At 70.4% G+C, this 44,748-nt stretch carries 38 protein-coding genes; 11 read left to right on the forward strand and 27 right to left on the reverse strand.

Going from position 1 to position 44,748, the window contains the following annotated elements; translation table 11 throughout:
- Positions 1-135 precede the first annotated feature (135 nt).
- The 12 genes from ACFY2X_RS38820 to asnB are packed head-to-tail and all read right to left on the reverse strand — an operon-like array spanning position 136 to position 10,736.
- A complete protein-coding gene (locus ACFY2X_RS38820) occupies positions 136-801 on the reverse strand; it encodes a methyltransferase domain-containing protein (protein WP_389948078.1) in 666 nt (221 codons plus the stop codon).
- Between the two features lie 35 nt (positions 802-836).
- Positions 837-2,195 carry an acetyl/propionyl/methylcrotonyl-CoA carboxylase subunit alpha gene (locus ACFY2X_RS38825; protein WP_389948079.1) on the reverse strand — a complete coding sequence of 453 codons (1,359 nt, stop codon included), beginning with the start codon at positions 2,193-2,195 and terminating at the stop codon, positions 837-839.
- A complete protein-coding gene (gene accB / locus ACFY2X_RS38830; RefSeq protein ID WP_389948080.1) occupies positions 2,195-2,749 on the reverse strand; it encodes an acetyl-CoA carboxylase biotin carboxyl carrier protein in 555 nt (184 codons plus the stop codon). The genes ACFY2X_RS38825 and accB overlap by 1 nt, the downstream gene beginning before the upstream one ends.
- Positions 2,746-4,449: an acetyl-CoA carboxylase carboxyltransferase subunit alpha gene (locus ACFY2X_RS38835; RefSeq protein ID WP_389948081.1), complete on the reverse strand. Its 1,704-nt coding sequence runs from the start codon at positions 4,447-4,449 to the stop codon at positions 2,746-2,748. The genes accB and ACFY2X_RS38835 overlap by 4 nt, the downstream gene beginning before the upstream one ends.
- A gap of 59 nt (positions 4,450-4,508) precedes the next feature.
- A complete protein-coding gene (locus tag ACFY2X_RS38840) occupies positions 4,509-4,814 on the reverse strand; it encodes an antibiotic biosynthesis monooxygenase family protein (RefSeq protein ID WP_389948082.1) in 306 nt (101 codons plus the stop codon).
- Complete coding sequence (locus tag ACFY2X_RS38845) at positions 4,811-5,149, reverse strand: antibiotic biosynthesis monooxygenase family protein (protein ID WP_389948083.1); 339 nt, start codon at positions 5,147-5,149, stop codon at positions 4,811-4,813. The genes ACFY2X_RS38840 and ACFY2X_RS38845 overlap by 4 nt, the downstream gene beginning before the upstream one ends.
- Positions 5,146-5,610 (reverse strand): hypothetical protein, encoded by a 465-nt coding sequence (locus ACFY2X_RS38850; protein ID WP_389948084.1) that lies wholly within the window; start codon positions 5,608-5,610, stop codon positions 5,146-5,148. Before ACFY2X_RS38850 ends, ACFY2X_RS38845 begins: the two co-directional genes overlap by 4 nt.
- Before the next feature lie 3 nt (positions 5,611-5,613).
- Positions 5,614-6,072 (reverse strand): SRPBCC family protein, encoded by a 459-nt coding sequence (locus tag ACFY2X_RS38855; RefSeq protein WP_389948085.1) that lies wholly within the window; start codon positions 6,070-6,072, stop codon positions 5,614-5,616.
- A 38-nt stretch (positions 6,073-6,110) separates the two neighbouring features.
- Entirely contained in the window at positions 6,111-6,431 is a 321-nt protein-coding gene (locus tag ACFY2X_RS38860; protein WP_389948086.1) for a TcmI family type II polyketide cyclase, read from the reverse strand.
- A 32-nt stretch (positions 6,432-6,463) separates the two neighbouring features.
- The gene (locus ACFY2X_RS38865; protein ID WP_389948087.1) at positions 6,464-7,675 is read right to left on the reverse strand and encodes an aminotransferase class I/II-fold pyridoxal phosphate-dependent enzyme; all 1,212 of its coding nucleotides are present in this window, start codon (positions 7,673-7,675) and stop codon (positions 6,464-6,466) included.
- Positions 7,676-7,696: 21 nt separating this feature from the next.
- Positions 7,697-8,833 (reverse strand): enduracididine biosynthesis enzyme MppP, encoded by a 1,137-nt coding sequence (mppP, locus tag ACFY2X_RS38870; protein ID WP_389948088.1) that lies wholly within the window; start codon positions 8,831-8,833, stop codon positions 7,697-7,699.
- A 46-nt stretch (positions 8,834-8,879) separates the two neighbouring features.
- Positions 8,880-10,736 carry an asparagine synthase (glutamine-hydrolyzing) gene (asnB, locus tag ACFY2X_RS38875; protein WP_389948089.1) on the reverse strand — a complete coding sequence of 619 codons (1,857 nt, stop codon included), beginning with the start codon at positions 10,734-10,736 and terminating at the stop codon, positions 8,880-8,882.
- Positions 10,737-10,999: 263 nt separating this feature from the next.
- Between asnB and ACFY2X_RS38880 the strand changes: the two genes are divergently transcribed.
- Positions 11,000-11,791: an ABC transporter ATP-binding protein gene (locus ACFY2X_RS38880; RefSeq protein WP_389948090.1), complete on the forward strand. Its 792-nt coding sequence runs from the start codon at positions 11,000-11,002 to the stop codon at positions 11,789-11,791.
- Positions 11,788-13,752 (forward strand): FtsX-like permease family protein, encoded by a 1,965-nt coding sequence (locus ACFY2X_RS38885; protein WP_389948091.1) that lies wholly within the window; start codon positions 11,788-11,790, stop codon positions 13,750-13,752. Before ACFY2X_RS38880 ends, ACFY2X_RS38885 begins: the two co-directional genes overlap by 4 nt.
- A gap of 33 nt (positions 13,753-13,785) precedes the next feature.
- Here the strand turns inward: ACFY2X_RS38885 and ACFY2X_RS38890 are convergent, their stop codons facing one another.
- The gene (locus ACFY2X_RS38890) at positions 13,786-14,442 is read right to left on the reverse strand and encodes a response regulator (RefSeq protein ID WP_389948092.1); all 657 of its coding nucleotides are present in this window, start codon (positions 14,440-14,442) and stop codon (positions 13,786-13,788) included.
- Positions 14,430-15,815 carry a sensor domain-containing protein gene (locus ACFY2X_RS38895; protein WP_389948093.1) on the reverse strand — a complete coding sequence of 462 codons (1,386 nt, stop codon included), beginning with the start codon at positions 15,813-15,815 and terminating at the stop codon, positions 14,430-14,432. The genes ACFY2X_RS38890 and ACFY2X_RS38895 overlap by 13 nt, the downstream gene beginning before the upstream one ends.
- 240 nt (positions 15,816-16,055) lie before the next feature.
- Here ACFY2X_RS38895 and mppR point away from each other — a divergent pair, with 240 nt between their 5' ends.
- Complete coding sequence (gene mppR / locus ACFY2X_RS38900; protein ID WP_389948094.1) at positions 16,056-16,859, forward strand: enduracididine biosynthesis enzyme MppR; 804 nt, start codon at positions 16,056-16,058, stop codon at positions 16,857-16,859.
- A gap of 110 nt (positions 16,860-16,969) precedes the next feature.
- On the opposite strand, the gene ACFY2X_RS38905 is transcribed toward mppR, so the two are convergent.
- From ACFY2X_RS38905 to ACFY2X_RS38940, 8 genes are all read right to left on the reverse strand, one after another.
- Positions 16,970-17,938, reverse strand: coding sequence for a cytochrome d ubiquinol oxidase subunit II (locus ACFY2X_RS38905; protein WP_389948095.1), 969 nt, complete (start codon positions 17,936-17,938; stop codon positions 16,970-16,972).
- Positions 17,939-17,949: 11 nt separating this feature from the next.
- Positions 17,950-19,209 carry a cytochrome ubiquinol oxidase subunit I gene (locus ACFY2X_RS38910; protein WP_389948096.1) on the reverse strand — a complete coding sequence of 420 codons (1,260 nt, stop codon included), beginning with the start codon at positions 19,207-19,209 and terminating at the stop codon, positions 17,950-17,952.
- A gap of 212 nt (positions 19,210-19,421) precedes the next feature.
- Positions 19,422-19,679 carry an acyl carrier protein gene (locus tag ACFY2X_RS38915; RefSeq protein ID WP_389948097.1) on the reverse strand — a complete coding sequence of 86 codons (258 nt, stop codon included), beginning with the start codon at positions 19,677-19,679 and terminating at the stop codon, positions 19,422-19,424.
- The gene (locus ACFY2X_RS38920) at positions 19,624-21,234 is read right to left on the reverse strand and encodes an MFS transporter (protein WP_389948098.1); all 1,611 of its coding nucleotides are present in this window, start codon (positions 21,232-21,234) and stop codon (positions 19,624-19,626) included. The genes ACFY2X_RS38915 and ACFY2X_RS38920 overlap by 56 nt, the downstream gene beginning before the upstream one ends.
- Before the next feature lie 28 nt (positions 21,235-21,262).
- Positions 21,263-21,529 (reverse strand): hypothetical protein, encoded by a 267-nt coding sequence (locus ACFY2X_RS38925; protein WP_389948099.1) that lies wholly within the window; start codon positions 21,527-21,529, stop codon positions 21,263-21,265.
- A gap of 34 nt (positions 21,530-21,563) precedes the next feature.
- On the reverse strand, positions 21,564-23,192 hold the full coding sequence (locus tag ACFY2X_RS38930; protein WP_389948100.1) for an FAD-dependent monooxygenase: 1,629 nt from the start codon (positions 23,190-23,192) through the stop codon (positions 21,564-21,566).
- A gap of 42 nt (positions 23,193-23,234) precedes the next feature.
- On the reverse strand, positions 23,235-24,251 hold the full coding sequence (locus ACFY2X_RS38935; protein ID WP_389948101.1) for a methyltransferase: 1,017 nt from the start codon (positions 24,249-24,251) through the stop codon (positions 23,235-23,237).
- 11 nt (positions 24,252-24,262) lie between these two features.
- Positions 24,263-25,771 carry a peptide MFS transporter gene (locus ACFY2X_RS38940; protein ID WP_389948102.1) on the reverse strand — a complete coding sequence of 503 codons (1,509 nt, stop codon included), beginning with the start codon at positions 25,769-25,771 and terminating at the stop codon, positions 24,263-24,265.
- A gap of 367 nt (positions 25,772-26,138) precedes the next feature.
- Between ACFY2X_RS38940 and ACFY2X_RS38945 the strand changes: the two genes are divergently transcribed.
- Positions 26,139-27,347 carry a cytochrome P450 gene (locus ACFY2X_RS38945; RefSeq protein ID WP_389948103.1) on the forward strand — a complete coding sequence of 403 codons (1,209 nt, stop codon included), beginning with the start codon at positions 26,139-26,141 and terminating at the stop codon, positions 27,345-27,347.
- A gap of 140 nt (positions 27,348-27,487) precedes the next feature.
- Here the strand turns inward: ACFY2X_RS38945 and ACFY2X_RS38950 are convergent, their stop codons facing one another.
- Both ACFY2X_RS38950 and ACFY2X_RS38955 read right to left on the reverse strand, forming a co-directional pair.
- A complete protein-coding gene (locus ACFY2X_RS38950; RefSeq protein WP_389948104.1) occupies positions 27,488-28,153 on the reverse strand; it encodes a response regulator in 666 nt (221 codons plus the stop codon).
- Complete coding sequence (locus ACFY2X_RS38955; protein ID WP_389948105.1) at positions 28,150-29,331, reverse strand: sensor histidine kinase; 1,182 nt, start codon at positions 29,329-29,331, stop codon at positions 28,150-28,152. The genes ACFY2X_RS38950 and ACFY2X_RS38955 overlap by 4 nt, the downstream gene beginning before the upstream one ends.
- Before the next feature lie 182 nt (positions 29,332-29,513).
- Between ACFY2X_RS38955 and ACFY2X_RS38960 the strand changes: the two genes are divergently transcribed.
- From ACFY2X_RS38960 to ACFY2X_RS38975, 4 genes are all read left to right on the forward strand, one after another.
- Complete coding sequence (locus ACFY2X_RS38960) at positions 29,514-29,951, forward strand: cupin domain-containing protein (RefSeq protein ID WP_389948106.1); 438 nt, start codon at positions 29,514-29,516, stop codon at positions 29,949-29,951.
- Positions 29,948-31,216, forward strand: coding sequence for a beta-ketoacyl-[acyl-carrier-protein] synthase family protein (locus ACFY2X_RS38965; RefSeq protein ID WP_389948107.1), 1,269 nt, complete (start codon positions 29,948-29,950; stop codon positions 31,214-31,216). Before ACFY2X_RS38960 ends, ACFY2X_RS38965 begins: the two co-directional genes overlap by 4 nt.
- Positions 31,213-32,436, forward strand: a complete 1,224-nt coding sequence (locus tag ACFY2X_RS38970; protein ID WP_389948108.1) for a ketosynthase chain-length factor — start codon at positions 31,213-31,215, stop codon at positions 32,434-32,436. The genes ACFY2X_RS38965 and ACFY2X_RS38970 overlap by 4 nt, the downstream gene beginning before the upstream one ends.
- 485 nt (positions 32,437-32,921) lie before the next feature.
- Entirely contained in the window at positions 32,922-33,689 is a 768-nt protein-coding gene (locus ACFY2X_RS38975; RefSeq protein WP_389948109.1) for a BTAD domain-containing putative transcriptional regulator, read from the forward strand.
- Here the strand turns inward: ACFY2X_RS38975 and ACFY2X_RS38980 are convergent.
- From ACFY2X_RS38980 to ACFY2X_RS38990, 3 genes are read right to left on the reverse strand one after another with little or no spacing between them, the layout of a single operon-like run.
- Positions 33,661-35,367: a DUF885 domain-containing protein gene (locus ACFY2X_RS38980; protein WP_389948110.1), complete on the reverse strand. Its 1,707-nt coding sequence runs from the start codon at positions 35,365-35,367 to the stop codon at positions 33,661-33,663. The two genes, ACFY2X_RS38975 and ACFY2X_RS38980, sit on opposite strands and share 29 nt — an antisense overlap.
- Positions 35,367-36,749, reverse strand: coding sequence for a cation:proton antiporter (locus tag ACFY2X_RS38985; protein WP_389948111.1), 1,383 nt, complete (start codon positions 36,747-36,749; stop codon positions 35,367-35,369). Before ACFY2X_RS38985 ends, ACFY2X_RS38980 begins: the two co-directional genes overlap by 1 nt.
- A complete protein-coding gene (locus ACFY2X_RS38990) occupies positions 36,750-39,857 on the reverse strand; it encodes a helix-turn-helix transcriptional regulator (RefSeq protein ID WP_389948112.1) in 3,108 nt (1,035 codons plus the stop codon). It lies immediately after the preceding gene.
- A 635-nt stretch (positions 39,858-40,492) separates the two neighbouring features.
- On the opposite strand from ACFY2X_RS38990, the gene ACFY2X_RS38995 reads away from it, so the two are divergent.
- The 3 genes from ACFY2X_RS38995 to ACFY2X_RS39005 all read left to right on the forward strand — a co-directional run.
- The gene (locus ACFY2X_RS38995; protein ID WP_389948113.1) at positions 40,493-41,713 is read left to right on the forward strand and encodes a phytanoyl-CoA dioxygenase family protein; all 1,221 of its coding nucleotides are present in this window, start codon (positions 40,493-40,495) and stop codon (positions 41,711-41,713) included.
- Positions 41,714-41,727: 14 nt separating this feature from the next.
- Positions 41,728-43,437, forward strand: a complete 1,710-nt coding sequence (locus tag ACFY2X_RS39000; RefSeq protein WP_389948114.1) for a fatty acyl-AMP ligase — start codon at positions 41,728-41,730, stop codon at positions 43,435-43,437.
- Positions 43,437-44,748: condensation domain-containing protein (locus tag ACFY2X_RS39005; RefSeq protein ID WP_389948115.1), on the forward strand; the 1,312-nt coding region annotated here is incomplete at its 3' end. The genes ACFY2X_RS39000 and ACFY2X_RS39005, both read left to right, overlap by 1 nt.

Below are 44,748 nucleotides of genomic sequence, written 5' to 3' on the forward strand. Positions count from 1 at the left end.
TAATTTAACACTCTATCCCCCCCCCCCCCCCAAAACCCCCCGGCCCCGCCCCCCCCCCCCCCCCGGGGGGGGGGCGGGGGGGGGGGCCCCCCCCCGGGGGGGGGCCCCCCCCCACGACCGGCCGCCGCGCGGGCGTCAGTCCTTGGTGAAGCAGAGGATGAAGGCGTCGCCCTGCTGGGCCGGGGTGTAGGCGGTGTTGGCATAGGCGTGATACTTGTGGCGCTCGACCAGCACGCGATCGAAGAACCGGAGATAGCGATCGAGCATCACGGCTGCCGAGGCCGTGCAGGTGGCGGCGTCGGGGACGTCGCCGTCGAGGGAGAACATCGGCACGAAGGTCCCGCCGCGCCGCAGCGCCCGCACCACCTTGGGCATGAACTCGTCCAGCAGGCGGCGATCCTCGAACAGTGCCTTGGGCAGCTCCGGGTCGAAGAACACGCCGTCATAGCTGTCAGGCTGCAGCCGGTCGACGAAGTCGAAGAAGTCAGCCTGGACGATCTCCAATGTCGCCGGCGGCTCCGGGTTCGCGGCGTGGAACAGCTCGACGACCTTCGGATACTTCTCCACCACGGTGTGGCGGTAGGTGTCCGCCCTGCCGGCGATCCGCAGCGCGGAGTAACCGAGACCAAGACCGACCTCCAGGAACTCGCCGCCTCTCTCGCAGAGCAGATCGGCCGAGCGCCACATGAGCGACTTCTCCCATCCCTGCATCGCCTGCACGTCATCGATGTAGAGCGTCACCTCCCCGCTCTCGTCATGGACCAACGCGATGTCCGGTTCGTTCAGCTGCGGCGTCTTCATGTCTCTCCCTGATGTGGTGGTAACGGATCCGGTGGTCAGCCGCGCGTGGACGCGGTCATCTGGTCGATGAGACCCGTGGTGTGTGTCCCCTTGCGGAAGATCGGATTGGCCAGCACCTCGCGCAAGAAGCCGGCGGTGGTGTGCAGCCCGCGCCCGCTGACCCGCAGCTCGGCCAGAGCGCGGTCCATCCGGTTGAGCGCCTGGTCACGGTCCGTCCCCCAGGTGATGACCTTGGCGAGCAGCGGGTCGTAGTCGGGCGAGACACGCATCCCGGCGCGGACATGGGTGTCGACGCGCACGAACGGCCCGCCCGGCGGCACGAACTCCTCCACGAGGCCGGGTGCGGGGGCGAAGTCACGCGACGGGTTCTCGGCGTTGACCCGGCACTCGACGGCCACGCCGCGCCGTACGATGTCCTCCTGCCGGAGTGAGAGCGGCAGTCCCGCCGCCACCATGAGCTGCTCGCGGACCAGGTCGATGCCGGTGACCATTTCGGTCACCGGGTGCTCCACCTGGATGCGGCAGTTGGTCTCGATGAAGAAGAAGTCGCCGCTCTCGTGATCGACGAGAAACTCGAAGGTTCCCAGTCCCCGGTAGCCGATGGCGCGGGCGCCGTCCAGGGCCGCCCGAGCCATCCGCCCGGCCAACTCCGGGCTGACCGCCGGGGACGGCGTCTCCTCCACCAGCTTCTGCCTGCGGCGCTGCGCCGAGCAGTCTCTCTCCCCCAGGTGCACGGCGTTGCCGTGGGCATCGCACAGCACCTGGATCTCAACGTGGTGCGCGGCCCGCAGGTATCGCTCGACGCACACCCGATCATCGCCGAAGAGCATCTGCGCCTCGGCGCGGGTACGGCGAAAGGCCCCGGCGAAGGCGGCCCGGTCGGGCACGACGGACATGCCGCGCCCTCCGCCACCGGCGACGGCCTTGATGATGACGGGATAGCCGATTTCGTCGGCGATCTCGGCCGCCTCGGCTTCCAGCACGGGGTGCAGGCTCCCCGGCAGCACGGGCACTCCGGCCGCGCTCATGGCGGCGCGGGCCGCGGCCTTGTCGCCCAGTGCCTCCATGACCTCCGGGGGCGGGCCGACGAAGGTCAGGCCGTACTCCTCGCAGATCCTGGCGAACTCCGGATCCTCCGACAGGAAGCCGTAGCCGGGGTGCACCGCGTCCGCCCCGGAGCGCAGGGCCGACTCGACGAGCGCGGCGGCGTTGAGGTAACTGCGCCTGGCCGAGGGCGGGCCGATCTGGACCGACTCGTCGGCGATCCGGGAGACGGCGGAGTCACGGTCGGCGGTGGAGTGCACGGCGACGGTCCTGATGCCCATCTCGCGGCAGGTGCGGGCGACCCTGAGAGCGATCTCTCCCCGGTTCGCGATCAGTACGGTGGTGAACATCAGCGCTCGCCTTCCTCCTGCCGTGGCCCGGGGAACAAGGTCCCGCACGCGGAGTCGTCGCCCGTGGGACTGATGGCGACAAGCGCCTGGTCGTACTCGACGGGGGTCGCATCGGGCGCGAGGATCTCGGCGACCCGCCCGGCCACCTCGGCCACGATCGGATTCATCAGCTTCATCGATTCGACGATCCCGACCTGCTGCCCCACCTCCACCGTGTCGCCCACCGCGACGAACGGCGGGGCGCCCGGCTCGGGGGCGTGATAGAAGGTCCCGACCAGCGGGGCACGGACCAGGGCGTTCGACGTGCTCTCCGCCGCCGTTCCCTCCCCCGAGGCCGCCGCCGCCGCTGCCGACGGCGGCGGGGGCGGCGACGACAACGACGGGACTGTCGCGAGGGGCGGGCCGGTCGCCCAGGTCAGTTCGGCGCTCGCCAGGCCGTGCTGGAGTTTCAGGGTGGCCGGCGGGTGCGGGAGCAGTGCGACGAGCCGGGTGGCGGCCTGGCAGAGCGTGTCGAAATCACTGCCGGTGCCGCCGCCCGTGACGGCGGGGTTCATCGTGGATCACCTCCGGTGGATACGGGGACGCGGCCGGCGGCCGGCAGGCCGAATCGGCGGAACCGGTCGCGGCGCTGCTGAACGAGTTCGGCGCCCGAGAGCGGGAGCAGCTCGGCGAGGGCCGCGCTGATCGCGGCACCCAGATGAGCGGCGGCCAGGATCGGATCGGTGTGCGCACCGCCTTCGGGCTCGGCGACCACCTCGTCCACGACGCCCAGCCGCAGCAGTTCCCCGGCCGACAGCCGGAGCGCCTCGGCCGCCCGCGGGGCGGCGGCGGCGCTCTTCCAGAGGATGGACGCGCACCCCTCCGGGGTGATCACCGAGTACCAGGCGTTCGCGCAGACGAGCACCCGGTTCGCGACCGCCAGGGCCAGGGCCCCGCCGCTGCCGCCCTCCCCGGTGACCACGGTGATCACCGGGACGGTCAGCTGCGCCATCAGCCGCTGGTTCTCGGCGATCGCCACCGCCTGCCCGCGCTCCTCGGCCGTCACGCCCGGGTAGGCGCCCGGCGTGTCCACCAGCGTCACGACGGGCAGGCGGAGCTTGTCGGCCAGGCGCATCAACCGGGCCGCCTTGCGGTAGCCCTCGGGTGTGGGCATGCCGAAATTGCTGGCCACCAGGTCACGGGTGGTGTGCCCCTTCTGATGGCCGATCAGCATCAGCGGCACACCGTCGAGACGGCCGATGCCCGCGACGATCGCGGAGGAGTCCCCGAAGATCCGATCGCCGCGCAGCTCCTGGAAGTCCTTGAGCAGCAGGCCCACGTAGTCCGACGTGGTGGGCCGGCCGATGTCGCGGGCCAGCCGTACGGCCTGCCACGGTTCTCGTGTCCCCGCCTCGCCCGGCCCCTCACCCACCGGGGCGTCTCCGGGTCCGGGCGCCGGCGGTCGCGCGGGCCGCGTGCTGGAGACGAGCCTGCCCAGCACGCCGCGCAGGTCCTGGCGAGGAACGACGGCGTCCACCATGCCGTGCTCCAGCAGGAACTCGGCGGTCTGGAACCCCTTCGGCAGTTCCTCCCTGATGGTCTGCTGGATGACGCGTGGACCGGCGAAGCCCATCCGGGCGCCCGGCTCGATGAGGATGACGTCGGCCAGTGTCGCGAAGGAGGCGGCGACGCCGCCGAATGTGGGGTCGGTGACCACCGAGACGGTCAGGACCCCCGCCTCGTCCAGCGCGGCGAACGCCTGGCTGGTCTTGGCCATCTGCATCAGGGAGATGATGCCTTCCTGCATCCGGGCGCCGCCGGAGCCGGTCACCGTGATCAGTGGCCGGCGTTCCCGCCGTGCGATCTCCGCTGCCACGGTGACCAGCTCGCCGACCGCGGCGCCGAGACTCCCGCCGAGGAACCGGAAGTCCATGACCACCAGCACGACGGGGTGCCCGCCGAGCCGTCCCCGGACGCAGACGGCCGCCTCGTCGAGCCCTGTCCGCCGCCGCGCGGCCTCGATCCGCTCGAGGTAGGGGAGGCTGTCCACGAAGGACAGCGGGTCTTCGACGACGGCTGGAATCTCGACGGGAGCGAAGGACGCGGGGTCCAGCAGCTGTTCGACCCGTTGCCATGCGGCGACCGGGTGATGGTCTCCGCACTCGGGGCACACTCCGAGCACCCGGGCGAAGCGACGGTGATGGGTCAGCGCGTGGCACCGCCCGCAGCGGATCCACCGCTCCTCCTCCGGCACGTCGGTTCGTGAACTGGTCATGGTTACCTCCGATCCGGCGACGTTCGGGAAGACGTTCAGGGAGTCGGCCCGGAAGGCGCTCAGAAGGCGGAGAGCACGGTGAACGTCTCGTAGGGCTGTTCCCTGGCCGTGTCGAGGTAGGGGCGCAGCGGGCTCGTACTGCGGTGGCTGCTGCTGTGCACCCATTCCTGAAGGTGCTGGTAGCTCTCCCAGTGGCTGGTGACCATCATCGTGGTCTCGTCCACCTGGGAGTGGAGCAGCTCGTTGCTCAGCATGCCGGGCGTGCCGACGAGCTGCTCGCTCACCTGGCGGTAGGTCTCGGCCAGCGACTGCGTCTCCTCCTTGGGCACCCGATACCAGAGGATCACCCGTACCTGCTCGCTCATCGCGCACCCGCCTCGGGGCCCGGCAGCTCGTGCACGACCCGCATCGTCGTCATGGAACCTCCATCGCGGTAGGGCTGAAGCCGCGCGCGGTTGTCCACGTGTGCGGCGCTGAGTTCGAACTCTCTGAAGCTGGATTCGTCGGTCCAGTCGGTGAACACGAAGTAGGCGCCTTCCTCTTCGAGGCTGCGCAGCAGCCGCTGTCCCCGGTTGGCCGGGTGACGCGCGATGCCTTCGGCCACGTCGAGCCAGACCCGCTCGAATTCCGCCTCGGTTCCGGGACGCACCCGGATGTCCAGAAGCACGCGGAACCAGCCGCCCTGTCCTTGCGCCGTCATACCGTGTACACCGCCATGGCCTCGACGTTGCCGAGGAAGACGAGGACGGCGATGACGGTGCGCGTCAGGTTCCACCTGCCGAACGCCGGACGGGGGTCGCGCTCCGGCCAGTCCTGCGGGAGGTCGTCGGGGTCGAGCGTCATGACCGTGCGCTTGAGCCGGGCGTTCCGGGTGGCGGAGATCACGATGATGGCGAGGAGCGCGACGATGAGGAAGGAGAGCAGGAAGCGCGAGTCGCGGGTGGGCGCGAGGAACACCAGCGCGACGTCGCAGGCCAGGACCCCGACGATCATGATCGGCGCCAGCGGGTCGAAGCGCGGCGACCAGTACTGGTGCAGCCGCACGTATTCGCTCGCCTGGAGCTGCCGCATCCACGGCACTCCCCCGATCACCGACCACAGGAGCATCCCCGCGACCAGACCGCTCAGCACGATGGAGATCTGTGACAGCAGGACGCCCATGGCTCAGCTCCCGGCCGCTTCCCGCTCGATGAGCTCCTTGATCCGCTTCATCTGGATCGCGGTGTTGTGGTTGAGCCGGTCGGTCATGGCCCGGTCGTCCACCGGGGCCTGCGGCTTCATCTCGAAGTCCTGCACCCAGCGCAGCCGTACCCCGCCCTCGGGGGTCTCCTGGTACTCCCAGAAGAGGTTCATGTACTTGAACCATCCCGTCTCGACGCGGCGCGCGTGGACGGTCCTGGTGGCGGCGTCCATCGTCCGGTCCGACACCCAGCTCCACTGGTTGCCGTCGGCGTCGGGGTGCATGGTGAGGCGGAACCTTATGGTGTCCCCCTCACGGGCGAGCACCTCGGTGGCCGCGTACTCGCTGAACAGGTGCGGCCACGACTCGACGTCGTTGGTCATCTTCCAGACGAGATCGACGGGGGCGCTGATGACGATGTCGTTGTCGGTGTGTCCGGCCATTGCTCGCATCCCTTCTCGGTCGGCGGCCCGCTCGCCGCTCACTCCGCCCGCCACTGGTAGAACGGCGTCGCCATGGCGTCCTTGGGCTCGCGCCAGTTCGGGTCGTAGGGCGAGATGAACTCGCTCAGCTTGGTGTTGATGTCGCGGTAGAGCTCGGTGCCCCGGGCCCGGTAGAGGTCGTCGGTGATGTCCCCGTCCGCCTCGACGAGGTGGAAGTACAGGTCATGGAAGCGGAACAGGGTGCGGCGGGTGGCGCCGATCATGCGGGGCAGCTCGGTGGCGTCCGACTCCGCGAAGATCTCGGCGACCGAGTCCGCGCTCGACGGGTGCATCCGAGCCACGATGAGAGTTCGCTGCACGGTTCGTCCTTCCTCGTAGGGAAATGATCGGTTCAGTGGGCCGTGACCGGATCGAGCGGCGCTGGTGCCGACCAGGCTCGGGCGAGCCGCCGCCCGGCCAGGGCGAGGTCTTCGGGCGAGTTGAAGCTGTAGCTCAGGCGCACCGACGGCCGGTCCGGCAGGCCGAACCGCGACCCGCCCGCGACCTGGACACCCGCGCGACCGGCCGCGGCGACCATGTCCTCCTCCGTCGTGCCGGGCGCCCCGCGCAGCCACAGGAAGAAGCCGCCGTGGGGAACCTGGAGGTCGCGGCCGGGGCCCAGCCCGGCGACGAGCGCGTCGCGCCGGGCCACCAGCCGCTTCCGCAGCCAGCGCAGCCGGGCGTCGTAACCGCCTCCCTCCATCAGCGCCGTGACCGCCAGCGACGCCAGGTGGTTCAGGCCGCCGCCGCTGGACAGCACGCCGCTCCCCGCGATCCTGGCGATCAGCTCCGGGCCGGCGAGCATCGAGCCGAGCCGCAGACCGGGGCCGAGCGTCTTGGCGAAGGTGCACAGCCGTACGACACCCCTGTATCCCGCGAGTCCGGCCAGCGCCGGGGGCATCTCGACGGGGTCGAGCCAGAGCTCGCCGTAGGCGTCGTCCTCGACGATCAGCAGGTCGTGATCCCGTGCCACGGCCAGGATCTCGCGCCGCCGCGCCTCCCCGACCAGCAGTCCCGTGGGGTTGTGGAAGGTGGGGATGAGATAGACGAAGGCGACGCGCCGCCCACCGGCGCGGTGTGCCCGTGCCGCGTCGGCCAGGGCCTGTGGATCGGGCCCCGACCCGTCCACCGCGACGGGTGAGAGCGTCAATCCCCGGTCGGTGAAGATCTGCTTGCCGAAGTCGTAGCCCGTGGGCTCGCAGAGGACGACGTCTCCCGGCTCGGCCAGCATCGTCGCCAGCAGATGAAGGGCGTGTGACGTCCCCGCGGTGACCAGCACGTTCTCCGGCCCGCACGGCTGGCCGCCGGTGGCCGTCGCCCGCTCCGCGAGCGCCTCGCGCAACGGCGCCACCCCCTGGTTCTCGCCGTAGCTGAGCGCGGCGGAACCGTAGCGGGACAGCGCCTCGGCGTAGGCGTCGCCGAGCAGGTCGACCGGGAGCAGGTCCGGGTCGAGATAACCGGGCCCCAGGTCGGTGATCCCGTCCGGTGCGACCGCCTGCACGATGCCGGGCAGCCACTGCCTGCGGTGGGAGCGCGGACCCGCGACCTCTCCCGGATCCTCCATGTCGGCCACGGTGCCGGCCGCTCAGTGAGCCAGCAGGACCGCGCGCAGTTCGCGCACGGCCGCCCGCAGGGAGGTGTGGGGGCGGGCCAGGGCGATGCGCAGCGAGCGGTCCCCGAGGCTGGGGTCGGCCCAGTGGAACTGCGTGCAGGGCAGCGCGTACACCTGACGCTCGTGCAGCGCCGACCAGACGTCGGCGCAGCGCCGGCCGCCCAGATCGACCCGTTCCACGCTGACCCGGCTGTCGGGGTCGGGAAACGAGACGCCGGGCACGTCCGCGAGAGTGGTGCGGACGATTCGGCGGCTCTCGGCGACGAAGGCGTGCAGGTCGGCCAGCCCGTCCCCGGCGGCGTCCTCGGCGAAACGCTCGACGAGGGCCAGGATGAACGGGGAGACACCGAGCAGGATGTCGGAGTAGATCTTGGGAATCGGCAGTCCCACGTTCTCGCTGTAGGCCAGGAGCCCGACCTTGAGATCCAGGGTCGGCCACAGCTTCCCCGTGTCCTCGATGACGACCCATCGGCACCCGCTGGCCTCCAGCACCGCGTAGTGGTCGTAGTGGGAACGGGTGTCGAACCCCCTGAAGGAGGTGTCCAGCGCGAGCACCACGTCCTTCCTGCGGCACTCGGCGGCCAGCTCGGCCAGCCGTTCCCGGGTCAGCACCCTGCCGGTCGGGTTGTTCGGCGTCGTGACGAAGATGCACCCGACGTCCGGCGGCACGACCGAGGACAGATCCCCCGCATGCAGCGGGTCCTCCTCAAGGGGCACCAGCCGCAGGCCGACGCCCCTCAGGATGTCGGGGATGTTGTCGAAGGTCGGGTGGATCAGCGCCACGGCGTCGGTCTTCGTGACCAGGGACCTGGCGAGGATCTCCATCGCGACCGACGAGGCGTAGCAGCTCAGCACGGGGTTGGGCCCGATGGGGTAGCTCTGCTGGCCCATCAGGTGGAAGAACGCCCTGTGGGCGTCCCGCTCAAGGTCGGCGACCGGCTGCACGGCGGCCTTCTCGAAGAGCGTGGGCAACTCGTCGATGATGCGCTGCTGGCCCTCGCTGAGCTGCTGGCGAGCATGGCCGTCGGCCACGTTGAGCTCGCTGTTGAGCGCTAGGTGTTCGAGCTCGGTCAGGTTGGCCGTGCTCAGACGGAGCGTTGATTCGATCATGTCTACACCCCCGGTGTGGCGCAAGGAGAAAACGGCAGGACGGCGGTCACAGGGAGATCCGGATGCGGTACTGGTCGAGCCACTGGTTGGTCTGCAGGACCATTTCCATGTCGGTGAGATCCCGCCACGCCCGCCGGGGGTCGACGGGTCTCGCCAGCAGGGCCCTGGCCTCGGCCAGGTCGAGCAGGGGCAGAACCGGGGAGGCCGGGTCCGAGAGCACCCGGTCCAGTTCCGCCCTGAGCAGCGGCGCGTACGCGGGGTCGCGCCCGGTGGGAAACTGGCTGGGCTCACGCTCCAGCACCGAGTCCGGCAACAGGTCGGCCGCGGCGGCGCGCAGCAGGCTCTTGGGCTTTCCGTCGAAGGTCTTCATCGCCCAGGGGACGTTGAACAGATACTGCACGAGCTGGTGGTCGCAGTACGGCCAGCGCAGTTCCACCCCACCGGCCAGGCTGACGCCGTCGTCCAGCGCGCAGCCGAACTCCTGCCAGCCCTGCAGGTGCAGGAAGTAGATCTCCCGCATCCGGCGCTCGGCCGGGCTCTCACCGTCCAGCAGGGGGACCCCCGCCAGCTCGTCCCGGTAGGTGTCGGCGCAGTATCCGGGAACGTCGAGCTCCTTGAGCAGCTCCGCGCCGAACAGGCCGGTGCCCAGCCCGTTGGGCGGCAGGTGGTGCGCGGTCGCGGCGATCCACGGGTAGGTGCCGGCCGCGACGACGGCCGGGTCGTTCATGCCCATGAACGAGGCGAACACGGTGTCCGCCTGCTCCCCGGCCAGGACGACGCTCACCTTGTCGCTGATCCGCCGCGCCAGCACCCGCAGGGAAGCGGGGAACTGCGGTGCGGCCACCGGCATGTCCTGCTGGGCGCGCACCGCCGTACGGCGGAGCACGGGATCGGTCACGGCGCCGCTGTCGAGTTCGACGAACTCGTGCGCGGAACCGATGTGCTCGGCGACCTGCCTGGCGTACGGCGCGTCCTCGGCACTGCGCATCGGCCCCGGGCCGTTCGCCATGCCGCCGGTGTAGCCGACGGTGAAGGTGCGCAGCACCTCCCCGCCCCGCTCCCGCAGGACCCTGGCCGCCAGGGCCGCCATGGTGCTGGAGTCGATGCCGCCCGACAGCAGGACGCCCACGGGGACGTCGGCGTCGAGCTGCTGGGTGACAGAGTGTTCCAGCATTTCACGAACTCGCCGCACGGTGGTGTCGAGATCGTCGGTGTGCGGCCGCGCGGCGAGCTGCCAGTAACGCCGCTCGCTCTGACCCGCCCTCGTGACCGCCACGATCTCGCCCGGCCGCACCCGGCGCATGCCCCGGACGACGGCCCGGCCGACGGTGCTGGTGAAGGCCAGCAGCTCGCGCAGGCCGTCGGCGTCCACCACCGCCTCGACCAGGGGGTGGGCCAGGATCGCCTTGGGCTCGGAGCCGAACACCACACCGGTCTCGGTCGGATGGTAGAAGAGCGGCTTGACCCCGAGGCGGTCCCGTACGAGCAGCAGGCGCTCGATCCGTGCGTCCCACAGCGCGAAGGCGAACATGCCGTCCAGGTGCTCGGGGCACCGTTCCCCCCACTCCAGGTAGGCGTGGAGCAGGACCTCTGTGTCGCCCTCGGTGTGAAAGCCGTGGCCCAGGGCGCGCAGTTCCTCGCGGAGCTGCCGGTAGTTGTAGATCTCACCGTCGAAGGCGAGCACGGCCGCGGGCTCGCCTCCGATGTCGGCGACCATGGGCTGGCGGCTGCCGCCCAGGTCGAGCGCCGCCCTGCGGCGGTGGCCGAGCACCGCACGCGGCGAAGACCAGAGCCCCTCGCCGTCCGCGCCGCGCCAGGCGAGCTCACCCAGCTGGGCGAGCACGATGGTGCGGTCCGGTACGAGGTCACGGTGGAAGTCCACCCATCCTGCGATGCCAGCCATCCGCGAACTCCTCCGAGTGGTCGTGGGTAAGAACGCCCTGCGGGGCGCCTGCCAGGAATGCTCGCAGCGAGTGGTCGGCTCCCGTTCAAGTCGTGATCGAGGTCAGAACCAGCGTCGCTGGACCAGCCGTCGCGGCGAACGGGCCGTTCCCGCGTTCGTCCACGTCGGGACGGGGATCTCGCGGAGAGGTAGTGTGCGCACTACCTCCAACTCTCCTGTCGTCGCCCGTGCCCGCCGGACATGAGGAACGTTTGACTGGAGTCATGAGACGAACCGCATCTCCTCCAGACCTCACGGTTCCCACGACGACGGGGGACGCCGTACGACTGGTCGACCTGCGCAGGGTGTACGGCTCGCCGCCTCATGAGGTCGCCGCGCTGCGCGGGGTCAGCGCGGTCTTCCCCGCCCACTCCTTCACCGCGATCATGGGACCGTCCGGCTCCGGCAAGTCGACGCTCCTGCAGTGCTCGGCGGGACTGGACCGCCCCAGCGGCGGCCAGGTCTTCATCGGCGGCGTCGATCTGGGCGAGCTCGGCGAGGGACAGCTGACGGAGTTACGGCGCGATCGCGTCGGATTCGTCTTCCAGTCGTTCAACCTCGTCACCGCCCTGAGCGCCGAACAGAACGTCGCCCTCCCGCTCCGCCTGTCGGGACGGCGGCCGTCCGCGGCGTGGATCTCCGAGGTGCTGGGCCTGGTAGGCCTGACCGACCGAGCCCGGCACCGGCCCGCCGAGCTGTCCGGCGGGCAGCAGCAGCGAGTGGCCATCGCCCGCGCCCTCGCCACCAGGCCGGAGGTGATCTTCGCCGACGAGCCGACCGGCGCGCTGGACAGCCGTGCGGGCAGGGAGGTCCTCGCGCTGCTGAGGCGGCTCGTGAACGAGCGCGGGGACACCGTGGTCATGGTGACCCACGACCCGTTCGCGGCCTCGCACGCCGACCGGGTGCTGTTCCTGTCCGACGGCACGCTCGTCGGAGAGCTCGCCTCCCCCTCCGCCCAGTCCGTCGCCGCGCGCCTGGCCGAGCTGGAGGATGCCCACCGTCAGGAGGCGACATGAGCGCCTTCCCCTTCTCCGTCCGGCCTTCCTCGCGCACCCGGCTGGCCACCCTGGTCTCCGTCGCGTGGCTGACCCTGCGCACCCGGCTGTCCGGCTTCGCCGGTGCGGTGGTCGCGCTCGCCCTGGGTGTGGGCTTCTCCGGAGCCGCCGCGTCGGTTCTGGCCACGAGCGCGTCACTGCCGCCCGCCACACCCGAGGCCGTACGGCGCGCGGTGCAGGAGTCGGGTGCGCTGCTGGTGATGCTGTCGGTGATCGGCGCCTTCGTCACGATCTTCGTGGTGGCCGGCACCTTCGCCTTCACCGTCGCCCAGCGTCGCAGAGAACTTGCCCTGCTGCGCGCGGTCGGAGCGACTCCGAACCAGGTCAAGGGCATGGTCATGGCGGAGGCCGCGCTGGCGGCGCTGATCGCCTCGGCGGCCGGTGTCCTGCTGGCCCCGCCGTTCACCTCCGGGATGGCCGCACTGCTGCGCCGGCAGAACCTCCTGCCCGCCGGATTCCGGCCCGGGGTGTCGGCCGGAGCGTTGCTGGTCGCCTTCGTCCTGGGCGTCGCCGTCGGGGTGGTCGCGGCGACCGCCTCGGCCCGCAGGGCGGCCGGAGTGCGGCCGATCGAGGCCCTGCGGGGTGCGGCGCTGGCCGACCGGCCGATCGGCCGGGGCCGCTGGATCGGCGGAATCGCCGCCCTCGCCTGTGGGGCGGGCATGCTGATGCTGGTCCCCGTCGCCCCGCCCGACGGGCGGCTGCCGCTGACGATGTTCGTGTCCCTTCCCCTGGTGACGGGGTTCGCGCTGCTGTCTCCGGTGTTCGCGTCGCGGGTCGGCGTGGCCGTCGCCACGCCCCTGGCCAGATGGACCTCCGCGACGGGCCTGCTCGCCAGGGAGAACGTGCGCATGGCGGCCAGGCGGACGGCCGCCATGGCCGCCCCCGTGCTGGTCACCGTGGGACTCGCCGGGTCGCTGCTGGGCGGAACCGCCCTGTTGGGCGAGGCGATCGCCGCCGACGCCCGGCAGGTCTGGCGCTCCGATCTGGTCGTCTCCGGGCCGGACGCCGCGAAGGCCGCCGGCGAGCTGCGCGGGGTGCCCGGTGTGAGCGCCGCCGTACCCGTCACCCGGGGCGATGTGGAGGTCTTCGCGAACAGGACCGTCCGAACGGTGGCCGCGCTCGGCGTGAACCCGGCGGGCCTCGCTCAGGTCATGAACCTCTCCCGCGTGGAAGGCGACCTGAACGCGCTGGAGCGCGGTGACGCCGTGGCCGCCGACCGCAGGCAGGCCCAGGCGCTGGGCTGGAAACTCGGCGAGCCGGTACGGCTCGGCCTGCCCGGCGGAACGCCCGGCCGGCTCAGGCTGGCCGCGGTCTTCGAGAGCTCCCCGCTCGGCGGCGGCCTGCTGCTCCCTCGCGACCTGCTCGCGCGGCACGCCGGCGTCCGTTCCACGGCCGTGCACGTCTCGCTGGAACCCGGAAGCGAACCCCGTGCCGTGGCCTCGGCCATCGAGGGCAGGTGGAGCGGAGCCCGCGCGGACCTCACCGTCGAGGCGATGGCCTCCGCGGGCAACGCCCGGCAGGAGGGCATGCGCATCGGGGCGGTGGCCCTGGCCGGGTTCGCCGTGGTCTACACGCTCATCGCCGTGGCCAACACCTCCGCGATGTCGTTCGGTTCCCGCAGAACCGAGTTCGCGGGGCTGCTGTCCCTGGGTGCGCGCCGGGCCCAGGTGTTGCGCATGGTGCTGTGGGAGGGGTTGTGCGTGGCGGCGACGGGCGTGCTGCTCGGCGGGGCGGTGACAGGGGTCGCGGTGCTGGGTCTGCGGCAGGTCCTGAGCCGGCTCGGGATCGAAACTCCCTCGGCGTTCCCCTGGGCGGAGGTCGGCCTGGTCACGGGCGCGTGCGTGGCGGTGGTCCTCGTCTCGGGCCTCCTGCCGACGGCTCTGCTTCTCCGTCGTCGTGCCTCCTCCGCCGCAGCGCCGTGAGACCGTGACCGGGCCTCGTCCGGGCGCCCGCCCTCAGCCGGTCCCCTCACGGAGATAGTGGAGCACCGCCATCACCCGGCGGTGCTCCTCGTCGGTGGGCTCCAGCAGGAGCTTGGCGAAGATGTTGCCGACATGTTTGAGCACGGCGGCCTCGGTCACCACGAGGGTCCTGGCGATCGCGTTGTTGGACCTGCCCTGCGCCATCAGGGCCAGCACCTCCCGCTCGCGGGGCGTCAGCCGGTCCAGGAGCGCGTGGTCGCGGCGGTCCTCCAGCAGCCGGACGACCACCTCGGGATCGATGGCGGTGCCGCCGCCGGCCACCCGCCCCACCGCGTCGAGGAACTCCTCCACCTCTCCGACCCTGTTCTTCAGCAGGTAACCCACCCCCCGGCCGGAGCCGGACTCCAGCAGTTCCAGGGCGTAGGACCGCTCGACGTACTGCGACAGCACCAGGACCGCCACCGTCGGATGCTCGGTCCGGATGCGCAGGGCGGCCCGCAGCCCCTCGTCCCGGAAGCGGGGAGGCATCCGCACGTCCACCACGGCCACGTCCGGCAGGTGTTCCGCGACCGCCGTCAGGAGCTCGGACGCGTCGCCGACCGAGGCGACCACGCGGTGTCCGAAACGTTCAAGAATGTGCCGCAACCCCTCCCGCAGGAGCACCGCGTCGTCCGCGATCACAATGTCCACTCGACCTCCACACGTACGACGGTGCCTCCACCCTGCGGGCTCGACAGGCTGACCGTGCCGCCCACCGCCGACACCCGGTCCGCCAGGCCCATCAACCCGCTGCCCGCCGCCGGGTCGGCCCCGCCGACGCCGTCGTCGCGGACCTCCAGGACGACGCGTCCGCGCCCGGGACCGGCCGGCTCGTCGTGGAGCAGCAACTCGGCCCGCCCGGCACCACTGTGCTTGGCGAGATTGGTCAGGGCCTCGCAGCCCGCGAAGTACATCGCCGACTCCACCGATCCGGACGGCCCCGGCTCATGGGTGCCGGCATGTACGGTGACCGGCACGGGACAGCGTCTGGCGGCCTCGGTCAGCGCGGTGGCCAGGCCTCGGTCGGTCAGAATCGCCGGGTGGATGCCCCGGACCAGATCCTGGAGCTCGCTCAGGGTCTCCTGCGCTTCCAGGTAGGCCCGGTCCACCAGTTCCCGGGTCTCCCGCGGCCCGCCGGCGAGCTCCAGCTTGACCAGACCCAGAGTCATGATCAGACCGGTGAGCCTTTGCTGCGTGCCGTCGTGCAGGTCCCTCTCCAGCCGCCGCCGTTCGCTGTCGAAGGCATCGGCCAGCCTGGCCCGCGAACGGTCCACCTCGATCAGGCGCAGTTGCAGGTCCTGGTCCTGCGGGGGTGTCAGCAGCGTACGGGCCAGGGTCGCCTCCGCCGCCGCGGCCCCGGTCACCAGGTAGGCGGCGGCCGCCGCCAGCAGCACTCCACCGGCCGCCGCGGCCCACGCCAGCACCGGCCGGTCCACCACGGCCTGCCAGGACGGGTTGACGCTCGGCGGCCCGGGCAGCGCGTGCCATACCGGGGCCGAGAGCGGTCCCAGCACTCCTGCGGCGACCAGGAACAGCCCCACGAGGTTGACCGGCGTCAGCACACACGACAGCAGACCGTGCCCGATCTCCCGCCACGTCGCCGGCTCGGCCAGCAATCCCCGGGCCTCCCCGAACCACCGGCCGCCTCTCCCCCCGCCGGCATCCGGTCTCCACCCCGCTCCCGCCCTGCGCTCACCCGGCCGCCGCTCTCCTCCACGCAGGCGGGGGTGCGGGGACGGCGCCGCCCGGCGGTCCACCAACCGCAGACGGGACCGCTCGACCCGGCCCATCGCCACCGTCCACACGGGAATCCACCTCAGCGGCACCACCCCGACGACGAGCGGAAGCGTCAGCACGCCGGCCACCAGCAGAAGCACCACCCCGGCCAGCCACCCGAATGCGACCACCGGCCCGCTCAGCAGGTAGGCGGCCGAACGCCAGGGTGCGCTGGAGAGCGGGACACGCCATGGCGAACCGACCAGGCTTTCCCACGGCCCACCTGCGACGACGCCGCGACTCCCCATGATCGTCACCCTAACAAGTCTCGTCGGTCATCCCGGCCCGGACGAGACGCCCTCTCCTGGCCGACCGGGATGGAGGCGTCGTTCCCGGCCGGCCGCACCGGAGACGGGGCGGACATCCCGCCACCGCGGGCATGGCCGGGTCCGGCGGATATGGGGAGCGGAACGAGGACGCCTGGAGCGCCGCAGGAGGCCGGCTGGAGGTTCGTTGCCTATCTCCGGGCCGATTCCTACGCTGCCCCCATGACGACTGTGGCGCACGACACCGGGCCCATCGGATACTCGCTGCCGCTCTCCCCTTCGGGGAACTCCTCGATGATCACCCCTCCCCCGTGGCATTTCTCCGGCGAGGTGGTGATGGTGGACTACCGCGTCGATCCCGCCGCCGCCTTGAGGTTCCTCCCTCCCGGCCTTGAGCTGGGACCCGATCCGGGGGCGGCGGCCGCGGTGTTCGCCGAGTGGCAGTGGTGCTCGGACTCCGGCGCGGAACTGGAAGACCCGGTCCGCTGCCGCTTCTCGGAGTTCCTCATCCTGCTGGCCTGCACCTACCGGGGCGAGCCGATGGCCCGCTGCCCCTACGCCTGGGTGGACCAGGCGGTGCCGCTGATGCGCGGCTGGATCCAGGGGATGCCCAAGCAGCACGGTTCGGTGCACCTGACGCGGCCGGTCCGGGTGGGCCGGGCGGGTCCGCGGCTGGGTCCCGGCGGGCGCTTCACCGGCAGCGTGGCCGTGCACGACCGGCGGCTGGCGGAGGCCGGCGTGGTCGTGAGAGAGCGGTCCGAACCGCCGGCGCTGCACAGGGTGCCCCTGGTGCACAACAGGTTCTTTCCCGGCTGGGATCCCGCCGAGCCTCCCATGAACCAGCTGGTCGCCTCGGAGGTGACCGGCGTCGAGTTCGGCGAGGTGTGGGCGGGCTCCGGCGAGGTGAGGTTCCTGTCCGGTGTGGACATCGATCCCGACCTGGCGCTGCTCGCCCCGGTCGAAGTCGGTTCCGGCTACGTCTTCTCCTACGCGGAGACCCTTCTCGGCGGTCGCAGGCTCGCTTAGCGACGGTACGGCGAGCACACCGTACCGGGCGGGCGGGTGGAACCCGTCCGGTACGGTGAGCACACCGCACCGGGCAAGCGCGGGAAACCCGCCCGGTGCTCGACACGCCCTCAGAAGAACACCACCGTGCGCGCGTCCACTCTGCGCCGGAACGCCCACCACATCCCCACCTGCATCGCGACCAGCAGTGGGAGCACCCCGAGCGTGAAGCCGCCCAGCACCCGGAGGGAGGCGGCGTCCGCGGTCGCGTCCGGCAGGCCGGGCGCCAGCCGGAACCCGATCATCAGGGCAGGGCTGGCGACGGCGAAGGCACTGAGCGCCAGGGCCCTGCCGTACCTGCGGCCGGTCACGGACCCGCTCGCGAACCAGAGCGCGGCCACCGCCGACGCGCCGATCACACCGACCGGGAGCGATCGGCCCGGCTCCCAGGGCACGACGAACACCAGCCCGGTGAGCACGGCGAACCCGAGGAGCCCGGCGGCCGGGCGCAGCAGCCGTGCCGCCGTCGCCTCGGCGCTCGTCACGAGGTCCGCGGGGAGCCTGACCGTCAGGAAGACCGCTCCGTGCGCGGCGAAGAGCACGACCATCACCCCGGCCCAGAGCAGCGAATACGCTCCCGTCAGCTCCCACGGGCCCGCCGTACCGGCTTCGCCCGCCGGGGGCAGACCGCCGAGCAGGGCTCCGATCACCAGCCCCCAGAAGACGGCGAACGCCGCGCTGGTCACGGTCAGGGACCGGTCCCAGCCCGAGCGCCAGCGCGCGGACTCCTTGCGGCTGCGGAACCAGATGGAGGCGTCCCGCAGCACCCAGATGAGGAGTCCCGCCACCACCAGCAGGTACAGCCCGCCGAGAACCCGGTCCTTCAGCAGGGGGAACGCGCCGGTCAGCACCCCGCCCACGGCCACCAGCCACACCTCGTTGCCGAGGAAGAACGGCCCGATGGAGGTGATGAGCGCGCGGCGTTCCGCCTCGGTGCGTCCGATACGCCGCAGCAGGAGGCCCGTGCCGATGTCGAAACCGTCCACCACGAAGTAACCGGCGAACAGCACTCCCAGCAGTGTCGGCCACAAGAGTTCCATGGTCTCCTTCCTCAGAAACCGGCGCTCGGCACAGGACTCGGCGCGGGTTCAAGGACGGTCCCGAACAGGGAGTCGTCCGGCCCTCTGCGGACATATCGGGCGATCAACCAGTAGTCGATGATCACCAATGTCCCGAGAACCGCGGTGAACCCGACGAAGGACAGGAGCACCGCGGTGGAGTCGACGTCGGAGACGGCCTGCTCGGTGGTGAGCATGCCGTACACGGTCCAGGGCTGGCGGCCGACCTCGCGCACCAGCCATCCGGAGATCACCGAGACGAACGGCAGCGGGATCATCGCGACCAGCACGTAGAGCGGGACGCGCAGCCGTACCACCCAGTTGCGCAACAGCAGCACCAGGCAGACCAGCGTGGTCAGCGCCATGACGAACGCGCTGTTCATCATGATCTGGTACGGGACGGAGATCCAGGACGGCGGGGCGAAGTCACCGGGGCCGAACTGCTGGAGCAGCAGCTTCCCGGCCGCCTCGATCCGCGCGGGCTCCTGGTACATCTGGGCCAGCTTCATCGGCTGGTTCCGCTCGATCACGACCTCCTGCAGGAAGCCGTAGTGAATGATCGCGAAGGCGCCCACGGGGGCGGCGACCAGCCCCCACCGCAGCGAGCGGCGGAAGACCTCGACCTCCTGGGTGCGCCTGATGAAGTGCCAGGCGCTGATCCCGGCCACGAACAGCCCCCCGGCCAGCAGCGCCGCGAAGACCACGTGGAGCAACGAGTCCGTCAGGCTGGTGTTGCTCATGAGCGCGCCGAAATCGGTCAGGTAGGCCTGGCCGTCGCGCATCTCGTAGCCGACCGGGTGCTGCAGGAAGGCGTTGGCGACCAGGATCCAGAACGCCGAGACGTAGGCGGTGACCGCCACCAGCCAGATCAGCGCCAGATGGACCCACTTGGGCAACCGGTTCCAGCCGAAGATCCACATGCCCAGGAACGTGGCCTCGGCGAAGAAGGCCACCAGCGTCTCCAGCGCGATGGGGACACCGAAGACGTTGCCGACGACCTTCGACAGGCCGCTCCAATTCAGGCCGAACTGGAACTCCATCACCAGGCCGGTCACGATGCCCAGCGCGTAGTTGACCACGTAGATCTTGCCCCAGAACTTCGTCATCCGGGCGTAGACCGGCTTGCCGGTGATCGTGTAGGCCGTCTGCATGCTCACGACGAACACGACCAGGCCCAGCGAGAGCGTCACGAAGAGAAAGTGGATCGAGGTCGTGGTCGCGAACTGCAGCCTCGACAGGAACAGGGTGTCCATCATCACTCCCTCGAATGCGTCCGTTCCGGTGCGGATCCCGAACGGTTCCGGCCTGGCGAGGTGGATCAAGCCTGCCACCTCGGGTGGGGGGCGGCGTCGGGCCACGGGAGACTTGTCGGGCTACCTCCTGGGAAGTAGCCCGACCGGCCCGGCTACGACCACCGGCGTACTGACCCCGCCGGCCCCGGCCGCCGGGACCGTGGCGCGAGCGGTCAGGCCGCTCCATCGAGCCGGGCGTTGACCAGGTCGAGGAACTCGCGCGGACGCTTCACCTCGCCGACCTCGTCGTCGCCGAGCTTGATGCCGAACTTCCGCTCGACCCGTACGGTCACCTCCAGGATGGCCAGCGAGTCGTAGTTGAGGTCGCCGAACGGCGTGTCGAGGATGTCGCCGTCGATGTCGACATCCGTGTTCTCACCGGCCGCCTCGCGCATCACCAGCCGGAGGTCCTGCAGGGTGAACTGGCTCATTGTCCGCTCCTTGTCGATTCGTGTTCGGTCGATTCGTGTTCGATGGGTGGTGAACGGGACCGGTCGGGGGGAGCCGCAGTGCCGAGGCGGCCAGAACGCCGAGCCCGGCGATGACCGCGGCGATGAGGAAGACGGCGCCGAGCGCGGCGCCGTAACCGCTCGTCACGGCGTCGCGAAGCCCGCCGGGCAGGAGGCGGATCAGCTCGGGCCGGCTCGCCGCCGCCATCGCCTCCTCCCCGGGGGAACCCCCGGGGAGTCGCGCGGCCAGTTCCTGGGCCAGCCGGAACTGGAAAACCCCGCTCAGGGCCGCCAGGCCCAGAGAACCGCCGAGCTGGCGACTGAGCGACTGCAGGGCGAGCGCCGCCCCGAGGTCGGGACGCGGGGCGTTGTTCATCACGGCCACCGAGTAGACCTGGAACATCAGGCCCAGCCCGATGCCGAAACAGACGGTGCAGGCGGTGGTCAGAACCGGCGGCGTGTCGCCCCTCAGCGTGGCCAGGGCCGCCAACCCCGCCGCGAGCAGCGCCACGCCCACCACGCCGTACCACTGGGGTCTCCCGTGGCGAGCCATGAGCGGGCTGCCCACCAGGGAGACCACCAGGGCGCCCGCCGTGACGGGAAGCAGGGTGATGCCCGCTCCCGTGGCGCTGGCGCCGGTGGCGACCATGAGCAGCGGGAGAAAGGTGATCACGGTGAACATCGCCAGCCCCGTCACGAAGCCCTGAAGGTTCGCGACGACGAGGACGGGATTGCGGAACAGCCGCAACGGGACGATCGGCTGCGGCGCGCGTTTCTCGACTCGCAGCCAGAGCACCAGCAGGACCGCGGCCCCCGCGCCCAGGCCGAGGATCATCGGCGAGGTCCAGGAGTAGGTGCTCCCCGCCCAGCTCGACAGGAGCACCAGGCAGGTACACATGCCGCCCAGGAGGGACGCCCCGAGATAGTCGATTCCGGGGGCGGCCTCCGGGCGCGGCAGGAGCCTGGTCCCGGCGATCAGGGCGAGAGCGACAAGCCCGATGGGCACGGTGAGGAAGAACGTCCAGCGCCACCCGACCCAGTCGGTGATGAAGCCGCCGGCGAACGGGCTCAGCGCGGAGAAGGCGTTGAGCCCGGTGGCGAAGTAGATCTGGTAGCGCATCCGCTGTGCCGGGTCGAGCAGCTCGGCGTAGACGGCGATGGCCGAAACCATCAGGCCGCCCGCGCCCACGCCCTGGACGACGCGGAAGAGCACCAGCTGCGTCATCGACCCGGCCAGCCCGCACAGCACGGAGCCGGCCACGAGCACGGCCAGGGCCAGGACGAACACCTGTTTGCGGCCGTAGACGTCGCCGAGCTTGCCGTACAGGGGGGTGGTCACCGTGGAGGCGAGCACGGCGCCGGTGGTGACCCAGGCGAACAGGTCGAGCCGGCCGAGCTCGCCCACGATCGCGGGCAGGGCCGTGGCGGTGATGTTGAGGTCCACCATGGCGAGGAGCTGGGCGAGCGCGACGGCGATCAGCGCCGGCACCAGGCCTCGGCGGCGTGTGCCGGGAGAAGGGGAGTCCAGACGTACCACGGGTTGGTCCTCTGCGGGCGGGGATGGATCAGGCCTTGAATTCCGCGTCGAGCCGGGCCAGGAGAGCGAGCTGTTCGCGGGTGAGGGGCGCGTCGGTGAGGGGCGCATCGGCGAGAGGGGCGTCGGTGAGAGGGACGGTGTCGCAGGTGTCCCCGTCCGGCGACGGGTGCTTCGAGGGAGCCTCGGCCGGTACGAACCAGAACGGCTGGCATCTTCCCAGCGCTTCGAGGAACACCCCGAGCCTCCGGCCCGCCGTGCGCAGCAGCCCTCGGCCGCGACCGGCGGGTCCGGTCACCGCGGCCTCCGCGACGGTTCGACGACGGGTCCGGTCACCGCTCTCTCCGCGGCGCTTCGGCGGCGGGTGACCGCAGGTCCAGCAGATGGCGCAGCGCCGAGCGGAGCTCGTCGGCCGCGCGGTCCGCGGCGGACGCCCGGCGCCAGGCGACGATTCCGTCGGGACGGACCAGGACGACGCCGTCGGTTCCGACACCGTGACGGCGGCACCAGGCGGCTCCTCCGTGAAGGAGCATCTCGTCGGTCATGCGGTGAGCTTCCAGGTCGACGCCCAGCTCCGCGGCCACGCCCCTGGCGGCGTCGATCCAGTGCTCGCCGTCCTGCCCGGCCAGTACGGTGAACAAGCGGCCGAACAGGTCCAGCGTGGACGATCCGCGTTCCCGCAAGGGCACGTGGGGGGCCCGGGTGCCGGGATCCCCGCGAAGTTCCCGGGGATCGACCACGATGGTGTCCGCCACCTCGGGGTCGATGACGGCTCCCGCGGCGTAGCGGTAGCCGAGCGTGAGCGTCAGGTCGTCGACCAGACCGGCGCCGGCGGCCGGGCGCCCGAACCCGGTGCGGGTGGTCACCCGCCGCAGGCACTGGTCCACGGTGTAGTCGGCCACCGGTGCGCGCTCGGCCTCGTAGGTGTCGAGCAGCGCGGGCCCGGCCTGTCCGCGCAGGGTGTGGGCGAGTTTCCACGCCAGGTTGTGCGCGTCCTGAATTCCGGTGCTGGCACCGAAGCCGCCCACCGGAGGCATCACGTGCACCGCGTCCCCGGCGAGAAAGACCCGTCCTTCGCCGTAGCGCGCGGCCGAGAGCGCCGACAGCTCCCAGGACTGGATGTCGAGGACGCGGACCGGCAGGTCCGGCACGCCGACGGCCGCGCGCACCAGCTCGACGCACCGCTGCAGGGGGAAGTCGTCCGCGTGCTGGCCCTTGGCGGGATCGTACTGAATGTAGAGAGTGCCCTGCCGGAGGGTGTCGTCGTGGACGAGCAGTCCTTCCACGGTCTCGTTCTGGATCTGACAGATCGCGAATCGGCGTTCGCCCAGCGGGCCGCGCAGGTCGGCCTCGAACACGATGCTGAGCTGGCGCAGCAGAGCGGGTGTTCCCTTGAGCTCGATGCCGAGCTGCTGCCGTACGCGGCTGCGGACGCCGTCGGCCCCGACGAGGTAACGCGCCCGGACGCGACTCCTGGTTCCGTCCTTCCGATTCTGCAGAGTGACCGTCACGCCGTCGGCGTCCTGCGCGAAGGAGCGCATCTCGTGGCCGAACCGGATGTCCGCGCCGAGGTCTTCGGCATGCCGTCTCAGCAGGGGTTCCAGCCGGTCCTGGCTGCACAGCGCCCACGGTGAGGGGCTGACCTCGTCGAGGTCGGTCGCCGTGGGCAGGTCGGCGCGGAACAGCTCGCGCCCGGTGAGGCTCTCCACGCGGGCCCGGATCGTGTGGTCGGCGAAGCCGTTGCTGACCTCCCGGACGGCGGGCTCCAGGCCGATCTGCCTCAGCAGCTCCACCGCGCGCGGGTTGAATCCCCGCGCGCGAGGATGAATCGACAGGTCGGTGCGGCGCTCCACCGCCTGGCACGGCACGCCGTGCCAGGCGAGGAACGCGGCCGCCGACAACCCCACGACACCGCCCCCCACGATCAGGACGTCGGTCGATTCGACTTCGGCTTCGGGCACTGCGACTCCTTCGGCGTTCGGTGGCTGGCGGTCGTCGGGTCGTCAAGGCCGGCGTGCGACGACCAGGGTGTTGTGCGCGCCGAGCGAGGACGCGGAGATGTCCACGAACCCGGCCTCGGTAAGCCACGACCGGCACTCCCCGGGCGTGTACTCCGAGCCGTGCGGCGTCACCATGAGCATGTTGAGGCTGGTCAGCAGGGCACCGGCCGGCCCCTTGCGGTCATCGTCGATCATCGGGTCGCAGATGAGCAGCACACCGCCCGGCGGCAACGCCTGGAACGCGCCGGCGACGAGCTTCCTGCGCTCGGCCACACCCCAGTCGTGCAGGACGTGGCTCATGACAAGAGCCTGCGCGCTGGGCATGGGGTCCTCGAAGAAGTCGCCCGGGTAGAAAGTGATCTTTCCGGTGAGCTGGAGCTGGGCCATGTGCTCGTGGAACACCGGCTCGACACCCGGAAGGTCCTGCACGCCGACCGTCAGGTGCGGGTTGCGGCTCAGGATCGCGGCGGCCAGGTTGCCCCGGGCGCCGCCGACGTCCACGACGGAGTCGACCGACGACCAGTCGAACGCCTCGGCGAGCACCGGGCCGATCATGCCGTTGAGGTAGTCCATGCCCGCGGTGAAGTTCCGCCAGGCCGCCGTGGTGCGGTACTGCTCGGTGAACATCGCCGGGCCCGAACCCCAGCGGTTCTGGGGATCCCCCGTGCGCAACGCCTCCACCAGGAGATTCCAGCGCGCGTCGGCGCTGGTCAGGAACGCACCCACGTAGGAAGCGCGGTCGGCGTTGAGATAGTGCTCGGCGAGAGGGGTGTTCTGGTAGAGGCCGTCCTCGCGGGTGAGCGTCCCCAGGGCCACCAGGGCGTCGAGGAAGTCGCGGGCCCCCCTGGGGTGCAGTTCCAGACGCTTGGCCAGGTCGTCGGCGGTGGCGGGGTTTCCGGACAACGTGGTGAACACGCCGAGCTCGGCCGCGGTCAGGATCGTCTTGCGGCTGAAGTAGGCGGTGCCCAGCCGCCACAGCGGCTCGGCGCTGACGACTTCCGCGGGCAGTTGCGTGGTCATGTGGACCTCCGTCAATGGGAGAACTGGTGGGAAGGGCTCAGAGAGCCGCCCGGCGCGAGCCGGGCGGTGATCCGGTCGCGGCGGACCGCCAGGGCGATCGCCACGGCGGCGGGCAGGAGTGTCAGGGCGAGGAAGTAGGCGGGGCTGGAACCGGAGCCCGCGGACATGGCCAGGCGGGCGAGCTGGCCGCCGACCACCGCGCCGACCGCTCCGGCCAGCCACCACAGGCCCATCAACCGGCTGGTCGCACCGGCGGGGGCGATCTGGGCCGTGACCCCCAGACCCACCGTGCCGATGATCAGCTCGGCGAGCGATTGGATCAGGTAGACCAGGATCAGCCACAGTGGTGAGACCGGGCCGGAGAAGGCGGCCTGGCCAGCGAAGATCATCGGAACGAAACTCGCGGCGGCCAGGGAAAGCCCGGCGGCCAGCTTCACCGGCACGCTCAGCCGCCCGCCCGGTCCGGCCCAGATCCGGGCTATCACCGGTGCGGCCAGGAGGATGAACAGGGGGTGCAGCGCCTGGAACCAGCTGGCGGGCACGGTGAAGCCGGCCATCACACGGTCGGTCGACTCGGCGGCGAAGCGATTGAGCACCGAATTGCCCTGGCTGACCAGCAGGAACAAGACCGCCGTCGACAGGAAGACCCAGGCGTAGGCCCGTAGCCGTACCCGGTCGGCCTCGGTGACCTCCGGGCCGCGCAGGATCGTGCGAATGTACGGCACCGGCGAGAGCAGGACGAGCGCCCCGACGACGGCCACGAAATACTCCACCCGCAGTGCCCCCGCCAGCGCACCAGCCGTGACCGGAACACACGCGAGACCGAGCCCGAGCGCGGTGCGCAGGCCGACCCGTCGCAGGATCGCCGGATCGGCGCGATGGCGGGGTTCCCGGCCGACGTCACCGAGATGCCGGAGTCCCCGCAGGTAGACCAGGATGCCGACGCCCATGCCCACCGCGGCGGCGCCGAAGCCCAGGTGCCAGTCGACCTTCTCGCCGAGGAACCCGGTGACGAGAGGGGCGAGCAGCGCGCCGATCTGGATGCTGATGAAGAACACCGAGAAGCCCGCTTCGCGCTGCGCGGAGGACTTCGACGGGTAGAAGGCCCCCAGCAGCGCCGAGAGGTTGGGCTTGAACAGGCCGGTCCCCGCCGCGATCAGGGTGATCCCGAGGTAGAAGGTGCCTTCGGCGGGGATCACCAGGCACAGGTGCCCCGAGGCGATGAGCGCGGCGCCGTACAGGACGGCACGCTGGGCGCCGAAGAGGCGGTCGCCGAGCCAGCCGCCGGGCACGGAGGCCACGAACGTGGCCGAGATGTAGAGCCCGACGAGTGCGCCCGCGCTGCCCGGGAGCATGCCGAGACCACCCTCGGCCGCCGGCGTGCTGGCGTAGAGGAAGAGGATCGCCATCATCCCGAAGAAGCTGAACCGCTCCCACAGGTCGGTCAGGAACAACGTGCTGAACCAACGCGGCTGGCGCCACGGCGAGAGTGCCCGCACAGGGGGGTCGGGTGAGGACATCTGCTCCACTCCTGGGTTCCGAAAGGAGCCTGACGGCTGCCTGGAGCGATGCTGGCATCCGGGTCTCGCGCCGGCTTCGTGTCACACCAGGTGCCGGCTTCGTGTTCCGCTGGTGGGCCTGGCACGCGGTGGGCACGGCACGCGGTGGGCACGGCACGCGGTGGGCACGGCACGCGGTGGGCACGGCACGCGGTGGGCACGGCACGCGGTGGGCCCGGTACGCGAACCGCCGCCGGACCCGATGCGCGGACCGGCCGCCTTCCACCGGCACACGAGCGCGCGGGCCGGTCGGCTCCACCGCTCCTTGAAGCCCCCACGACCTCCCACGGACAGGCTGGAGGCTCCGCCTACTTTCAGGAGCGCCGACATGACTTTTGAGGCCCGGGAGACCGAAGGGCTCCGGTTCCCGTTCACCCCCCGACGCCCGGGAGAACTGGCCCCGGAGTTCGGCCGTCTCAGGAAGGAGGAGCCGGTGGCCAGGGTGACGTTCCCCACCGGCGACTCGGCGTGGCTGGTCACCGGCTACGAGGACAACCGGATCGTGCTGAGCGACCCCCGCTTCAGCCGGGCGGCCACCACCCTGCCGGGAGCGCCGAGGCTGCAGCCGATTCCGCCCGACCCCGCTTCGATGTTCAGCATGGACCCGCCCGAGCACACGCGGCTGCGCCGGCTGGTCGCGCCGGCGTTCAACAACCGCAGGATGGCGGCGCTGCGACCGGTGATCAGGCATGAGGTGGATCTGCTCGTCGCCGGCCTGGCCGTGGCCGGCCCGCCGGCCGACCTGGTCTCCCAGTTCGCCCGGCGGCTGCCGATCACGGTGATCTGCGAGCTGCTCGGCGCCCCGGCCGGCGACCGCGACCGGATCGCGGGCTGGGTGGACATCCTGCTCAGCCTGACCCAGTTCAAGCCCCCGCAGGTGGCGCAGGCTCGCCAGGAGCTGAAGCGGTACCTGGCCGAGCTGGTCGCCGCCAAGCGGGAAAATCCCGCCGACGACCTGTACAGCGAGCTGATCGCGGTGCGGGACTCCGGTGACCTGCTCAGCGAGGAGGAGCTGATCGTGCTGGGCGCGACGGTCCTCACCGGCGGATTTCTCAGTACGGCCAGCGAGATCGCCCTGTCGTTCCTGTGCCTGTTCCGCCATCCCGACCAGTTGGAGCGGCTGCGGCAGCAGCCCGAGCTGCTGCCGTCGGCCGTGGACGAGCTGCTCCGGTACAACGCCCTGACCGCCGGGGGCGGTCTGATCCGTGTCGCGACCGAGGACGTGAAGCTGGGCGGGGTGACGATAGCCGCCGGTGAGGCCGTACTGCCCGCGATCTCCTCGGCCAATCGCGACCCGGGGGTGTTCTCCGACCCCGACCGGTTCGACCTGACCCGTGAGGACAACCCGCACCTCACCTTCGGCCAGGGCATCCACTACTGCCTGGGAGCACGGCTGGCCAGGATCGAGCTGGAGCTCGCCCTTGAGGGTGTGCTACGTGGCCTGCCCGGCCTGCGACCCGCGGTGCCGCTGGACGAGTTGCGCGCGCAGGGCGGTCACCTTGTCCGCGGCCTTCCGGAGCTGCCGGTCACCTGGTGAGGGAACCCGGACCGCCGCGGCGGGTTCACCACGGCCGCCGCCGACTGACCGGGCCCGTCCGCCATCGCCGTCAACGGCCGTCGCCGAGGCGGACGGGCCGGTTCGCCGCGAACACCGGCGGGAGCGGACGGGCCGGTTCGTCACGGACGCCGGCGGGGGCGGACCAGACCTGACTCGAAGGCGAACACCACCAGCTGCGCCCGGTCCCGCGCCGCCAGTTTGATCATGGCTCTGCTCACGTGGGTCTTGGCCGTCGCCGGGCTGACGACCATGCGCTCGGCGATCTCCTGGTTGGACAGCCCGGCGGCGACCAGGGCCACGACCTCCCGCTCGCGCTCGGTGAGCACGTCCAGCTCGGGCATCGGCGCCTCCTCGACGCTCCGGGCGGCGTACTCGGTGATCAGCCGACGGGTCACGCTGGGGGTGAGCAGCGCCTCCCCCTTGGCCACGACCCTGACGGCCTGCAGGAGCACGGCCGGTTCGGTGTCCTTGACCAGGAATCCGCTGGCACCGGCGCGCAACCCCCTGAAGACGTATTCGTCGAGCTCGAACATGGTCAGGATGATCACCCGCGTGCCCGCGAGCCGCGCGTCACCCGCGATGCGGCGGGTGGCCTCGATGCCGTCCAGCACGGGCATCCGCACATCCATCAGCACGATGTCCGGTAGCAGGGCGGCGGCCCGCTCCAGCGCCTGCTGCCCGTCCCCGGCCTCGCCGACCACGTCGATGTCCGGCTCGGAGTTCAGCAGGGCGCGCAGCCCCGCCCGGATCAGCGACTGGTCGTCGGCCAGCAGCACCCTGATCACGCGGCCACGCTCCGCGACGGAAGGCGCGCGTGGACGAGGAACCCGCCCTTGGCCTGCGGCCCGGCCTGGAACGTCCCGCCGACGGCCATCACCCGCTCCCGCATCCCCACCAGCCCGTTGCCCTCGTCGAGCCGCGCGCCGTACGGCACGCCGGTCCCGTCGTCCCGCACCTCGATGAGGACGTCGCCCTCGGCGAAGCCGACGTCCACGCGGGCGTGACCGGCGCGGGCGTGGCGGATGACGTTGGTGAGGGACTCCTGGACGATCCGGTAGACCGCCAGGTCCACACCGCGCGGCAGGTCCGGCAGGTCGGCGGGCAGGGTGAGCGCCACGTCCAGACCGCTGTCCCTGGCGCGCTCGACCAGGTCCTGCAGGCGGTCCGTGCCGGGCACCGGCGCGAAGGCATGCTCGTCGTCGTCCACGCTCCGGAGCATGCCGAGTGTGCTGCGCAGCTCGACCAGCACCTCCTTGCTCGCCTGCTTGATGATCCCGATGGCGACGCGGGCCTGTTCGGGATCGCGGTCCATCAGGTGCTCGGAGACCCCGGCCTGGAGGTTGATGACCGAGATGCTGTGGGCGAGCACGTCGTGCAGCTCCCTGGCGATGCGCAGTCTCTCCTCGCTGACGCGGCGCCTGGACTCCTCCTCGTGGGCGCGCTCGGCCTGTGCCACGCGTTCGCGCTCGGCCCTGAGCTGCTCGCGCCGGTTGCGGGAGATCTCGCCGACGACGAGGACGACCGCCAGCCATGTCACGAACCACACCGTTCCCTGCAGGTCAGGAGCACGTCCCTGGAGTTGGCCGACGGCGAAGGTCCCCGCGGACCACACCGCCGTGCCGACGACGGCGGCGATGCGGTGTCCGGCGCTGACCGTGCTGAACAGGGCGATGGCCGGGGGGATGGTGAAGGCCCCGCCGGGGAGGTCGAGAGCCTGGTAGGACAGTGAGCCGGCGAGCACCGCGACCATCATGACCAGCGGCGCCGTGCGCCGGAGCACCAGCAGGGCCGAAGTCGCCGACAACAGGAGGTAGCCCACCCAGCCGGGCAGACGGCCTGGCGGCGAGTGCCCGGCGATGACGGCCGTCCCGACAACGGTGACGGCCGTGACCGCGACCACGAGCAGGAGATCCGTCAGCAGATCCTTGGGGAGGGGGATTCGGCGGGACACGGTCCACGGCATAGGAACACTGTACGAATGATCGGCCGTCCCCGCGCTTCAGTGCCTCTCGATGTGAAGACCATGAGGCGTGGACATGCGCTGGAGCACCCCACGAAAGGGCGGTGGGATCGTTCGGGCATGCCGATTGCTCCGGAAGGTGCGAACCAGCACCGGGGGCCGGCCATGCCAACGAGGAGAGTCCGATGACCGTGCGTCAGACCCGCACCGTGAAGATCTCAGCTGCCGACGCCATCTCGAACCGACGCAGGGGTGGGGACATCCGGGTCCTGCTCAGCCCCAAGACCGTGGGAAGCACCTCGGGTTTCATGGGCGTGCTGACCCTCGCCCCCGGCGAGTACGTCTCCGAGCACTATCACCCCTACTCGGAGGAGTTCGTCTACGTTGTCCGAGGCCGTCTGGTCATGCGCGTCGAGGACGAGCTCGTCGAGCTGAACCCCGGCGAGGCCATGGTGGTCCCGATCGGGGTCAGGCATCGGCTGCGCAACGTCGGCGACGAGGAGGCCCAGGCGGTGTTCCATCTCAGCCCGCTGGCCCCCCGCCCCGAGCTGGGGCACGTCGACACCGAAGAGCCGCCCCATCGTGGCGAGTCCTCCCCCGAGGTCGGTGGAGACAGCCGGTGAACAGGCGCGTTGTCATCACCGGGATCGGTACGGTCACGCCCGGCGGGGTGGGGACCAAGGCCTTCTGGGAGTTGCTCACGGCCGGGCGGTCGGCCACCCGCATCATCCGGGCGTTCGACGCCACTGCCTTCCGGTCGCCTCTCGCCGCCGAGGTGGACTTCGATCCCGCGCTCGCGGGTCTCACCGCCCAGCAGGTGCGGCGGATGGACCGCGCGGCCCAGTTCGCCGTGGTCTCCGCCCGCGAGGCTCTGGCCGACAGCGGGCTGGAGCTGGGCGGCCTGGACCCGGGCCGGATCGGGGTGAGCCTGGGCAGCGCCGTGGGCTGCACCGTCAGCTTGGAGGAGGAGTATGTGGTGCTCAGCGACAGCGGCCGGCGCTGGCTGCTGGACCATGAGTACGGCGTCCCCCACCTCTATGGGCACATGGTGCCCAGCACCCTGGCCGTCGAGGTCGCGTGGGAGAGCGGCTCGGAGGGCCCCGTCCAGCTGGTGTCCAACGGATGCACCTCCGGTCTGGACGCGGTGGGGTATGGCGCGCAGCTTGTCGCCGAGGGCACGGTCGACGTCGCCGTGGCGGGCGCGACCGACGCGCCCGTCTCACCGATAACCGTGGCCTGCTTCGACGCGATCAAGGCGACGACCCCCGACATCAGCGACCCCGAGCACGCCTCGAGGCCGTTCGACCTCGCCCGCAGCGGGTTCGTCCTGGGCGAAGGCGCGGCCGTACTGATCCTGGAGGAACTGGGCGCCGCCCGGGCCCGTGGCGCGCACATCTACGCTGAGCTCGTGGGCTACGCGGCACGGAGCAATGCCTACCACATGACGGGCCTCAAACCGGATGGGAGGGAGATGGCCGAGGCCATCAGGGTCGCCCTGGACCAGGCGCGGCTCAATCCCGAGGACGTCGACTACATCAACGCGCACGGCTCGGGGACCAAGCAGAACGACCGTCACGAGACGGCGGCCTTCAAGCGCAGCCTCGGCGCCCGCGCGTACGAGGTGCCGGTCAGCTCCATCAAGTCGATGGTCGGCCACTCCCTGGGAGCGATCGGCGCGATCGAGGTCGCCGCCTCCGCTCTCGCTCTGGAGCACCAGATCGTGCCGCCCACGGCGAACCTGCACACCCCCGACCCCGAGTGCGACCTGGACTATGTGCCGCTGACCGCCCGGGACCACAGGACCGACGTGGTGCTGAGCGTCGGCAGCGGGTTCGGCGGATTCCAGACCGCCATGGTGCTGGCCCGGCCTGAGGAGATGGACGCGTGAGGGACGGTCTGGTGGTCACCGGTCTCGGCGTGGTCGCGCCGAACGGGACGACCACTGAGGAATACTGGTCGGCCACGCTCGCCGGGCGCAGCGGCATCGGCCCGATCACGAGGTTCGACGCGACGCCGTACCCGGTACGGCTCGCCGGGGAGGTCCGCGGCTTCGTCGCCACCGATCACATTCCGGGCCGGCTCACCGCCCAGACCGACCACTGGACTCATATGGGACTGGTCGCCGCGGACAGGGCCCTGGCGGATGCCGAGGTCAGTACGGCCGAGCTGCCCGAGTACGAGATGACGGTCGTGACGGCCAGCTCGTCCGGGGGAACGGAGTTCGGCCAGCGCGAGATGACCGGCCTGTGGGGCAAGGGGCCGGACCACGTCGGCGCCTACCAGTCGATCGCGTGGTTCTACGCGGCCTCCACCGGACAGATCTCCATCCGCAACGGCATGCGCGGGCCGTGTGCCGCGCTGGCCACCGAGCAGGCCGGTGGCCTGGACGCGGTGGGCCAGGCGCGGCGGATGCTCGCGTCCGGGGCACGGCTGGCTCTCGTGGGCGGCACGGACGCGTCTCTGTGTCCCTACGGGCTGGTGGCGCAGATCTCGAACCGCGGGCTCAGCTCCCGGCCGGATCCCGCCCGCGCCTATGTGCCGTTCGACGTCTCCGCCTGTGGCTATGTGCCGGGAGAAGGCGGGGCGATGTTCGTCGTCGAGCGCCTGGGCGCGGAGGGACGGGGCCCGTCCGCGGAGCCGTACGGGCGGATCGCCGGGTATGCCGCGACCTTCGACCCGCCGCCGAGCCGGGGACGACCCCCGACGCTGATGCGGGCGATGGAGCTCGCGCTGGCCGACGCGGGACTCCGCCCGCGGGATGTCGACGTCGTCTTCGCCGACGCGATGGGCACCCCGCAGGCGGATCGGGCCGAGGCCGAAGCCCTGGCCCGGTTGTTCGGTCCCCGCGGGGTGCCCGTGACCGCGCCCAAGACGATGACGGGCCGCCTGTACGCCGGCGGCGGGGCGCTGGACGTCGCCACGGCGCTGTTGAGCCTGCGGGACGGCGTCATACCGCCGACGGTGGGAGTGACCGATCTCGACGAGGCGCACCGCCTCGACCTGGTCCGCGACCGGCCGAGGGAGACCGCCCCGCGCACCGCGCTGGTGGTGGCCAGGGGGTTCGGGGGATTCAACGCCGCGCTCGTGCTCACGAGGGAACGGGGTTGAGGTCGTCTGCTTCCCACCTCTGAGGCCGAAGCGGGCGAGCCCCGGGTAATTCAAGCACTCCGACCGGCACTTCGCCGGGCCGGCTTCCCCGCCCGACATCGTGCATCAGGTCCGATTAGCATATTTATGCGCCACCTGAGGCTCAAAGGAGGACTAAACTGCACGTATTGGCGCTTTGTAAGAATTCATGGCTTTCCTTCGCCATGCGGCCATCCCGTGGAAGATACCGGGCAGATCTGGCCCACACCATCGGATCCCGCCGGCCGAACCATCAGTTCGACCTGGCCAGCCGCTCGGGCCCGCGCCCGCCAGAGATCCCGACCCGGGACCCTCATATCATAAATCATAATCGAAATAAATAGGATAAATTATTGCTTTTTAGTTATTATCCTGTTTATACTTGAATCAACTCCTGTGACGTCGAAAGACATGCGAGGCATGCTTACGCTCACGCCACACACACATTTTCTACGGGGTGGTAAGAAATGTTGGAGTTCAAAGTTCTGGGGGCGCTTGAGGTCCTTAATAAGGGCCGCCACTGCACGCCCACGCCTCCGAAAGTGTTACGCGTCCTGGCCGTCCTCCTCCTCCGGGCGAACCGAGTCGTCCCCATCGAGACCCTGATCGAAGAGCTCTGGGGAGACGCACCGGCGAGAACCGCGGTCACAACCACACAAACCTACATCTACCAACTCCGCAAACTCATCGACAGGCAGTGCGCCGACGCCGCCGACGAACTACTGGTCACCAAATGGCCCGGATACCTGCTCCGGGTGCCCGAGGGCTGCCTCGACTCCGACCTCTTCGATCGGCTCGTCGCGCAAGGCCGCAGGCACCTGGACGAGGGGCGCCCCGAGGAGGCCTCGGAAACCCTGCGCGAGGCCCTCGGACTCTGGACGGACGCACCCCTCGCGAACGTCCCGCAGGGCCGCATCCTCGCCGCGCACACCCAGGCCCTCCAGGAGCAGCGGCTACGCGCCACCGAACTACGCATCCAGGCCGACAGGCAGTTGGGGCGTCACCTCGAACTCATCGGGGAGCTCCGCGAGCTGGTGACCGAGTATCCGTTCAACGAATGGTTCCACGGCCAGCTCATCACCGCGCTCAATCACGCGGGAAGACGCAGTGACGCGCTGCGCGCCTATCAGAGCATTCGCTCGACACTCCACAACGAACTCGGGCTGGAACCGTCCAAACAGCTGCAGCGCCTGCAACACGAAGTGCTCACCGACGGGCACCGGGAGGCAAGCTAGGCCTGACGGAATCAACGGCCGAAGCCGCCGCCGCGTCCGTCACCGCCGACAGACCGCAGGGGCCCAGCCCGAGCATCCGGGCATGGAACCGCCGTGGGTCGAAGCCGGATCCGAGGCGGCGGCGCGCGGTCTCGCCGGCGTCATGCCATATCTTGGCGCCGTACGCATAGGTCAGCGCCTGACCAGGCCATGCGCTTCCTCTCAACGTCGTGAAGGCGAGCATCGGCTCGGGGATCGTGGAGTTCTCGCGGAGAAAGGCCGTGGCCCGCTCCCGTGTCCAGCGTTCCCCGGCCTCCGCTCCCGCCGTCGCGACCATGGGCAGCCGGGCGTGCGTGCCGATGTCGGCGAGAGCGACCGCGAGGTTCGCGCGCAGGCCCATGAGATAGCCCAGACCCGGTGGCCCGTCGAGCACGCCGAGCTGGAACATGAGCCCCTCCGCGTAGACGGCCCAGCCCTCCGCGTGACCCGGCACGTTCAGGTGGCGTTGCCAGGAGGACAGGCCGGAGTCCAGAACCGCCGCGCCCATCTGAAGGTGGTGGCCGGGCACACCCTCGTGGTGGATCGTCGTCACCTGGCTCCAGACGGGCGTGATCGGCCCACCCTGCGACGGCCAGATCACCCGGCCCGGCCGGGAGAGGTCGGCGGCGGGAGGCAGGTAGCGGATCGGGCCCGCCTCCCCGGGCTCCGGCACGACCGCCTCGATGGTCCGCAGCTCCTCCGGCGCGTCGAACACGTGCCCGCGGACGATGTCGAACGCCAGGTCCAGCCGTTCCCGGAGCCAACCCTCCAGTTCGACGGTGCCGACGCACCAGGCCGGATCGGCGTCCAGGTGATCGCAGACTTCGCGCAGGTCCGCACCGGGTTTGATGTCGCGCGCCAGCGCCCGTGCCTCCTCCTCCACCGAGCGGAGACGGTCGGCGAGCCACTCGTACGTCGCCTCCATGTCGAGGTCGACCCCGAGGAAGTAGCGAGCCGCGGCGCCGTACGCCTCTGGTCCGGCCGCGTCGTCGGCGATCGCCCGCGGGAGCACCTCGCGTTCCAGCCCGTCGGCGAAGTCCGCGTAGGCGGCCGCCGCGGCGGTGGCGGCGGCGGTGAGGTCGCGCTGGAGCGCGGGAGAACCTGCGGCGCCCCCGGCCGCCGCGGTCTCGGCGAGCCCGGTGAACATCGCGTCGCCCGACCAGGCCCGCGCCACCATGGCCACGACCTCCGCCTGCTCTCGCACCGCCGGTCGCCCATTCGCGGCCTCGTGCGTGAGGGTGCGCAGGTAGCCGAAAAGCGCGTCGGGTACGGCGCGCAGCCTGGCCTCCAGCGCTCGCGCACCGGCTTCGCTCGCGGTGTCGGCCTGACCCGCGCACTCCCGGATCAGCATGGGCGGGCTGACGACGACGTTGACGGATGAGGCGATGCCGCAATCGAGGTAGGCGGCTTCCGCCTCAAGCCGTTCCCTCAGGATCGAGGCGGTCACGGCGTCGCGCTCGGTGGTGACAGGCAGGGAGGCGAGCCGTAGCAGCGTGGCTCGCCGCAGGGCCAGCCGTTCCGCCCAGCCGTCGGGCGAGTAGTCCGGCAGCCTGTCGTCGAACCCCACCGCGCCCGACAGGGTCGCGTGCACGGGATCCAGGCGGCACTGCGCGTCGTGGTACGTGTCAGCCAGACGGTCGAGTGGTGATCGTTGATCCATCACTGGCCTTTCAGACAGCAGTCGATCGAATGTGCCTCCGCCCCGCACACGATCCCGGGGCGGACCGATTCCTTCACCGGACCGGTGAAACCGTGGCGCTCTTCCCGCACGACCCGGTCCTCCCCGCCGTCCTCCTCGCCCGGCCGGGCGAGGATCGCGCACAGCGGCCCCGTCATCGCCGTGGTCACCAGGGTCATCACCCCCAGGGCGAGGAACGACGGAGCCGTCAGTATCCCGGCGGCGTATCCGGCCTGCAGGACGACGATCTCGGTAAGCCCGCGGGTGTTCATCATCACCCCGAACTGCAGCCCCGCCCGATGGGAAAGCCCGCCCAGCCTCGCCCCGAGGTAGCCGCCGCCCACCTTGGCGAGGATGCCCGCCCCCGTGACCACGCAGATCGCCGCCCAGGGAACGACCGCCGAGGGCGCGGTGAAGACGGTGACGCCCACCACGACGAAGAAGACCGGCACCAGCCGCCGACCGGCCTGGGCGACCCGGTGCACGGCGCGGCTCCACGCGGAACCCTCCCCGCCCGGTATCGCGAGCCCGACCAGCAGTGCCCCGAAGATCTCCGTCAGTCCCCGCTGCCGCATGACCTCAGAGGCTCCCAGCGCGCAGGCGGCGATGACCACCATGGTCAGCCGGGGGAAGCGGCTGCAGAACCGGCCCGCCGTTTCGGTGATCAGCAGCCTGTGTGCCAGGACGGCGACCGCTCCGCCGCCGATGACGAGTACGGTGAGACCGGGCATCCTGCCGGCTCCCTCACCGGCGGCGAGACCGATCGCCAGCGCCAGCAGGACCCAGGCGATGACATCGATGACCATCGCGGCGGCCATGGCCAGGCGGGCGACGGCCGTACGCATGAGTTTCTGGTCCGCCAGGATCCGCGACAGGACGGGTACCGCGGTCACCGAGAGCGCGATCGCCGCCAGCAGGACGAAGGAGGGCGTCGGCGCCGGTCCTCGCAACCCGGCGTCCCCGATCCAGACGACCCAACCGGCGAGGAGACCCCCCACCGCCAGAGGTATCCCGAGCGAGCCCGCCACCGCCCACCACAGGGAGCGCCCGCGCGGGACGACGGACCCCGCCCGCAACTCGTGCGCGACTCCGACCAGGAAGAGCACCAGCCCCACGTGGCCGACCGTCCGCGCCGCGTCCAGCTGGGCGGGCGGCAGCAGGGCGGTCACGAGGTCCGGGCCGCCGGCCGCGAGGAGGGCGGGCCCGGCGAGCAGGCCCACTCCCACCTCCCCGATCACGACCGGCTGGCCCAGGGCGCGGGCGAGCCGTCCACCCGCGTAGGCGGCCAGCAGTACGCCGCACAGGATGGCCGTGATGTGCCCGAACCACGTGAGGGCGGCACCGACGCTCATCGCCGAGGCCATCTACACCACCTCGGCCGGCAGACCGCCCGGCTTGGCGGATTGGGCGACCAGGACGGCCACCGAGGCTCGCGAGTCGACGCCGAGCTTGCCGAAGACACGCGCCAGGTGAGCCTCCACCGTCTTGTCGGTCACGCCGAGCCTTTGCGCGATCTGGCGGTTGGTGTGGCCCTTGCTCACCAGCGCGGCGACCTGCATCTCCCTCCTGGTCAGCAAGGTGAGCCTGCCCTCCTTGGAAGGCGGCTGCGCCGCACGCTCGACCAGCCGCCGCTGCTCCTGGCGGGCCCGCTCCAGGAGGAGCCGGGCTCCCGACTCCTCGAACAGGGCCTCCGCCCGCCCGATCTCGGCACGGGCCCGCGTCTGCTGGCCCGCGACGATGTGCGCGAGACCCGCCACGAGGCGTACGCGCCCGACCTCCATGCGCCGCCCCAGCCGTGTGAAGGTCGCCGCGGCGGCCATGGCGTGCTCGACCGCCGCCGCCGGAGCGAGCGCGGTCAGTGTCTGAGAGCGAGCCAGCGAGGCGAACGCCCTCGCGCTCGCCGTTCCCCGTTCGGCGGCCGCCTCCGCGTGCTCCGCCCACACTTCCGCCCTGCCGGGCCGGCCGGCCGCCAGTTCGGCCCGGGTGAGCAGCTCGAACACCTCCGGCCGCGTGGCCGCGAACACGGCCGGCAGGCCGGGACCGCCCCCGACGACCTCGACCGCCTCGATGCAGCCCTGAGCGTCACCCGCCAGGAGTCGCGCTTCGGCGAGTGCCACCCAGGCGAACTCCCACCACCGGCCCTTGACCCAGTTGGCCATCTCCGTGGCGTGGGTGCCGGCTCGCAGCGCCGTCTCAAGGTCACCCCTCGCGACGGCGAACTGGCACTGCACGGTCAGCGCCATCGTCCGCAGGTCGTCGCTGCCGGACAGCCACGCCGCCTCCAGGGCCTCGTCGACGAAGTCAGCCGCTTCCGGCAGGCGTCCCATCATCGTGTGCAGCCTGGCCATGGCGACCAGGAGCCGCGGCAGGCTGGAGCCGGAGCCGGACGAGCGGGCCAGGTGGAGCCCACGGCTGAGGTGGCGCAACGCTCGCGTGTAGCGATCGCCGTAGATCTCGCCCCAGCCCACCCAGACGACGGCGTCGATCCGGCGGGCCAGCTGCTCGTCGGAGAGCTTGTCCATCAGCCTTGCGGCCTGTGACAGCACCGCGTCGGTCTCGTCGGCCGGGCCGGTGGCGTAGTCGGCCAGGGTGGCCAGGGCCAGAGCCGCGGCCCTCAGCACCGGGTCCGGATGGCTGTCCACCGCGGTCACCAGCTCCTTGAGCTGCGCCTTGTCGCTGAAGCCCGCGTCGCCGAGCAGGGAGGCCGCGATGAGCTCGAGTTTGAGGGCGGCCGTCTCGGGAGCGTCACCGGAGGAGGAGAGGGTCTCAAGCTCCCTGCGCACGAACGCGCGCACTTTGGTGTGCCGCCCGAGAAGCCGCTCCATCATCGCCCACAGGGCCACCACGTGGGCACGGCGTCCCTTCTGCTCGCGCGGCAGGCGCCGTACGACCTCCCGGAGCGCGTCTCCGCTCTCATCCAGCCTGCCACTCGCGGCGAGGGCCTTCGCGAACGCGATCATCAGGTCCACTCGACGGGAGGAGATCTCCGCCGAGTCGGGAAGAAGCCGGAGCGCGCTCCGCAGCCAGTGCGCCGCCTCGACCGGCGCTCGCGAGACCGTCCTGCTCGCGGCCTCGACGAGCGTCGCGGCAGCCCGCTCGTCGCCCGCGCGGGCGACGAGTTCCAGGTGCCGCGCGCAGCTCACCACCGAGGCGCCCCGATCCACCAGCGCGGCGGCCGCCCTGGCATGCGCGGCCAGCCGCCACTCCGGGTCCGTGGTCTCGTAGACCATCTGGCGGACCGTGGGATGCCGGTAGAAGAACTCCGCGGAGGATCCTGCCCGGCGGATCAGATCACGTCCGGCCAGGTCGTCGACGGCCGCCCGCACCTGGTCCGGCGGGAGTTCCGCGAGCTCGGCCACCAGCTCGGGATGGAAAGGGTCCCCCGCCACCGCCGCGGCCCGAGCCACGAGCAGCCGGCCCGGGGACAGCCCGGCGAGCTCCGCGCGCAGGGCGGCGGTCGCCCATGGCGACAGCTCGCCGAAGCCTTCCCGGAAGGCACCGGGCGAGGGAGGGCGATTGACCTCTCCGCGCCCGGCGGCCAGCCCTTCCAGGTAGAAGGGGATGCCCCCGCTGGCCTGATACAACATCCGGCGGTGGGTACGGCTCCACCCCGGGCCGAGCAGCTCTCCGGCCTCCTCCTCACTCAGCGGACCGAGCTCCAGAGAGGTGATGCGCCGCGCGCCGGCCGCGGCCGCCAGCGCCGAACGCAGCCGGGCGGAGACCTGGCGCGGCCGGTAGGCCAGGGCGAGAAGGACGGGCCCGCGCGGTGGGTCACGCAGCAGGTGGGCGAAAAGCTGGGCGGAGACCGCGTCCGCCCAGTGCACATCGTCGAAGATCAGGACCAGCCCGTCGGGTTCCGCCAGCTCGTCGAGGAAAGCGCGCACCGCCCGGAACAACCTGAGGCGCCCGGCCTCCGTCAGCGGAGGGAATCCCGATCTGACCAGCTGAGGGGAGAACTTCGCCAGAAGATCCGCGAAGGCGGATCCGATCCACCGATGCGGGCTGGTTCCCAGCCGGCCCAGGTGATCGTCGACGGCTCCGAGCACCATGCCGAGGGGGGTCGCGCGCTCCTGCTCGGACGCACAGCCGGAGAGCACGACCTGACCGCGGATCCCGGCCCCTCTGCGGAGCTCAGCCAGCAGCAGGGTCTTACCGACTCCCGGATCGCCGACGATTTCGACGATCTTCGACTCGCCTTCGCGTAACCCGTTGAGCGCCCGTGTGAGAATCCCCACTTCTTTCTTTCGGCCGACCAAAGGCCTGTCGATCTGAGGAAACCGGCTCGGCCCGACCCCGCCACGGACCGTCGCCCTCTCTTCCCTCCGCGCTTCTCCTCGCGCTTCTCCTCGCGCGCCCGCACCTCGCGCCGACCACGTCACAGAGCTGGGTCTTTCCCCTCTCGGGTTGCGCCAGAATTCATGCCTCTGCCGTATGACCAAGTCAGCCTCACCACAACGATCGTTGGCACGCATTCCCACCCCAAGTGAACACTGACGGCGATAAATCAAGAGCCGACGAAAAGCAAGCGAAAAGGCGACCTCGACGACGATGTCATGCCGCTGCCGACCTGGGCTGCCACCACGGAATCGCGCACCGGCGACTGTGACAAGACAGCTCAGAATCACTCCCCACCTGTCATAACAGCCCCGCCGGCACAGCTCGAATTTAATCAGCTTCGCCCGGGTCCGACTCTGGGATCATGCATGAAGACATCTCGGCTGTCAATGACGATTAGGCGAGACCTCCGAGCGACGACAATGCACATATGAGTCATCACTGGGAGTCATTAGCCAAGTCTTCAACGACCAAGATACAAGTGGTTCTAGCTGGGAAAACGCTAGATTTAGGCCCCCACTCTTTGGGCCGCTCCACGGCAACCCCGACCTCGCGTCCCGCCTTCAACCTAAGGGATTTCCCTAACTTCTCGCCCTAATAGGCCCGGGTTACGATGGCCGCGGCCCAGCTGCATATCAGAAAGGAGATGTATGCGCTCGTCCGTCTTCTGTTTTCCTGGTTCACGAATTATCGGGCCGCCATCACCGCAAATTTACACGCAACAATCAGAACGGCTCACCGATCCAAGCTGAATAGCGAAAGGGTGAATCCGATGCGCGAACTGAGAGAATCATCCGCCATCATCCACGACCCCCAGGAGATGAGGCGGCGGATCGCGGAGGACGGTTATATTTTCTTTCGCGGCCTGCTCGATTCCACACCGATCCGGCAGCTCGCACTGGACATACTTTCCGCGCTTCAGGAGGAAGGGTGGCTGAAGGACGGCTACCCGCCTGACGAGGCTCCACTCGAACCGCCGGCAAGGGATTTCAAGAACAGCAATTTCTTCGGCGGATACATCGCCCTGCAGCGGCTGGAGTACTTTCACGCCCTGGTTCATCAGGCCGCGCTGACGACGGTGATGCGGAACCTCATCGGAGCCGATGTCTTCTCGCACCCGCGCAAGGTCGGCAGGATCGTGTGGCCGACACGCCTCGGCACGACACCGGGCATCTACGCCCACCAGGATTTCGTGGTCGAAGGCGTCCCCGACATGTTCACCTCCTGGATCCCCTTCGTCGACTGTCCCCGGCAGCTCGGGGGACTCGCGATCCTCACCGGCTCCCAGAACGAGGGCGTCGTGGCACGCCTCCACCGGGTGGACCCCGAGAACGACGCGTGGGTGACCACGGACTACCAGGTCGGAGACGTCCTGATCTTCCACTGCCTCACGGCGCACGCGGCGCTGCCGAACAGGACCGAGAGGCTGCGTTTGTCGGGGGACTACCGCTGGCAGTCGGTGGCGCAGCCGCTCCCGGCCGACGCGCTGCTCCCTCACCTCCACGGGCCGGTTCCGGGATGGAGCGAGCTCTCCCGCGACTGGTCGTCCACGGCCTGGATCGACGTCCCCGACGGCGTTCAGGCGATCGACCGCGCCGGAGGCGAGATTCCCGAGTTCTCGGCCTCCCCGTTCGTACGGGTTCCCCCGCAGACCTCACGTGACAGAGAGCACGCGGTGCTGGCAGGCATCTTCAACAACATGCAGGACTCCTTCCGGCCGGAGAAGGCGGTCGGCGAGCACGCGGTGATCGAATACCGCATCGTCTCGGAGTCCGGGAACCACCACTGGCAGATACAGGTGTCGGGCAGCCGCTGCCTGGCCGCGCCCAACGGTGATGAGCCTGCCGACGTCACGATCACGTCCGCCTTCCGTGACTACCTGATGATCACTGGCGGCAAAGCCGACCCGGTCGACGCATTCGGCAGGGGGGCTCTCTCCATTGACGGCGATCTCTCGATTGCGCTGGAGCAGATGGAATGGTTCCGAGACTAGGTGTTGATGACAAGATGAACAGCAACAAGCCGGGCACCTTGGTCGATATCATTCGCCTCCGGGCGCACAAAGACAGCAGCCGGAAAGCATACATATTTCCCGTTGATTCCCATGTGGCGGAACTGACTTATTCGGAACTCGAACGCCGAGCCCGCGCCATGGCAATCGGATTACGGCAAGTGACGAATCCCGGCGACCGCGTCCTCATCATGAGTTCTCCCGGGGCTCACTACATCACGGCATTTGCCGCCTCGCTGTATGCCGGGACCATCGCGGTTCCCGTGTATCCGCCCACCAACAGCCGCAGCCTGTCCCGCCTGCTGGGAATCATCGATGACGCGCTGCCGAGCGCACTGCTGGCCGACGCCCCCGTGCTCGCCCTGATCGCGGCGCAAGCCGGAGACAGCCCGCTGAGCCGGATACGGCGGCTGGCCGTCGAGGACTTCGCCCTCGTCGACGACGACCTCCCCGGCCCGCTTCCCACCCCGGAGGACGTGGCGCTCCTGCAGTACACGTCCGGATCGACCGGCGACCCGAAGGGCGTCGTCGTCACGCACGGCAACCTGATGCACAACTCCTCCCTCATCGCGTCGAGGATGGGCGTGACCGAGGAGTCGGTATGCGTGAGCTGGCTACCGCCGTACCACGACATGGGGCTGGTGGGAGGAATCCTGCAACCCCTGTACCGGGGTTTCCCGGCCGTGCTGATGACACCGCTGGACTTCCTCCAACGGCCGCTGCGCTGGCTTGAGGCGATCTCCCAGTTCGGCGGCACCGTGAGCGGCGGGCCGGACTTCGCCTTCGAGCTGTGCGTGAGGCGCTACCAGGAGGGAGCGACCGTTCCCCTGGACCTGAGCACCTGGTCGGTCGCGTTCTCCGGCTCCGAACCGATCAAGAAGCGGACACTGGACCGGTTCGCCGAGTGCTTCGCGGCATCGGGGTTCCGCCGGGAGGCCTGGTATCCGTGTTACGGGCTGGCCGAAGCGACATTGTTCGTATCCGGAGGCCCGGCCGAAGCCCCGCCCGTCGAGGTGAGGACTTCGGCCCAGTCGCTTGAGAAGCACACCTTCGAGCAGAGCGACACGGGCGACACGTGGCTTGTCGGGTGCGGTGAAACACCTCCGGACCTGGACGTACGGATCATCGACCCCGCGACCTTCGAACCGGTGCACGACGGGCGGATCGGCGAGGTCGTCGTCGCCGGCGAGAGCGTGACCAGGGGTTACTGGAACGGCAAGGGCCAGGAGTCGTTCAAGACCCGGCTTCCCGGGATCGAGGGCGACTTCCTCCGGACCGGAGACCTCGGTTTCCTCTGGAAGGGACAGCTCTTCGTCACCGGCAGGTCGAAGGACGTCCTGATCATCAGAGGACGCAACCACTATCCGCAGGACATCGAGGACTGCGTCGAACGCTCCCACCCGCTGGTGCGTCCTCGCGGCATCGCGGCATTCACCGTCGAGGCGGACGGCCAGGAACAACTGGTAGTCGTCGCCGAGCTCTCTCCGCGCCACGACGCCGGACAGATCGAGGACGTGCGCTCGGCCATTCGGCAGGCCGTGGCGGAAGAGCACGGTCTGCATCTTCACGCGGTGGCGCTGGTCCGTAGCAGGTCCGTGCCGAAAACCTCCAACGGGAAACTGCAGCGCGGTTTATGCCGCCGATTGTTCCTTGACGGGAAATTGCCCATATTGCCGACGGCAGAAGCCGGAGAGGACGTGGCCTGATGACCGACATCGTGTCCTCCCAGCCCCGGGGAACCGATTCACCACTCGACGCGGCCACCATCGAAACGCACATCCGGACGGCGGTCGGGGAATCACTCGGCATTCCCGCGCACAAAATCGATACCGATCGCTCATTGATCAGCCTGGGCTTCGACTCCCTGATGGCGATCAACCTTCAGCATCGCATCGAATCGTCCCTGGGCCTGTCGCTCTCAATCATGGACCTCCTCGCCGGCGCCACGATCGCGGAGATGGCGGAGGCGCTGGCTGAGGCCATGGGCGATTCGGACGTGGCCGGGCAGGGGGGCAAGGCTCTTGAGCCGTTGGGGGACGAGCAGGGAGGCAAGACCCTCAATCCGCTGCGGAACGGCCAGGAAGACGAGACGTCTGAGCCGTTGCGGAATGGCCAGGAGAGCAGCAAGACATCCGAGCCCACACGGAACGGACAGAAGGGCAGCAAGGCATCCGGGCCGATACGGAGCGGACAGAGGGGCAAGGTTCTTGAGCCGTTGTGGAGCGGGCCGCGTCCCGAGCGGCTGCCGTTGTCCTTCGCCCAGCAGCGCCTGTGGTTCCTCGACCAGCTCACCCCGAACAGCACCGTCTACACCGTGGCCGGCACCATCACCCTGACCGGCCCCCTCAACACCGACGCCCTCACCCACGCCCTGACCGCCATCACCACCCGCCACGAAACCCTGCGCACCACCTTCCCCACCGACGACACGGGCCCCTACCAGCACATCCACCCACCCCACCCCCACCCCCTCCCCTACACCGACCTCACCCACCCGGCCCACCCGGCCAACCCGGCGGACCCGGCGGACCCGGCGGACCCAACCGATCAGACCACCCTCGCCGACCGGATCGACCGAGCCACCGACCACGCGAGCCTCGCCAACGGGGCCAATCCGGCCACCGACCAAACAGACCTCGCCGACCGAACCCACTGGGCCACCGGTCAAACAGACCTCGCCGACCGAACCCACTGGGCCACCGGTCAAACAGACCTCGCCGACCGAACCCACTGGGCCAGTCAAACCGCCGACTCCACCAACCGGATCACTCAGAACGGTCACGCCAGCCAGGCCAACCAGACCGATCTCGCTAACCACACCGATCTCGCCAGCCAGGCCGACCAGATCAACCCCGCCGACCAGAGCGGCGATCCCATCGGGGATGATCCCGCCCGCGACCGCCTCGCCCGACTGATCGCCGAGGAAACCGCCCGCCCGTTCGACCTGGCCACCGGCCCGCTGCTCCGCACCCACCTGGCCAAGACCGGCCCCACCACCCACCACCTGATCATCACCG

The organism is Streptosporangium sp. NPDC000396 (assembly GCF_042898655.1).
Taxonomy (GTDB): Bacteria; Actinomycetota; Actinomycetes; order Streptosporangiales; family Streptosporangiaceae; genus Streptosporangium.

What these genes read in the sequence shown, in the direction of transcription:
- ACFY2X_RS39000 (WP_389948114.1), top strand. Translation starts at nt 41,728, where the DNA reads ATGAACAGCAACAAGCCGGGCACCTTGGTCGATATCATTCGCCTCCGG.
- mppP (WP_389948088.1), bottom strand. Translation starts at nt 8,833, where the DNA reads ATGATCGAATCAACGCTCCGTCTGAGCACGGCCAACCTGACCGAGCTC.
- ACFY2X_RS38840 (WP_389948082.1), bottom strand. Translation starts at nt 4,814, where the DNA reads ATGAGCGAGCAGGTACGGGTGATCCTCTGGTATCGGGTGCCCAAGGAG.
- ACFY2X_RS38940 (WP_389948102.1), bottom strand. Translation starts at nt 25,771, where the DNA reads ATGTCCTCACCCGACCCCCCTGTGCGGGCACTCTCGCCGTGGCGCCAG.
- asnB (WP_389948089.1), bottom strand. Translation starts at nt 10,736, where the DNA reads ATGGCTGGCATCGCAGGATGGGTGGACTTCCACCGTGACCTCGTACCG.
- mppR (WP_389948094.1), top strand. Translation starts at nt 16,056, where the DNA reads ATGACGACTGTGGCGCACGACACCGGGCCCATCGGATACTCGCTGCCG.
- ACFY2X_RS38935 (WP_389948101.1), bottom strand. Translation starts at nt 24,251, where the DNA reads ATGACCACGCAACTGCCCGCGGAAGTCGTCAGCGCCGAGCCGCTGTGG.
- ACFY2X_RS38960 (WP_389948106.1), top strand. Translation starts at nt 29,514, where the DNA reads ATGACCGTGCGTCAGACCCGCACCGTGAAGATCTCAGCTGCCGACGCC.
- ACFY2X_RS38905 (WP_389948095.1), bottom strand. Translation starts at nt 17,938, where the DNA reads ATGGAACTCTTGTGGCCGACACTGCTGGGAGTGCTGTTCGCCGGTTAC.
- ACFY2X_RS38820 (WP_389948078.1), bottom strand. Translation starts at nt 801, where the DNA reads ATGAAGACGCCGCAGCTGAACGAACCGGACATCGCGTTGGTCCATGAC.
- ACFY2X_RS38855 (WP_389948085.1), bottom strand. Translation starts at nt 6,072, where the DNA reads ATGGCCGGACACACCGACAACGACATCGTCATCAGCGCCCCCGTCGAT.
- ACFY2X_RS38850 (WP_389948084.1), bottom strand. Translation starts at nt 5,610, where the DNA reads ATGGGCGTCCTGCTGTCACAGATCTCCATCGTGCTGAGCGGTCTGGTC.
- ACFY2X_RS38835 (WP_389948081.1), bottom strand. Translation starts at nt 4,449, where the DNA reads ATGACCAGTTCACGAACCGACGTGCCGGAGGAGGAGCGGTGGATCCGC.
- accB (WP_389948080.1), bottom strand. Translation starts at nt 2,749, where the DNA reads ATGAACCCCGCCGTCACGGGCGGCGGCACCGGCAGTGATTTCGACACG.
- ACFY2X_RS38845 (WP_389948083.1), bottom strand. Translation starts at nt 5,149, where the DNA reads ATGACGGCGCAAGGACAGGGCGGCTGGTTCCGCGTGCTTCTGGACATC.
- ACFY2X_RS38955 (WP_389948105.1), bottom strand. Translation starts at nt 29,331, where the DNA reads ATGCCGTGGACCGTGTCCCGCCGAATCCCCCTCCCCAAGGATCTGCTG.
- ACFY2X_RS38995 (WP_389948113.1), top strand. Translation starts at nt 40,493, where the DNA reads ATGCGCGAACTGAGAGAATCATCCGCCATCATCCACGACCCCCAGGAG.
- ACFY2X_RS38865 (WP_389948087.1), bottom strand. Translation starts at nt 7,675, where the DNA reads ATGGAGGATCCGGGAGAGGTCGCGGGTCCGCGCTCCCACCGCAGGCAG.
- ACFY2X_RS38880 (WP_389948090.1), top strand. Translation starts at nt 11,000, where the DNA reads ATGAGACGAACCGCATCTCCTCCAGACCTCACGGTTCCCACGACGACG.
- ACFY2X_RS38895 (WP_389948093.1), bottom strand. Translation starts at nt 15,815, where the DNA reads ATGGGGAGTCGCGGCGTCGTCGCAGGTGGGCCGTGGGAAAGCCTGGTC.
- ACFY2X_RS38945 (WP_389948103.1), top strand. Translation starts at nt 26,139, where the DNA reads ATGACTTTTGAGGCCCGGGAGACCGAAGGGCTCCGGTTCCCGTTCACC.
- ACFY2X_RS38825 (WP_389948079.1), bottom strand. Translation starts at nt 2,195, where the DNA reads ATGTTCACCACCGTACTGATCGCGAACCGGGGAGAGATCGCTCTCAGG.
- ACFY2X_RS38885 (WP_389948091.1), top strand. Translation starts at nt 11,788, where the DNA reads ATGAGCGCCTTCCCCTTCTCCGTCCGGCCTTCCTCGCGCACCCGGCTG.
- ACFY2X_RS38915 (WP_389948097.1), bottom strand. Translation starts at nt 19,679, where the DNA reads ATGAGCCAGTTCACCCTGCAGGACCTCCGGCTGGTGATGCGCGAGGCG.
- ACFY2X_RS38910 (WP_389948096.1), bottom strand. Translation starts at nt 19,209, where the DNA reads ATGGACACCCTGTTCCTGTCGAGGCTGCAGTTCGCGACCACGACCTCG.
- ACFY2X_RS38980 (WP_389948110.1), bottom strand. Translation starts at nt 35,367, where the DNA reads ATGGATCAACGATCACCACTCGACCGTCTGGCTGACACGTACCACGAC.
- ACFY2X_RS38990 (WP_389948112.1), bottom strand. Translation starts at nt 39,857, where the DNA reads ATGCGTGCCAACGATCGTTGTGGTGAGGCTGACTTGGTCATACGGCAG.
- ACFY2X_RS38975 (WP_389948109.1), top strand. Translation starts at nt 32,922, where the DNA reads ATGTTGGAGTTCAAAGTTCTGGGGGCGCTTGAGGTCCTTAATAAGGGC.
- ACFY2X_RS38985 (WP_389948111.1), bottom strand. Translation starts at nt 36,749, where the DNA reads ATGGCCTCGGCGATGAGCGTCGGTGCCGCCCTCACGTGGTTCGGGCAC.